We start from the raw sequence: 56,301 nt of genomic DNA on the forward strand, positions 1-56,301 counted from the left end.
AAGGCGCCCCTGGGCGATCTCGAAACCACGCCCCTCGCCCAGCAGCACGTTCTCGTAAGGCACCCGCACGTTATCGAACAGCACTTCGGCATGGCCATGGGGCGCGTCGTCGTAACCGAACACCGACAGCGGCCGGACAATCTTCACCCCGGGGGTATCGACCGGCACCAGGATCATCGAATGCTGCTGGTGACGCGGCGCGTCCGGGTTGCTCAGGCCCATGAAGATCAGGATCTTGCAGCGCGGGTCGCAGGCGCCGGAGGTCCACCACTTCTTGCCGTTGATCACCCACTCGTCGCCCTCACGCACAGCGCGAGCGGCCATGTTGGTGGCGTCGGACGACGCCACGTCCGGCTCGGTCATGGCGAATGCGGAGCGGATCTCGCCGCGCAGCAGCGGTTCCAGCCAGCGCTGCTTTTGTTCTTCATTGGCGTAGCGCACCAGCACTTCCATGTTGCCGGTATCCGGTGCCGAGCAGTTGAACGGTTCCGGGCCCAACAGGGAGCGGCCCATGATTTCCGCCAGCGGCGCGTATTCGAGGTTGGTCAGGCCGGCGCCCAGTTCCGACTCGGGCAAGAACAGGTTCCACAGGCCCTCGGCCTTGGCCTTGAGTTTGAGCTCCTCCATGATCGCCGTCGGCTGCCAGCGATCGCCTTCGGCGACCTGGCGTTCGAATACCGCCTCAGCCGGATAGACATAAGTGTCCATGAACGCGGTCACGCGCTCACGCAGTTCCTGAACCTTGGGTGAATAGGCGAAATCCATGGCAGCTACCTTCTTGGCGAGGTGGTTGAGGGCATGGAACCGATGCTAGAACAGCTTACGAAAATTTACCTAGTCTATTCTCGGCGTGTATTAACATTCATCACCGATATATGATTGACTGATCGAGCTGGCCAATCCGACCTACTGCTCGGACTGCCAATATCGCGGATTCGACCTTCCCCCGGATCCATGTAACAGCCTCTGGGCCCCTAAAAATAAGAGTGCAGCGCAATGAATCTGAGCAAGGTCGACCTCAACCTTTTCATCGTCTTCGACGCGATCTACACCGAAGCCAACCTGACCCGCGCCGGGCAGATCGTCGGCATCACTCAGCCCGCTGTCTCCAACGCCCTGGCTCGCCTGCGCGAGACCTTCAACGACCCGCTGTTCGTGCGGACTGCCCAGGGCATGGTGCCCACGCCCATGGCGCAGAACATCATCGGCCCGGTGCGCAACGCCCTTTCGCTATTGCGGGTGTCGGTGCAGGAAAGCCGCATCTTCAACCCCTTGCAGGCGGTCAAGACCTACCGCATCAGCATGACCGACCTCACCGAGGCGGTGATCCTGCCGCCGCTGTTCCAGCGCCTGCGGCGCCTGGCCCCGACGGTGATCATCGAGAGCTTCCTGTCCAAGCGCCGGGAAACCACCAAGGAACTGGCCGCCGGCCGCCTGGATTTCGCCGTCGATGCCCCGCTCAACACCGACCCGCAAGTCCGTCACGTCAAGCTGATGGAAGACCGCTACGTGTGCGCCATGCGCAAGAGCCATCCGCTGGCGAACAAGGACAAGCTCAGCCTCGACGATTATCTCTCGTTGACCCATATCCATATTTCCAGCCGCCGCAGCGGCCTGGGCTATGTCGACCTGGCCCTGGGCAAGATGGGCATCCAGCGCAAGATCGCCCTGCGCTCCCAGCATTACCTGATGGCCTCGCAAGTGCTGCAACAGACCGACATGGTCATGACCGTGCCGGAGCGCTTCGCCCGGCGTCACGACCTGCAGGCGTTCAACCTGCCGGTCAACGACGTGCCGCCGCTGGAAACCCACCTCTACTGGCACGAAAGCACCGATCAGGACCCGGCCAACCGCTGGATGCGCGAGCAGATGATCGAGCTGTGCCAGCAAGTGACGGCCCACGAGAAAAAACTCGAAAAATGACCGGTAGGAGCGAGGCTTGCCCGCGATGGCTCCGCTGAGGTTTCCCTGAACCACCACGTTCTCGCTTATCGCGGGCAAGCCTCGCTCCTACGGATAGGGCGGTGTCCTGCTTGACGTATACGTCAACCTCGAATTAGCTTAACGCCAAGATCTATTTCGAGCGCCCCCATGAGCAGCCAGACCTACAGCATTTCCGACCTCGCCCGCGAGCTCGACATCACCACCCGGGCCATCCGCTTCTATGAAGAACAAGGCCTGCTCGCCCCCGAGCGGCGCGGCCAGGAGCGCATCTACTCGCCACGGGACAAGGTCAGCCTGAAGCTGATCCTGCGTGGCAAGCGCATCGGCTTTTCCCTGGCCGAGTGCCGCGAGCTGATCGAACTCTACGACCCTTCCAGCGGCAACCTGAAGCAGTTGCACAGCATGCTGGCGAAAATCGCCGAGCGCCGCGAGCAGCTGGAACAGCAGCTACTGGACATCGAACAGATGAAGCTGGAGCTGGACACCGCCGAAGAGCGCTGCACCCAGGCGCTGGAGCAAACCATCAAGAATCAGAAAAGCGCCGTGCAGTAACCGCCCCAGGCTGCGGTCGCCCGCAAAGCGGCCGCACCAGTAACACAAAGCATCTGCCAGACAAACCGTAGCGCCTGGTTTTGCGTCGACTTCGTCGCCGAGCGCAGCCTGCGGCAGCGGCTACATTAGTGCCCACTTAATATAGGTAAAGCTCTCATGTCCCTCCCCCCCCATGTACGCCTGGTCGAAGTCGGTCCTCGCGACGGTTTGCAAAACGAAGCCCAGCCCATCAGCGTCGCCGACAAGGTGCAGCTGGTGGATGCCCTGAGCGCAGCCGGGCTCGACTATATAGAAGTCGGCAGCTTCGTCTCGCCCAAATGGGTGCCGCAGATGGCCGGTTCCGCCGACGTGTTCGCGCAAATCCAGCGCAAGCCGGGGGTGACCTACGGCGCCCTCGCCCCGAACATGCGCGGCTTCGAAGATGCCCTGGCCGCCGGGGTCAAGGAAGTCGCCGTCTTCGCCGCGGCTTCCGAAGCCTTCTCGCAGCGCAACATCAACTGCTCCATCAGCGAGAGCCTGGAGCGCTTCGTGCCGATCATGGACGCGGCGAAACAGCACGGCGTTACCGTGCGCGGTTACGTCTCCTGCGTGCTGGGCTGCCCGTATGAAGGCGAGGTGGCGCCGGAGCAGGTCGCCGTGGTCGCCCGCGAGCTGTACAGCATGGGCTGCTACGAAGTGTCCCTGGGCGACACCATCGGCACCGGCACCGCCGGCGCGACCCGGCGGATGTTCGAGGTAGTTTCGGCCCATGTTCCGCGGGACAAGCTCGCCGGGCACTTCCACGACACCTACGGCCAGGCCCTGGCCAATATCTACGCCAGCCTGCTGGAGGGCATCGCGGTATTCGACAGCTCGATCGCCGGGCTCGGCGGCTGCCCCTACGCCAAGGGCGCCAGCGGTAACGTGGCCAGCGAGGACGTGCTGTATCTGCTCAACGGCCTGGGCGTCGAAACCGGCATCGACATGGAACGCCTGATCCTCGCCGGCCAGCAGATCTGCTCCGTGCTGGGGCGGCCCACCGGCTCGCGCGTCGCCAAGGCCCGTTACCCAGGTTGAGGGGCCGACCTGTTTCACGGTGTTACCGACAGCTCTGGCGCACGCTCGAAACGGGTAACACGGAAACAGTTTGTCGATTTTCTAGCGGTACAGATAAAAAGCAATTTTTACCAAGCCATTGATTTTAAAGGACTTTAAAAAGTTGGCACGGCTTCTGCTATATCTCTGGCATAACAAGAATAAAAAGCAGCAAAGCTAATAAAAATAAGACGAAACGACTCTGACATAACAAAAACAACACGGCAGAGACGCAGCTAACAGATTTTTTTGGAGAGGATGTGTTTTCCAGGGTGTCTTTAACAGAGCCACCCGCAACCGGGCAGAGAACAATAAAACTACCCCAAGGTAGCTCCCGAACTGGTTGGTCGCTCAAGCGAGAAAATAGATCAGCGCTCAAAAAAATACGTTTGCTCTTGATCCCGGATGGGGATCGCCAAAAACAGCGGTAAAGGGTAACGGTTGCCAAAAACAACAACAGACCGCCCCTCAATAATAAAAAAAGAGCACGCAACGACAAAATTAAAGGGGAGCTTCGGCTCCCCTTTGTGCTTTCCGGCATTCCCGTTTTCTTCCCTGATTCGGCAACGACCTTGCGGTCGCTAGCGCGAGCCCGCTCGCTCCTGCAAAGAGCGATGCGCCCTGCGGGAACGAGCTTGCGCGCAAGGGACTCATTAGCCCCAAGGGTTCAGGAATCTCCGCGCAGTTCCTCGATGCTGATCTCGCGCATCCTGAATTTCTGGATCTTGCCGGTCACGGTCATCGGGAACTCCTCGACGAACTTGAAGTAACGCGGCGTCTTGAAATGGGCGATCCGCTCCTTGCACCAGGCCTGCAACTCCTGCTCGCTGGCGGTATGGCCGGGGTGGAACTTGATCCAGGCGACGATCTCTTCGCCGTATTTCGAACATGGAATGCCGATCACCTGCACGTCCGCCACCGCCGGATGGGTGAAGAAAAACTCCTCCAGCTCGCGCGGATAAATGTTCTCGCCGCCGCGGATGATCATGTCCTTGTTACGCCCGGCGATGCATACGTAACCCTGTTCGTTCATGGTCGCCAGGTCGCCGGTGTGCATCCAGCCGGCCTGGTCGATGGCCTCGGCCGTGCCCTGCGGGTTGTTCCAATAGCCCAGCATCACGCTGTAGCCGCGAGTACAGAGCTCGCCGATGGTGCCGCGCGGCACGATATTGCCCGCCTCGTCGATGATCTTGCTTTCCAGCTGCGGCTGGGTGCGACCGACCGTGGTCACGCGCAGCTCGAGTTCGTCCGCCGGGCCGGTCTGCAACGACACCGGGCTGGTCTCGGTCATGCCGTAGGCGATCTGCACTTCGCTCATGTGCATCTCGCTGATCACCCGGCGCATCACCTCGATCGGGCAGGTCGCCCCGGCCATGATCCCGGTGCGCAGGCTCGACAAGTCGAATTCGGCCCGCCGTGGCTGGTCGAGCATAGCGATGAACATGGTCGGCACCCCGTACAGGCCGGTGGCCTTTTCCTCGGCCACGGCGCTCAGGGTCAGCAACGGATCGAAGGCATCGTTGGGGTAGATCATAGTGGTGCCGTGGGTCACGCAGCCCAGGTTGCCCATGACCATGCCGAAGCAGTGATACAGCGGCACCGGGATCACCAGGCGGTCTTCATGGCCCAGGCCCAGGCTTTCGCCGACCATGTAGCCGTTGTTGAGAATGTTGTAGTGACTGAGGGTCGCGCCCTTGGGGAAACCCGTGGTGCCGGAGGTGTACTGGATGTTCACCGCCTGGTCGGGGTCCAGGCTGGCCTCGCGCTCGCGCAGCGTTTCGAGGCTGACACCGGCCCCCAGGTCGACCAGTTGCGACCAGGGCAGAAAGCCCACCGGCGGCTGCGCGTCGAGGCTGATCACGCCGCGCAGGTCGGGCAGGCGCTCGCTCCGTAACTGGCCAATGGCGTGCTGCGCCAGCTCCGGCGCCAGGCCCTGGAGCATGGCGTGGTAATCGGACGTCTTGAACGCGCCGGCACATACCAGCCACTGGCAGCCGGACTGCTTGAGCACGTATTCCAGTTCGGAGCTGCGATAGGCCGGGTTGATGTTCACCAGGATCGCGCCGATCTTGGCGCTGGCGAACTGGCTGATGCACCACTGCGCGCAGTTGGGGGCCCAGATGCCCAGCCGGTCGCCGGCCTTGAGGCCCAGGGCCAGCAGTGCCCTGGCGTGCAGATCGACGGCGTCGGCCAGTTGCTGCCAGCTGTAGCGCAACTGCTGGTGACGCACCACCAGGGCTTCGCCCTGCGGGTATGACGCCACCGTGCGATCGAACGCCTGGCCAATGGTCAGCGTCAGCAAGGCCTTGTCTTGCGTGCCGCGGGTGTAGCTGCGCCCCGGCGCGGATGCAGGTTGATCCATGACGACCCCTATTGTCTTTATTGTGGGAGCGAGGCTTGCCCGCGATTGGATCGCCGCGGTGTTGCTATACGACCGCGTCATCGTTCATCGCCAGCAGCTCGGCGACAACAGATTCGCTCAAGTTGACGTTTACGTAAAGGGTGATTGACAGCCATCTGTCGCAGACTTACGTTAACGTAAAGGTGAGAGCTGGATCGCCTGCTCTCCAAAGCCCGACTTCCTCAATAAAAACAAGTTTTGAAGGTGCCCCCAATGAGCTATCCGACCCTGAACTTTGCCCTCGGCGAAACCATCGACATGCTCCGCGACCAGGTGCAGGCCTTCGTCAAGGCCGAGCTGGCGCCACGGGCGGCACAGATCGACGTCGACAACCTGTTCCCCGCCGACATGTGGCGCAAGTTCGGCGACATGGGCCTGCTGGGCATCACGGTGCCGGAAGAGTACGGCGGCGCCGGCCTGGGTTACCTGGCCCACGTGGTGGCCATGGAAGAAATCAGCCGCGGCTCGGCCTCGGTCGCCCTCTCCTACGGCGCCCATTCCAACCTCTGCGTCAACCAGATCAACCGCAACGGCAACCACGAACAGAAAAGCAAATACCTGCCCAAGCTGATCAGCGGCGAACACATCGGCGCCCTGGCCATGAGCGAGCCCAACGCCGGCTCCGACGTGGTCTCGATGAAGCTGCGCGCCGACAAGCGCGGCGACCGCTATGTGCTCAACGGCAGCAAGACCTGGATCACCAACGGCCCGGACGCCAACACCTATGTGATCTACGCCAAGACCGACCTGGAAAAGGGCCCGCACGGCATCACCGCGTTCATCGTCGAGCGCGACTGGAAAGGCTTCAGCCGCAGCAACAAGTTCGACAAGCTGGGCATGCGCGGCTCCAACACCTGCGAGCTGTTCTTCGACGACGTGGAAGTGCCGGAAGAAAACATCCTCGGCGTTCTCAATGGCGGCGTGAAGGTGCTGATGAGCGGCCTGGACTATGAGCGCGTGGTGCTCTCCGGCGGCCCGACCGGGATCATGCAGGCCTGTATGGACCTGGTGGTGCCCTACATCCACGACCGCAAGCAGTTCGGCCAGAGCATCGGCGAATTCCAGCTGATCCAGGGCAAGGTCGCCGACATGTACACCCAGCTCAACGCCAGTCGCGCCTATCTGTATGCGGTGGCCCAGGCCTGCGAGCGCGGCGAGACCACGCGCAAGGACGCCGCCGGGGTGATCCTCTACAGCGCCGAGCGCGCGACCCAGATGGCCCTGGATGCGATCCAAATCCTCGGCGGCAACGGCTACATCAACGAATTCCCCGCCGGGCGCCTGCTGCGCGACGCCAAGCTGTATGAAATCGGCGCCGGCACCAGCGAAATCCGGCGCATGCTGATCGGTCGCGAACTGTTCAACGAAACCCGCTAACGGAGCTGTCCATGGCTATCCTGCATACCCAGCTCAATCCCCGTTCGGCGGAGTTCGTCGCCAACAGCGCAGCGATGCTCCAACAGGTCGACGCCCTGCACACCTTGCTTGCCCAGGTCCAGCAAGGCGGTGGCGCCAAGGCCCAGGAACGGCACACCTCGCGCGGCAAACTGCTGCCGCGCGAGCGCATCAACCGCCTGCTCGACCCGGGCTCGCCCTTCCTGGAGGTCAGCCAGCTGGCGGCGTACCAGGTGTACGGCGAAGACGTGCCGGCCGCCGGGGTGATTGCCGGCATCGGCCGGGTCGAAGGCGTCGAATGCATGATCGTGGCCAACGACGCCACGGTGAAAGGCGGCTCCTATTACCCGCTGACCGTGAAAAAACACCTGCGCGCCCAGACCATCGCCCAGCAGAACCGCCTGCCCTGCATCTACCTGGTGGATTCGGGCGGCGCCAACCTGCCGCGCCAGGACGAGGTGTTCCCCGACCGCGAACACTTCGGGCGGATCTTCTTCAACCAGGCCAACATGAGCGCCCAGGGCATCCCGCAGATCGCCGTGGTCATGGGCTCCTGCACCGCCGGTGGCGCCTACGTGCCGGCCATGGCCGACGAAGCGATCATGGTCCGCGAACAAGCCACCATCTTCCTCGCCGGCCCGCCGCTGGTGAAGGCTGCCACCGGGGAAGTGGTCAGCGCCGAAGACCTCGGCGGCGCCGACGTGCACTGCAAGATCTCCGGTGTCGCCGACCACTACGCCGACAGCGACGAGCACGCCCTGGCCCTGGCCCGGCGCAGCATCGCCAACCTCAACTGGCGCAAACAGGGCGAGCTGCAGCAACGCGCGCCGATCGCCCCGCTGTACGCCAGCGACGAGCTGTATGGGGTGATTCCGGCCGACGCCAAGCAACCCTTCGATGTGCGCGAAGTCATCGCGCGGCTGGTGGACGGTTCGGTGTTCGATGAATTCAAGGCACTGTTCGGCACCACCCTGGTGTGCGGCTTCGCCCATCTGCACGGCTACCCGATCGCCATCCTCGCCAACAACGGCATCCTCTTCGCCGAGGCCGCGCAAAAAGGCGCGCACTTTATCGAACTGGCCTGCCAGCGCGGCATCCCGCTGCTGTTCCTGCAGAACATCACCGGTTTCATGGTCGGCCAGAAATACGAAGCCGGCGGCATCGCCAAGCACGGCGCCAAGCTGGTGACCGCGGTGGCCTGCGCCAAGGTGCCGAAGTTCACCGTGATCATCGGCGGCAGCTTCGGTGCCGGTAACTACGGCATGTGCGGCCGCGCCTACGACCCGCGCTTCTTGTGGATGTGGCCCAACGCGCGGATTGGCGTGATGGGTGCCGAGCAGGCCGCCGGGGTGCTGGTGCAGGTCAAGCGCGAGCAGGCCGAACGCGGCGGGCAGCCATTCAGCGCCGCCCAGGAAGCCGAGATCAAGCAGCCGATCCTCGACCAGTACGAGCATCAGGGCCATCCGTATTACTCCAGCGCCCGGCTGTGGGACGACGGCGTCATCGACCCGGCGCAAACCCGCGACGTCCTGGCGCTGGCCTTGTCCGCGTCCCTCAACGCCCCCATCGAACAGAGCCGCTTCGGCGTGTTCCGCATGTGACCCGGAGCGAAACCGACATGAATGATTTCAATACCCTGGAACTGCTGAAGGACCCTCGGGGTTTCGCCACCCTGTGGCTCAGCCGCGAAGACAAGAACAACGCCTTCAACGCCGAAATGATCCGCGAGCTGATCCTCGCCCTGGATCATGTGCAGAGCGATGCGAACCTGCGTTTCCTGCTGGTGCGCGGCCGCGGCAAACACTTCAGCGCCGGCGCCGACCTGGCCTGGATGCAGCAATCGGCCGAACTCGACTACCACACCAACCTCGACGACGCCCGCGAGCTGGCCGAATTGATGTACAACCTGGCCAAGCTGAAAATCCCGACCCTGGCCGTGGTGCAAGGCGCAGCCTTTGGCGGCGCCCTGGGCCTGATCAGTTGCTGCGACATGGCCATCGGCGCCGACGAGGCGCAGTTCTGCCTCTCGGAAGTGCGCATCGGCCTGGCCCCGGCGGTGATCAGCCCGTTCGTGGTGCAAGCCATCGGCGAACGCGCCGCGCGTCGCTACGCCCTGACCGCCGAGCGCTTCGGCGGCCAGCGGGCCCGGGAAATCGGCCTGTTGGCGGAAAGCTACCCGACGGCCGAGCTGGAGCAACAAGTGGCCTTGTGGATCGACAACCTGCTGCTCAACAGCCCGTGCGCCATGCGCGCCAGCAAGGACCTGCTGCGTGAAGTGGGCAACGGCGCCCTGACCCCCGCCCTGCGCCGCTACTGCGAAAACGCCATTGCCCGCATCCGCGTCAGCCCTGAAGGCCAGGAAGGTTTGCGCGCCTTTCTGCAAAAACGCCCGCCCAACTGGCAGGCCGAGAAGCTCACCAAGGAGTCGCGTTAATGAGCGCCCCTGTCCTGACCACCCTGCTGGTGGCGAATCGCGGCGAGATCGCCTGCCGCGTGATGCGCACCGCCAAGGCCCTGGGCCTGACCACCGTGGCCGTGCACAGCGCCACCGACCGTGACGCCCGCCACAGCCGCGAAGCCGATCTGCGGGTCGACCTGGGCGGCAGCAAGGCTGCCGACAGCTACCTGCAGATCGACAAGCTGATCGCCGCGGCCAAGGCCAGCGGCGCCCAGGCGATTCACCCGGGCTACGGCTTTCTATCGGAAAACGCCGGCTTCGCCCGCGCCATCGAGGCCGCCGGCCTGATCTTCCTCGGCCCGCCGGCGTCGGCCATCGACGCCATGGGCAGCAAGTCGGCGGCCAAGGCCCTGATGGAAACCGCCGGCGTGCCGCTGGTGCCCGGTTACCACGGCGAAGCCCAGGACTTGGAAACCTTCCGTGTCGCCGCCGAACGCATCGGCTACCCGGTGTTGCTCAAGGCCACCGCCGGCGGTGGCGGCAAGGGCATGAAAGTGGTCGAAGACGTCAGCCAGCTGGCCGAAGCCCTGGCCTCGGCCCAGCGTGAAGCGCAGTCGTCGTTCGGCGATTCGCGGATGCTGGTGGAAAAGTACGTGCTCAAGCCGCGCCACGTGGAAATCCAGGTGTTCGCCGACCAGCACGGCAACTGCCTGTACCTCAACGAACGCGACTGCTCGATCCAGCGACGCCACCAGAAAGTCGTCGAAGAAGCCCCCGCCCCCGGCCTGAGCGTGGAACAGCGCAAGGCCATGGGCGAAGCGGCGGTGCGCGCGGCGCAGGCCATCGGGTATGTCGGTGCCGGCACCGTGGAATTCCTGCTGGATTCGCGCGGCGAATTCTTCTTCATGGAAATGAACACCCGCCTGCAAGTGGAGCATCCGGTCACCGAGGCCATTACCGGGCTCGACCTGGTGGCCTGGCAAATCCGCGTGGCCCAGGGCGAAGCGTTGCCGATCACCCAGGATCAGGTGCCGCTGATGGGGCATGCGATCGAGGTGCGGCTGTATGCCGAGGACCCGGGCAACGACTTCCTTCCAGCCACCGGGCACCTGGCGCTGTACCGCGAATCGGCAGCGGGGCCGGGCCGCCGCGTGGACAGCGGCGTCGAAGAAGGCGACAGCGTGTCGCCGTTCTACGACCCGATGCTCGGCAAGCTGATTGCCTGGGGCGAAAACCGCGAACAGGCGCGCTTGCGCCTGCTGGCCATGCTCGACGAGTTCGCCATCGGCGGCTTGAAGACCAACCTGGCGTTCCTGCGGCGCATCATCGCCCATCCGGCCTTTGCCGCCGCCGAGCTGGATACCGGTTTTATCCCGCGCTACCAGGACCAGTTGCTGCCACCAGCGAGCGCCTTGAGCGACGAGTTCTGGCAAGCCGCCGCCCAGGCGTTCGCCCAGAGCCAACCGGAGTCGTCGCGCACCGACGACCGCCACTCGCCCTGGGCCAAGGCCAGCGGCCTGCGCATCGGCCTGCCGCGCGAAACCGTTCTGCACCTGGACTGCGAAGGGCAGGACCGCGCGCTCAAGCTGGACGCAAGCAACGCCACCCATGCCTTGCACGGCGAACAGCTGTCGATCGAACACAAGGGATTGCGCCAGCAGCACCGGGCCATTCGCCAGGGCGACAACCTGTACCTGCAGTGGCAAGGCGAAATGCATCGGGTCACCCCCTATGACCCGATCGCCGCGGTGGAAGCCAGCCACAGCCACCAGGGCGGCCTGACCGCGCCCATGAACGGCAGCATCGTGCGGGTTTTGGTGCAGGCCGGGCAGAGCGTCGAAGCCGGCGCGCAGTTGGTGGTCCTGGAAGCGATGAAGATGGAACACAGCATCCGCGCACCACAAGCCGGGGTGGTCAAGGCGCTGTATTGCCAGGAAGGCGAAATGGTCAGTGAGGGAAGTGCCCTGGTGGAGCTGGAATAAGCTCATGAGGCACGAGATCGTTCCCGCAAAGTTGCGGGAACGATCGCATTTTTACGTCAGAATTTCGCGGTAGCCTGCACCACTACACCAATAATCCGACACTCATCGCTGTATAAAGCTTTCGGGTAAGTCGGATTAAGCGGCATCAGATAACGTTGTCCGCCCTCTTCCACCAGCTTGCGGAAAATCGCTTCGGTACTGCCCGGGCACTGCACGATCACCAGCTTGCCGGGAACCGCCTCCACCGCCGGATCGACCAGGATCAACATGTCCTGGGCGATGCTCAGGCCGCTCGGGGCAATCATCGCGTCCCCCACCACGACCAGCCAGAAGGCAGACCCTTCGGCCTGGTAGTCGGAGAGCTCGTAACGCTGGCTGGCATAGCCCGTTCCACCCGCCTCGCGCACCTCGCCAACGCCCCGCCAATCGCTGACTGGGTAGCGAAAGTAGGGGTTGTACTTCTGCACCAGCGAAGGCCCCTCCAGCAGCAGTTGGCCCTCATCATCCACCTGTGGTTTTTCGCGAATCACCAGCGCGACTTCGAGGAAACCCAGGCCGATTTCCTCGAGCACGCGGTTCATGTCTTCGATCTTCGGCTGACGGCGTTTGCTCAGCCAATGGCCAATGCCGCCCTGGGACATGCCCAGGCGTTCCGCGAGTTTTTCTTGCGTGACCTTGCGGTCCTTCATGTTGGATTTAACCAACTCGATCCATTTGTCCATGGAGCGGAACAATACGTTGTGTATTTCTGCCCTCAACACACAAGTTGTAGTATTTGAAAGCTAGTCACAAATACATTAAGTATTACCATTCTTCAGACCTTCACATTTCACTTCAAAGGATGGAACCGCTCATGAGCACAACCAGTAAAGACGCACCGGAACTGGAAACCGATGTCGGTTTCAACGCCCTCAAGGACAGTGAGGCGGCCCGCCGGGCCATGGACTATTACTTGAAACCGGCTATTTCAGAATCGACGACCGACGAGAAGTTCTTCGAAGTCAGACCCAGCATCAGCAGCGAGGAAGCGATGATCCATGCTTCCGACCTGCTGCGGTGCGCCGCGGCCAGTGCCTACGAGGCAGCCGACCATCTGCAGGGGAGCCGTCGGGACCTGGCGTTTACCGTGGTGCACATGATCGACATGGCCAAGGCGCTGGTGGATCGCTCGCTGGATTGCCATCGCCCGGAGTGAGCTTCGCGGCGCAATTCGCCCACGGCGGGTCCGACCCATGAACAAGGCTTGCAACAGGGACAGGAAATTATTTTCTAAAAGGCGGGGAAAAACATTTGACTTGCAAATGATAATGATTATTATTGCAAGCAACTGGTCGCGAGATCAGTCGATAACCCAAGAGACCTTAGGTCGGACTCCTGGATTATCTCCTCATCAGGCTAATCACGGTTTTTGACCCGGCTTTTTTGCCGGGTCTTTTTTTTCTGCCAGTTTTTCTGGCTTGGCTTCAGGCTAATGAAGACTGGGTACCGCTAAATTGGCGGCGATGATAGCAAAAGAATGCCTCATTGCAAGCCGACGCCCGCAGCAACGGCTCGCAAATGTAAAAACAGCGCTTGAGAATCAATCGCATAGCTTCTAAGCTGCTTTCGCGTCAAGGACGACGCCCCCCTCCCTCCAGTGAAATTGCCCCCCTGCAACTCCCCGCCTTGCTAAAGTAACGGCCATAAAAATCCTGTTCAGGAATCATGACCGTGGCCCAAAGCTCATTTCAAATCTCTGCCAATTTCGACAGCGGCAACATCGAAGTGCTGGATGCCAGCAACCCCTCGCAAGTCCTGCTGGCGATCAAGCCCGACACCCGCAGCGCACATTTCCAGTGGTTCCATTTCAAGGCCAGCGGCCTGCATGTCGGCCAGGAACACTGGTTCCGCCTGAGCAATGCCAGCAAATCCTCGTACAACAAGGCCTGGAGCGGCTATCAGGCGGTGGCGTCCTACGATCACGTCAACTGGTTCCGCATCCCGACGATCTTTGAAGGCGATACCCTGCGCTTCTGCCTGGAGGCCACCCAGACCCACGCCTGGTTCGCCTATTTCGAACCCTACAGCCGCGGCCGTCACGACTGGCTGATCGAACAGGCGCTGAGCAAGGCCGGCGCCGAACTGCTGGCCACCGGCAAAAGCGTCGAGGGCCGGGACATCCAGCTGTTGCGCAAAGGCAGCGGCGGCGAAGGCCGGCGCAAGGTCTGGATCATCGCCCAGCAACACCCTGGCGAGCACATGGCCGAATGGTTCATGGAGGGCGTGATCGAGCGCCTGCAGCACCGTGACGATGCCGAGTTGAACAGGCTGCTGGCCAGCGCCGACCTGTACCTGGTGCCGAACATGAACCCCGACGGCGCCTTCCATGGCCATCTGCGCACCAACGCCATGGGCCAGGACCTGAACCGTGCCTGGCAGAGCGCCAGCCAGGAACTCAGCCCGGAAGTACTGTTCGTCCAGCAGCAGATGGAGCTGTACGGTGTCGACCTGTTCCTCGACATCCACGGCGACGAAGAAATCCCCCATGTGTTTACCGCCGGCTGCGAAGGCAACCCCGGCTACACGCCGCGCCTGGCCCAGCTCGAAGAGCATTTTCGCAGCCACCTGAAACACAAGACCCGGGACTTCCAGACCACCCACGGCTACACCCGAGACAAGCCCGGCCAAGCCAACATGACCCTGGCCTGCAACAGCGTCGGCGAGAAGTTCGACTGCCTGTCGCTGACCCTGGAAATGCCCTTCAAGGACCACGACGACAACCCCAACCCGCTCACCGGCTGGTCGGGCAAACGCTCGATGCAACTGGGCAAGGACGTCCTCAGCACCGTGGCCGACATGGTCGGCATCCTGCGCTGATGCCGCTTGGCTGGCCGCGGCGCAAACCGCGGCCAGCGCCTATTGCACCGGCACCCGCCGACAATCCTCGGGCCCCACCAGGCGCCCGTCCGCCGCGCGCAACTCCAACGGTCGCAACGGTTGCCCCAGCTCGCGGTCGACCATCAACGAATGCGCCTCCCCCGGCTCGTAGAAATACGCCTCGCCCCACTGCCGCAACCCGATGATCAGGTTGAACAGGCCGTTGCCCTTCTGCGTCAGCACGTATTCCTGGTAGGCACTGCCGTCCGAGGCCGGCAGCACCTCGAAGATGCCATGCGCCACCAGCGTGCGCAGGCGGGCGGCGAGGATGTTCTTGGCCATCCCCAGGTTGCGCTGGAACTCGCTGAAGCGGCGGATGCCGTCGAAGGCATCGCGAACGATCAACAGCGACCACCAGTCGCCGATCGCGTCCAATGAACGGGCTACCGGGCATTCGGCGCCCTCCAGGCTTGTGCGTTTGACCATGGTGCCGACTCGCTACAGGAAAGTGGTTGCAATATAAAACCAGCATCTCTATCGTACAACTGGTTTCATAAAGCAACCAAATCTCATGGAGTCGAGCATGACCGCCGCAATCGCCCCTCTGCCCATCGCCGCCCTTCCCGCGTCGGTGGTGCTGCTGTTTGCCATCGCCTGCGGACTGGCGGTGGGCAATGTCTATTACGCCCAGCCGCTGCTCGATGCCATGGCCCACAGCCTGGGCATGCCGCCGGCGACCATCGGCCTGGTCGTCACCCTGACCCAGGTCGGCTACGGCCTCGGCCTGTTGTTCCTGGTGCCGTTGGGCGACCTGCTGAACCGGCGGCGCCTGATCGTCGGCCAGATGACGTTGTCGGTCGGCGCCCTGCTGATGGTGGCGCTGGCGCCGGATAGCACCTGGCTGCTGCTGGGCATGGCCCTGACCGGGCTGCTCGCCGTGGTGACCCAGGTGCTGGTGGCCTATGCCGCGAACCTGGCCGCGCCGGGCGAACGTGGCCAGGTGGTGGGCAGCGTGACCAGCGGCATCGTCCTGGGGATTCTGCTGGCGCGCACGGTGTCGGGTACCATGGCCGACCTGGCCGGCTGGCGGTCGGTGTACCTGCTTTCGGCCGGGCTGACCCTGCTCATGGCGCTGCTGTTATGGCGAGTCTTGCCCAAGGTCGAGCAACCGGCGGCGCTGCACAGCTACGGCCAATTGATCCGCTCGCTGTTCGGCCTGTTCCGCGAGGAAAAAGTGCTGCGCGACCGAGCGCTGCTGGCGATGCTGATCTTCGCTGCCGGCACGGTTTTATGGACGCCCCTGGTGCTGCCCCTGAGCGCCCCACCGCTGTCGCTGTCGCACACCGAGATCGGTCTGTTCGGCCTCGCCGGGGCAGCCGGTGCCCTGGGCGCGGCGCGTGCCGGACGTCTCGCCGACCGGGGCCTGGGGCAGTGGACCAGCGGCCTGGCGTTGAGCCTGATGCTGGCTTCCTGGTTGCCGATCGCCTACACCCAGTCGTCGCTCTGGGCCCTGCTGCTGGGGGTAATCGTCTTCGACCTGGGCCTGCAGGCGGTGCATGTCACCAGCCAGAGCCTGATCTACAGCACCCGCCCCGAGGCCCAGAGCCGCCTGGCCGCGGGCTACATGCTGTTCTATTCGATCGGCAGCGCTTGCGGCGCGATCGGCGCCACGGCCATGTATGCCTGGGCAGGCTGGACCGGGGTGTGCTTGCTGGGCGCTGCGATCAATGGCGTGGCACTGCTCTTCTGGTGGTGGAGCCTGGGTTCACGCAAATCCCTGGCTTGAATGGCGGGGGCCGACGCTTGGCGAGCAGGCCCGCTCCTGCAAGGGCTAGGTAAATCCCGGCAGGAGTGAGCCACCCGCAACGCTACCTCAATCCTTGCCGCGCAGCATGCTCTCCAGCACCCCGTCCCGGCGCACCCAGCCGTGGAACAGCGCCGCCGCCAGATGCAGCAACACCGTCAGGAACAGCAGGTAGGCGAGAAAACCGTGGGCCTTGCGCAAAAAGGCGAACAGCGGGGCATTGGCCGGCAGGATCGAAGGCAATTGCAGCGAGCTGCCAAGCATTACCGGGTCGCCCGCCGCCGAAATCATCGCCCAGCCCAGCAGCGGCAAAATCAGCATCAGCGCGTACAGCAGCACATGGGAAGCCTTGGCCGCCAATGCCTGCCAGGCCGGCAGGTCCGCCGGCAAGGGCGGTTTCCGGGTGGAAAAGCGCACGACCAAACGCACGATCACCAGCAGCAGAATGGCAATGCCCAGCGGCTTGTGCAGGTTGATCAGCCATTGGTGGCGCTCGGACACCGAGGCCACCATGCCGGCACCGATAAACAGCATGGCGATGATCATCAGCGCCATCAGCCAGTGCAGCAGGCGCGCCAGCGGCGCGAAATGGTTCGGTTGGGCACTCATGGGCGAGACTCCTGGGCAGCACTGGGCAATGGTTCGACTTCACTGGCACGACGCCGATACGAATTGGCATAGGCCGCCGAACGGGCCGCCAACAGCGGGTCGTCGGAGGCGGCAATGCCGCTTGGCAGCACCAGCGGGTCGTAGTTGATGTCGCGGCATTCGCCGTTGTCCTGCGGTTGGCTGCGCTCGAGCACCAGGGTCCCGGCATTCAACACCTTGCGTTCGCTGGGCCAGGCCTTGCTGGCATCGTCGGTAGGGTCGCCGGGGTTGGCCAGGGTGATGTTCAAGCGCCAGCGCAGCGGCCCCGCGGCCAGGCGCTGCACCAGGTCTTTCTCGAGGAAGTCGTTACCTTGCGGCGCCACCGCGCCGGGCGCGTCCTGGGTCAGCGGCACCACGCCCCATCGCACCGCCTGGCGTTGCCCGCTGGCGCTCACCAGGTAAAACGCGTTGATGCCGTTGTAGGTCTCGGTGGCATAGCTGGCCGATGGCTTGGCGCCCTTGATCCATTGCAGGAACGGCATGGCTTCCGGGTGAGCCGCGAAAAACGCCGGCACGCTGGCCGGGTTCGGCTTGCCGGTCGCCGGGTCCGGCAAGCTGGCCTGCTGCAACTGGTAGAACGCCTCGGGGGTGCCCACCGGGAATACCGGCATGCTGTTCATCCCGGTGCGCCATTGCTGGCCGTTGGCCTGGGTAAAACGCAGCGCCAGGCTGCGGATCGGTACCCCGCCGTCAGGCGCATAGGGGTTGCCGGGCGGCAAGGCGAAGCGCCCGACCACCGGGGTTCGCGTGTCGTTGAACACCTGGGCGCTGGAATAGCTGCGGGCCTCGCCGCTGCTTTCGAAATAACCGGCCACGCACACGCCCTTGGCGTGGTTGCGACGAAACCCCGGATGCACGCCGTTGTTTTTCTCCAGCACGTCCACCAGGGCCTTGGGGGTCAGGCGTTGCGGGTCGAAAGTGCCGTGCACATAGGCCAGGGCGCCGGCCAGGGCCGCGACGACCAGGCCGATCCCGACCAGGCGCAGGCTCAGGCTGAGCGCGCTCAAGGGCGGACGGCCAGGGGGGGATGGGCGATCTACCATGAATAATCTCCAGGGCCTGGGGCCACAGGTGGAAAGGACACGTCAGACGTACCCCGGCAGGCTTTATTCCCCGGCGCCGATATTTATTTTTCGGCGCCTGGAATAACCTGCAGCCCCGGGCGTCTGGCTGTTGCAAGTACGCTTTGCAAGCGTAGCGACTGGCCAACAACCTGCAGGAAGCCATGAACGATATCGACGAACAGCTGCGTGAAATCATCCCTCGGTTGCGGCGCTTCGCCCTGTCCCTGAGCCGTCAGCCCAGCAGCGCCGACGACCTGGTGCAGGCGTGCCTGGAGCGGGCGCTGTCGAGCTGGAGCGAGAAGCGCCCCGAGGGCGACCTGCGGGCCTGGCTGTTCGCCATTCTCTACCGGCAGTTTGTCGACGCGCACCGCCGCTCCCGGCGCTATGCGCGCATGCTGGAGTTCTTTACCGGGCGCGACGACGCCCAACCCTCGGTCGAACGCAGCGTGGTGGCGCAATCGACCCTGGAAGCCTTCGACCGCCTGCCCGCCGAACAGCGCGCGTTGCTGCTCTGGGTCTCGGTGGAAGGCCTGAGCTACAAGGAAGTCGCGACGATTCTCGAGGTGCCCACCGGCACTGTGATGTCCCGCCTGTCCCGGGCGCGCCAGGCCTTGCGCGAGCTCAGCGACGGCGAAATCAGCAGCCCTTCTTTGCGGATACTCAAATGATCAGCCTGCCCCCCAGCGAACGCGACCTGCATGCCTACGTCGACCATCAGCTCAACGAGAGCGACCGGCGCCTGCTGGAAACCTACCTGAGCAGCCACCCGCAGCTCGCGGCCCAGGTCCAGGCCTGGCAACACGACGCCCAGCAACTGCGCGCGGCCCTTGGCGGCGCCCTGCAACAGGCGGCCAACCCAGACCTGGACCCGGCGCTGATTCGCCAGCGCCTCAAGCGCCAGTCGCGCCGCCACCTGGCCAGCGCCGCGCTGCTGCTGATCGCGCTCGGCATCGGCGGCCTGAGTGGCTGGCAGGCCCGGGAAATGACCCTGGCCCACGCCCCGCTGCCGATGACCGACGCGATGCAGGCTTATCGCCTGTTCGCCCAACAGGGCATCTTGCCGGCCGACCTCAAGGTCCAGGGCAACGCGGCCATGCAGGCCTGGCTCGACCGTTATTTCAGCCAGGCGGAGCGCCTGCCGGATCTGCGCGAGGCCGGCTTCCAGGCGGTCAGCGGGCGCCTGCTGAGCACCGAGCAAGGGCCGGCGGCGATGGTGCTCTACGAGGATCAGGGCGGGCACCGGATCAGTTTCTATATCCGCCCGCCAGGCCCCAGGAACTACCTGCTGCCCCGCGGCAGCCGCAGCGATGGCGAATTGCAGGCCGAGTACTGGTCCGACAGCGGCTACAACTACGCCATGGTCAGCCCGAGCGGCTCCGCGGTGGCGCAGCGGTTGCAGAGCACCCAGAAGTTCTGAGGCCAGCGGCGCGGCGCCCGCTTCGATCCGGTGGCCACCTTGAGGTCGCCGAAGGTCCTGCGGACCTTATCGCAGCCTGCGGCAGCGGCTACATCGATCCGGGGGCGCCGATAACAGTGCCAACGATCCACATTCGTCTGGAGCCGCTGGTGCAGCGGTTGCAGAGCACCCAGAAGTTCTGAGGCCAGCGGCGCGGCGCCAGCTTCGATCCGGTGGCCGCCTTGAGGCCGCCGAAGGTCCTGCGGACCTTATCGCAGCCTGCGGCAGCGGCTACGTCGATCCGGGGGCCAACGATACAGGCCCGATCCCGCCTTCCCTGTAGCCGCTGGCGCAGCCTGCGATCGGGCGCGCAGCGGCCGCGGGATTTCCGGGCCGCCACCGGGCCGGCGATTGGCGCGGCCAGCCATTCTTGCGCCTAGAACCCCACATCCAGCACCACGTTGTCGATATAGGTCCCCGCCGGCGGCGTGGCCTGGTCGGTGTAGATCCTGGCGTTGTAGTTGAACACCTGGCTGCCGGTGCCCAGGCCGTTGCCCGGGTTCACCTCGGCATCGGAGCTGGCCCGCCGCGCTGCGCCGACGCTGCCCCAGCGGGTGCTGCCGGCGCTTTTGAAAATGTCGTAGGCCAGGTAGTTACCGCCCGAGACCATCCGCCGTCGCCCGCCGACGCTGACGGCCTGCTGGCCATCGCTGAGACCCACGGTGTAGGCGCTGCCCTTGGTGCACGCAAGGTTGATGGTCTGCCCGCTGACGGTGGCAAACGCACTGACCACTGGCGCACTGCCAAAGCTGATGTCGGGCGCGGTAATCACACAATCGTTGGCCACCGTCAGGTTGACCGTCAGGCTGGCGACGCCGCTGCCGATATCGCGCCCCAGGCAGGCGCCCAGGGCACCGATCCCCGCGCAGTAGTTCCAGCTCCAGGCGATGCTCAAAGTATCGCTGTAAATGCCGGCGGCGACGTTGCTGCCGGTGATGCTGCCCAGGTAGAGGGGCACGGCCTTGGCCACGGTCGGGCTGCCCACCAGCCCCAGGGCATCGGCGATGGAGTTACGCGCAAAGTCGAACTGCACGCCGCGGGTGATGGGGTAGCTGGTGCTGTTGTTGGCGTAGATCGTATAGCCGATGACATCGCCGGTAGGCCCCAGCAGGCCGCTCTGCGAGGAGGTGATGGTGGCGTAGAAGTGATCGTTGCTGGTCAGCAGCGTCAGCAACGAGCCGGTACAGGCCAGGCCGGCGTTGGTGCTGGACGCCGACTGCGAGGTGGTGCGCAAAAGGATCGAACTGAGGGTGCCGAACCCCGCCGGCGAGGTACTGACCACCGAACACAGGGCCTGCGCCAGCCCCGGCAACAACAGCGCCATCAGCAACAGCCAGCGGCCCCCTTCACCACGCAACCTGTCCATGTTCATCGGCTCCCGATTCCGTTCAACATTCCTCATTGGCACAGCAGCGGCCCGATCAGCGGCACCTGCTCCTGCTCCGGCTTCAACGCAAAACTCGCCTGGCAACTGCCACCGTCGGCCAGGCTGACCCGCAGGCTGTTGTTGGCTGCCAGGTTTTCCAGGTACACCAGGCCGTCCCAACCCACCACGGCCTGGGCGCCGCTCTGCTCATGGGTCACCAGGCTGCCCAGCGGCAGGTACTGTTGCCGGGCGTCCACCAGGACCACGCTGGCGGCGACGATGCGGGTCAAGGGGAACTGCACCAGATAACCACTGCCGCGGCGCACCGCGACCCGTTGCTCGACCTGCGGACTCTGCACGTTGGCCGGCAGGTTCAACGGGTCGATCTCGTATTTGCCGCGGTAATAGGCGCTGCTCCAGGGCACCAGCAAGTGGCCATTTTTATCGGTGTGCCCCACCAGCTGGTTTTCGTAGCGCACCGGAATGTCCCGATAGCCGTCGGTGCTGACCACCACGAAGGCATCGTCGATGCGGTTGGCGGCGAACGCCTGGCCGTCCATCCACACCAGCGAGCCGCTGGCGTCGGCCCAGCGCGTCTCGGCCTCGCTGGAGCCGTAGACCCCGGCCTGCAATTGCACCGACTGCAAGCGCCAGGTCAGGTCGGCCTGGCGATAGGTCGGCGCATCGCCCTGGGCATAGCCGAGATTGAAGCCGACGCCGCCCTCGCTGGGCACCGCCCGGCTGTAATTGACCCGCTGCCGGCTCTGGCCGTCCTGGCTGCGCTCGCTGCTCAGGCTCAGGCTGCCGTGGAGGTCGAACGGAATCACCAGTTGGGCCTGGACCGCCCAATTGCTGTCGCCGATCTCGCGGTTGGCCGACAGGTAGAAACTGCTGCTGCGCCACAGCGGCTTGCTCCAGGTCAGGTTGAGCAGGCGGGTGCGCGAATCGTCGGCGGCGCGCACATCGAAATAACCGGCGCCGAGGCTGCCGTAGCGTTCGAGGTTGAGGCTCAGGGTCAATTGCTCGCTGCGCTGGCTGAGGCTGGCGTAGGGGCTGTCCACCACGGTCAGGTCGGCGTAGCCGTCATGGCGCTGCATGCGCTGGTAGGACAGGCTGTAGCGCTGGCTGCTGTACTGATAGCCGAGGCTGACCTGCTGCCCGCCCTGGCCGTCGAAGCGGCTCTGGCTGATGGCGCTGTTGAGCACGCCAAAGTTGCCCAGCCGCAGGTTGCCGCCCAGACCGCCAAGGGTCAGGGACTGCGCGGCCTCGGCATGGCCTTCCAGGGTCAGGTTGTCGCTCAGGCCGTAGCGCAGGCTGCCGGAGGTGACGCCAGGGCCGTAACTGAAATCCTTCAGCGTGTAGTCGCGGCGCAAGGTCCCGGCCGCCACCGAGAAGTCGCTCAGGCCCTTTTGCAGCAGGCTGCTGGTGACATAGAACGGCACGGTGGTGGACACCTGTCGGCCCAGGGCATCGGTGGTCACCACCACCGCTTCGCCGGCCCCGTTGATGAACGGAATATTGGTCAGGGTGTAGGGCCCCGGCTGCAGGTCGGCGCTGCTGGACTTGTAGCCGTTGATAAACAGGTCCACCGAGGACGGCACCGCCGCCTCCCCGGCGAACTGCGGCAAGGGATAGGTCACCAGGTCCGGGCGCACGGCAAAATCGCGGGACAGTTGCACGCCGCCCAGGCGCACCGAGTTGCTCCAGGGCAAGGCGCCGCTGACCAGGTCGCCGGCCTCGAAGGTCAGCAGGCGCTCGTCGTCGGAGTAACGCCAGGTCGTGTCGTAGCGCCGGTAGCCGTTGTTCAGCGTGCCCTCGCCCAGGCCGGAAAAGGTCCGCCGGTACTGGCCGGTGTTGGACAGCGTGCCCCAGCTGTCGAACAGCCGTACCTCGTTCCAGGCCGCCAGATAGGTGCCGGCATCGTCGGTGTCGTTGAGGTACAGATCGTAATTGAGCAAGGCGCCGAAACTGCTCAGCGCCGGGGTCCGGGGATAGGCCTGGCGGCTGCCGATCCATTGCTCCGGCAACCAGTCCGGCGGCACCTGGAGCAACAGGCGCTGGCCCTGGCTGTCGTAGTCGCTGCGCAAGCCTTGCAGGCTGTCGAGGGCGACTTGGGCGTCGAGCCCGTCAGGCAGTTTCATCCCGGTCTCCCGCAGGGCCTGGACCGGCACGAACAAGCGCCCCGAACGCTGTTCGACGGCGATCACCCGCCCGGTATTCATCTGATTGACCACCAGTTCCAGGAACAGCTGGGCATCGCTGATCGCGTCCATGCCGCTGGGTGGCGGCGGCAGTTCGCCGCCCAGGCCACTGGAGGCGAACATCCAGCAGCACAGCCCGCTCGCCGCCCACCCCGGGCGCCAGAAACGACGAGCCGCGCCGAGGTTCATTGAAGCGTTACGCCCATCGATGGACACCTTTCTTCCATGGCCCGCAAGGGCTTGCGCCAGCGCTCAGCCTGAATCGCCGATCGACGGGCAGCCCCGCAACCCTGTCTGCTTGCGGCAGACGGCTTCAGCGAGCCGGCGCGACGTCCTGCAGTTGCGGCGCACCATTGACCCGTACCTGCAACGCCGCGTCCGTGGCGGGCGAGCTGGGCAACGGCCAGCGCATGATCGCCCCCGGCAGCACGTAGCCCAGCAGCCCTTCCACCAGCGGCCGGGTCTGCCCGGCCTGCTTGAACGCCACGTCGGTCAGGCGCGCATGCACCGCGCCCTGGTTGCGCACCTCCACGTAATGGCGACCGTCCACCGCGACCTTGCGCCAGCTCAGCTCGGGCACCCCGGCGCTTTTCGGGTCACGCTGGCGGGTGGTGTCCGGTTTGCTCCACAGGCCCGCCCCGTAGGCGAACAGCGGCACCGAATAGCGCATCTGGAAACGGATGGCCGCCGCCGTCTTGCCCGCGCCTTCGGCGACCGCCGGCTGGGGCGAAGGAATTTCGTCGATGATGATCCGATAGGCCAGCTCCTGGCCTGGTGGTATCTCGCGGGTCCGGGTCAGGCGCACCAGCTGCTTCTGCCCCGGCGCGATCTTCGCCACCGGCGGGCTGCCGATCACCTCCCGCTGGTTCTGGTATTGGTCCTCGAAGCCGCTCTGGCTCCAGGCAAAGACCCGGATCTGCAGGCTCGCGGTTTCCGTGCCGCGGTTTTCCAGCCACAAGGCGCTGGCCTGCTGGTCGGCCTCCAGCACCGGGTCGATCGGCCAGATCAACACCGAACTGGCGGCACTGGCCTGGGCCGCCCCCAGCAATGCCGTGGCCAGCACGGCACAACGAACGGCCTGCAACGAATACATACGGCTACTCCTCATGGTCTTGCTCTCACCACGACAGCTGCACCTGCAGCACGTCGCTGTACGTCCCCCCAGGCTGGTTGCCCGGCAATTGCACCTGCCCATAGATCGGCAGGCTGATGTTGCTCGCGTCGCCGTAGGCCACCGCCACGCTCTGGCCGATGCCCAGGCTCTGGCTGAACGCCGCGTCGGTAAACAGTTGATAAGCCACCCGCGCACTGCCGCCGTCGAGCTGCATGTGCCGTCCGCTGCTGTTGTACTGGCCGCCGTCGACGCTCATGTTCAGGGTCACCCCCGGCGTGCATTGCAGTTGCACGCTGTTCGCCAGGGCGACCTGCAGCGTGCTGGTGGACAACGCCGACTGACTGCCGAAGTTCAGGTTGCCGTAATTGCTCACGCCACCCACCACCAGGCACCCGGCGACCACCGTGGCGCTGACCTGGAAGCTCTGGCTGGTCGCCGCCGCCAGGGGTAGCGGCAGGCTGCTGGCACCGAGCAGTATCAGCGCTGCGCACGCGTGACGGGCCATGGCGTCAGAAAGTCAGTTCGACTGCGACGGTATCGGTATAGGTGCCCGCCGGCAGGCCAGCCTTGCCGAGCGCCTTGCCGTAGATATTGACGGTCTGCGCCACGCCGGTGCTGGTGGCCAGGTTGATGGCATCGTCGATGGCCAGGAGCTGCGTGTGCCCGGAGTCGGTGTACAAGTCGTAAGGCACGAAGTTGCCGCTGCCATCGGCCAGGGCCCGGGTGCCGCCGGCGGACTGGCCGTCATTGGCGCCCGCGCGGACCGTCACCACCGGGCTGGTGCCACTGGAGCAGAGGATCGACAAGGCTCCGCCGCCGCCACCGAGTACCTGGGCCATGGCTTGGGTGAACAGGCTGTCGGTGGTGCCGAAGTTCAGGGCGCCGAAGTTCAGGCCGCTGCTGCCGCCCGCGCCATTGACCTGGCAACTGCTGGTGAGAATCAGGCTGGACGTGATCTGGCCGGTGACCGTCGCGGCCTGGGCCACGGAAAACATGGCCAATCCAAGCAGCGGCAAAGCGATCCGGGATACAAGCATGTGCATGACATTCGTCCTCCGTGGGTTTACCAATCCAGCGTGACCGTCAGGGTGTCGGTGTAGACCCCCGCCGGCAGCGCGCTGGTATTCGCGACCACCGAGCCAAACACCGGGATCGGTATCTGCGCTGCGCTGGTAACGGCGAAATAGTGTTGTTGGCCGATGCTGTAGCTGTGGCTGCCGGACGCATCGAGGAACAGCCGATAGGCAATGGTCTGGCGGCCATTACTCAGGCGCCGGGTGTTGCCATCGCCATTCATGCCGCCGTCGATGGTCACGGTGAAACCGGTCACCGCAGGGTTGCAGGCGACTTCCAGGCGGCCATTGCCGGTGCTGCTGATGGCGGCATTCAGCGGACTGCTCCAGGTCGGGCCCTGCTGGCCGAAATCCAGCAGGCCGAAATCGCTGTCCGGGCCCAGGACCGTGCGGGTCGCGCCGTTGGTCACTTCGCAGCCGGCGATGATGGTCAGCCGCGCCAGGATCTGCCCGTTGATCGCCGCTTGCGCAGCGCCGGCCAGCAATAGCAGGGAACCCAGGGCCGCCAGCGCCCAGCGTCTATTGGTCATGTCGCCCATCCCAGATCCATCAGGATTTTCACTGTGACCGCTCACCGCGAACGGCCTCCCTGCACTGCCCGATTTCGCCGGGCAGCCCCCCACGGCCACTACCAGGTGACCGTCACTTTCAGCAGATCGGAATAACGGCTGACCCGCGGGATCTCGGCCAAGGGCTCGATCCGCCCGTACAGAGGCAAGTCCACCGACCCCGAGTCCGGCACCCGGCCGCTGACCGGCACATTCACCGGCAGCGGAATGCGCCGGGCCGCGTCCTGGTACAGGCGATACGGGATGGGTTTGCTGTGTTCGGCACTGCCGGCCAGGTAGCGCACTTCGCCGACGCCGCCGTGCTGCCCGCCGTCGACGCGCAATTGATAAGGGGTGTCCGGGTTGCATTCGAGCCTGGGCAGGCGGGTGTCGAGCAGCGCCGCGCTGAGGGGGCCGGCGGGGTTGTCCAGGCGCGGGCTGCTGCCGAAATCCAGCACGCCCAGCTGCTCGACACCCGCGTCGCGCGGCTGCCCCACCAGCTGGCAGCCACGCAGCACGTTGATCCGGACCTCCACCTGGAGCTCTGCGGCCCATGCCGTCGCGCCAAAGAGCACGCTCATGACTGCGAAAACCAGCTTGCCATTCAACGCCTCAATCCTTTCGAGGAACGATAGGTACAGCTCAGGTTAGCCAGCGCCACGCAAATCGCCAGTACGGCCGCACGTCGCACGCCCTCGAAGCACTCCTGAAACGGCCCGTGCAGCGCCCGGCGCACCATGGTCGCGCACAGTGGTCGCGCGCAGTGACACGGGCAAGCGGCTGTACCGACCCGAGCTTTCCGTGGAATAAAACCGCAGGTTCAGACAGCGCTGGATGCCAGGCCGGGGATTGGATAAATTACCGCGCCGGTTCCAGGGGGGAGCGGGCCTGGAACCATCGGGGGTGACACCATTGGCCGTTTTACCGCCAAACCGCTCGCTACGCCCATCGCGCTGGCCCAGGCTGCGCGCGTTCTTCGGCAAGGCTTGCGCCAGGCCCGCCGCCAGCACCAGCCACGGCCGGGCGATCCATGAGTATTTCCGGCACAAGGCCCACGACCAGGGCTACACCCTGAGCCACAGCCAGCAGCGCGTGATCGACTACATGGCCCAGCAGGCCAACGCCCTGCTCCAGGCCGATGTCAAGCCACACGCCTGTCGCGGCCTGTATTTGCATGGCGCGGTGGGACGGGGCAAAAGCTGGCTGCTGGACGGTTTCTTCCAGGCCATCACGCTGACGGAAAAACAGCGTCTGCACTTCCACGACTTCTTCGCCCAGTTGCATCACGGCATGTTCCGTCACCGCGAACGGCCCGACGCCCTGGAAGCCACCCTCGACGAGCTGCTCAGCCATTGCCGCGTGCTGTGCTTCGACGAATTCCATGTCCACGACATCGGCGATGCGATGTTGATCACGCGGCTGTTCAAGGCGCTGTTCCAGCGCGGCATCCTGCTGCTGGTGACGTCCAACTACGCGCCCCAGGGCTTGCTGCCCAACCCGCTGTACCACGCGCGCTTCAAGCCGGTGATCGACCTGATCGGCAGCCGCATGCAAGTCATGGAGGTCGGCGGCCCCCACGATTACCGCAGCCAGCCCCGCAGCCATTCGCAACAGGTGTTCACCCAGGGCCGCTACCTGTGGCCCGGCAGCGAGCAGCAGCGCCTGGACCTGGGCCTGCCGCAACGCGGCGGCGCGAGTTCGCCGCTGATGGTCGGCGCGCGTCAACTGCAGGTACGGCTGTGCGCGCAACGCAGCGTGGGTTTTGCCTTCGGCGACCTGTGCGAACAACCGACCGCGGTCATGGACTACCTGGAGCTGAGCCGGCGTTTCGACCATTGGATCATCGACGAGCTGCCCGAGCTGGGCGAATGCCCGATTGCCGTCCAGCAGCGCTTCATCAACCTGATCGACGTGCTGTACGACCAGGACAAACACCTCACCCTGATCGGCCAGCGCCCGTTGCGCGAGAGCCTGGGCGGCAACGCCATCGACCTGGCGCGCACCCGCAGCCGCCTGGGCCAGTTGCAGGAAATCGCCGCGGATACGCCGCGCAGCTGAACCGGCGGTCGCCACCTGCCGCCCTGCGCCGCTATCATGGCGGCCATTTCCAGGGCCGCGCGCCCTTCTCTAGCCTGAGTGCCGAATCTGTTCATGGATACCCTTGCCCAACTGCGGGCCGGCCAACTGGCCGGTCTCAAGCGCCTGGACCTGTCTTGCGGTCTGAGCGAATTCCCCCGGGAAATCTTCGACCTGGCGGACTCGCTGGAAGTCTTGAACCTCAGCGGCAATGCCCTGAGCAGCCTGCCGGACGACCTGCATCGCCTGACCCGCCTGCGGGTGCTGTTCTGCTCCGACAACCAGTTCACTGAAATGCCCGCCTGCGTCGGCCAGTGCGCGCAACTGAGCATGGTCGGCTTCAAGGCCAACCGCATCGAGCGGGTTCCCGCCGCGGCCCTGCCGCCGTTGTTGCGCTGGCTGATCCTCACCGATAACTGCATCGAGGAGCTGCCGGAGGAGCTGGGCCGGCGCCCGCACCTGCAAAAGTTGATGCTTTCCGGCAACCGCCTGAGCCATCTGCCACAGAGCCTGAGCCAGTGCCACCAGCTGGAGCTGGTCCGCATCGCCGCCAACCGCCTCGGCGAACTGCCGGCCTTCCTGCTGGGCCTGCCGCGCCTGACCTGGCTGGCCTATGCCGGCAACCCGCTGGAATCCGAGGCCGACGCCGCGGCGCTGGAGTCGGTGCCGCGCATTCCCTGGGCCGAGTTGGAATTGCAGCAACGCCTGGGCGAAGGCGCGTCCGGGGTGATCCACCAGGCCCGCTGGCAGCGCCCCGGGCAAGCGCCGGGCGAAGTGGCGGTCAAGCTGTACAAGGGCAGCATGACCAGCGACGGCTCGCCGCTGCACGAAATGAACGCCTGCATCAGCGCTGGCCGGCATCCGAACCTGATCCGTGTCGAAGGACGGATCAGCGATCACCCCCAGGAGCAGAACGGCCTGGTGATGCAACTGATCGAGCCGCGCTACCGCAACCTGGCGGCCTTGCCGAGCCTGGCCTCCTGCACCCGCGACATCTACGACGAGAACACCCGCTTCAGTGCCGACGTGGCCCTGCGCATGGCCCACGGCATCGCTTCGGTCGGCGCGCATCTGCATCGCCAGGGCATCACCCACGGCGACCTGTATGGCCATAACATTCTGTGGAACCCGGAGGGCGATTGCCTGCTGGGGGATTTTGGCGCGGCGTCCTTCCATGCGCTGGCCGACACCGAGGAAACCCGGGCGCTGCAACGCATCGAAGTACGGGCCTTCGGGATTTTGCTGGAGGAGTTGCTGGAACGCATCGAGCCGGGCCTGAGCCCGCAGCGGCGTGAACGCCTGGAAGCGCTGGTCGGCGACTGCTGTCAGCCGCAGGTGCTGGCGCGGCCGGGGTTTGCCGAAGTTGGGGACGTGTTGCGGGGGATTTGAAGAACATCGCCAGCCAGCTCGCTCCTCAAGGAGCTCGCTGGCGGGCGAAGGCGTTGCTCACACAACGCGACTCAGCGGGCCGGGCTTAACCCGCCAGGCCGACGAACATGTCCTGCACGTCGTCATGGTTGTCCAGGCCTTCGAGGAACGCCTCGACTTCCGCCATCTGCTCGTCGGACAGGCCGCTGACCGGGTTCTTCGGCTGGTAGCCGAGCTTGGCCGAGAGCACGGTGAAGCCTTGCTCGGGCAGGGCTTTCTGCACGGCGTCGAGGTCGGCAGGCTCGGTCAGGAACAGGGTCGCGCCCTCGTCCCCAGGCTCAAAATCCTGGGCCCCGGCTTCGATGGCCGCCAGCTCCGGATCGGCGTCCGGGCTGTCCGGCGCGGCTTCGATCATGCCGACATGGTTGAAGTCCCAGGACACCGAGCCGGAAGCACCCAGCTGGCCCTTGCGGAACGCCACGCGGATTTCCGCGACGGTGCGGTTGATGTTGTCCGTCACGCATTCAACGATCAGCGGCACCTGGTGCGGGGCGAAACCTTCGTAGGTCACGCGGTGGTACTGCACGGTCTCGCCGAGCTGGCCCGAACCTTTCTTGATCGCACGCTCCAGGGTCTCGCGGGGCATCGAGGCCTTTTTCGCCTGCTCCACCACCAGACGCAGGTGTGCGTTGGTAGCGACGTCAGCGCCGTTGCGGGCAGCAATGGTGATCTCTTTGACCAGCTTGCCGAAGATCTTGCCCTTGGCGTTGGCTGCCGCTTCTTTGTGTTTAACCTTCCACTGTGCGCCCATTACTCACTCTCTTTGATCTGTGGCGTCGAGTTGGATGTGGCCGACGCGATGGGCAAGTTTATACGGCCTGAAGGCACCAATCGACCAAAAAGTCAGATCCGCGACCACCTGTCCCGCCCCTCAGCCCTTGTCGGCCTTGCCCGCCGCCGCGGCGAGCCGGGCCAGGCGCACGTCCAGATGCCGCGGCCGGTGGCCGTGATCCTCGGCTCGTTCCTTGCGGCGGATGGCGTTGCGCACCAGCAGCGAGCCCAGGTAACGGAACGGCTCCGGCGGGAAGTAGCCCAGGGGGCCGTTGACCAGCGGCGAACGGGTCCAGGGGTTGTCCAGGCCCAGCACCAGCGAAGCGAGGATCTGCCCGCCCATGTGGCACGGGCCGACGCCGCTGCCGGAATAGCCGAAGCCGTAGAACACATTGCCGCTGGCACTCATCTGGCCGAAGAACGGCAGGCCGGTGACCGAGCGATCGGACGGGCCGTTCCAGGTCGCCGCCACCGGCACCTCGGCAAAGGCCGGGAAGAATTCCGCGAGGCTCTGGCGCAGCAGCCCGGCATAGGGCGATGGCTGGTCGAACACCGGCAGCATGCGTCCGCCATAGGCGAAGGTGTTGCCGCCCTTGCCGAGCATGATCCGGCCGTCCGGGGTGTTGTGGTAGTAGTGCACGAAGATCCGCGAATCGAGCACCGTCACCCCGCTGGTCAGGCCGATCGACTTGAGCAGCTCGGGGCGCGGCTCGGTGATCAGCATGTCGCTGGAGACGATCGCCACGCTGCGCTCGAACCGTGGAAAGGCGCGGGCCATCCAAGCGTTCAGCGCCAGTACCACGGAACGCGCCTGGACCTGGCCGCCGGGCGTGTGGATCCGCGCCGGCACGCCTTCCTCCATCCCGGTCATCGCGGTGTTTTCATAGATCCGCACGCCCAGTTGCAAGGCCACGCGGCGCAGGCCGCGCACCAGCTTGCCCGGCTGCACGCTGGCGGCCGCCGGCGAAAACCAGCCCTCCAGGTGTTTCGCGGAACCGGCCAGGCGCTGCACATCCGCCAGCGGGCGCTTCTCGAACGAGTTGATGCCCTGGCGCTCCAGCGCGGCGATCACGCCATCGGTAGCGCCGCACTGGGCCCGGTTGGTGGCGGTATAGAGCGTCCCGTCGAGGCGATAGTCGGCGTCGATCCCGTAGCGCTCGCAGAACGTGCCGATGGCGCGGATGCTCTGCTCCGACTCCTTGACCAGCCGCACCGCCTCCTCGACGCCGAACAGGCGCTCGAGGGTGAAATACTTGGCCGACCAGGACAGCGCGCAGCCGCCGTTGCGCCCACTGGCGCCGGCGCCGCAGATGTCCGCCTCGATCAGCACCACGTCCAGCCGCGGGTCCTGCTCCTTGAGTTGAATCGCCGTCCACAGCCCGGTGTAGCCGCCACCGACGATGCACACATCGGTGCCGGTAGTACCTTGCAGCGGTGGGCAATCCTCGGCGCTTTCTGCGTTCAGCGCCTGTTCCAGCCAAAAGGGTCTCATGGGGTGCTCTCGTGCGTGGCGCCACACTCCGGCCGGCCGTTGGTGAACGACGGCAGGCCGGCGGGCGCAAGGGATAAAGGAAGGTTCAACCGCGCAGCGGCTTGATGCTCAAGGGCCGGTTGGGGACGAAGACGCAGCTGGCCTTGAGGCCGGCCGGGCGGCTGTTCCAGTGCGGCATCAGCACCAGCGCCGAAAACAGCGCGCACCCGGCGAAGACGATGAACACCGTGACGGTGTCGAAGTAGCCCGGCAGCAGGCCGCCGAGGATCGCTCCCACCGAGCCGCAGCCGTTGACGAAACCGGCGGCGGTGGCCCCGGCCTTGGCGGTGCCGAAGTCGATGGCCGCGGCGCCGCTGATCATCGAGTCCGGGCCGTACAGGGTCAGGCCCATGACAAACAGCAAGACCACCACCAGCAGCACGCTGCCGCTGTGCAGCGCGCCCATGAACAGCGCCAGGGCCACCGTCAGCGCCAGCAGGCTGAGCACGCAGGCCGGCATGCGCCGTGCTCCGAAGAGTTTGTCCGAGGCCAGGCCGATCATGATCGGCCCCAGCAGCCCGGCCAGCTCGAACGCCGTGGGCACGATCGCCGCGCCGACCTTGCCCACCGACGGCATCTGCTCATAAACGATCACCGGGCCCCAGAGCAGGATCGCGTAACGCGCCGGCTTCAACAGGAAGTAGGCAAACCCCAGGGTCAGCACCGTGCGATTGCGCAGGATCTCGCGCAGCGGTTCCCAGACACTGATGCGACGCTCGGCATCGGCCTGCTCGGCGCTCGGTTCGGGTTCCGGCTCCACCGCCGGCAAGCCCACGTCCTCGGGTTTGTTGCGCTGGAAAATAAAGAACAGCAAGGCCACCAGGCCGACCACCGCGGCACTGGAAATAAACGCCGCATGCCAGCTGCCGACCAGCGTGTAGGCCCACCAGCCGGCGAAAGGCGAAGCCACCAGGCCACCGAAGGCGTAACAGGAACTCCACAGCCCCAGCACCCGGCCACGCTGCTGGGCCGGGAAGAAACTGCCGATGTTCTTGCACAGCCCCGACCAGCCGGTGGACTGCGCCAACCCCTGGATCAACATGCAGGTGGCGAAGATCGGCAACGTGGCGACGCTGCCCATCACCAGCGCCGCGGCAGCGGAAATCAGCAACCCGCCCAGCACCACCACCCGCGGGCCAAAGCGGTCGGCGAGCATGCCCCAGGCGAATTGGCCGACCGCGTAGGCAGTCAGGTAGATAGCGTCGAGGTTGGCCATGGCCATCTTGTCCAGATGGAAAGCGGGGTCGTCGGCGATCCCCAGTTTGGCCACGGAAAAGGCTTTGCGAGTGAAGTAGAACGCGGCGTAAGCCAGCCAGGTGATGGCAAAAATCTGTACGCGCCAACGTTTGATGGTGCCGATCTGCTTGTTCATTGTGGTTCTGACCTCAGGGTGTGAGTGTGCCGGCAGAATTGAGAAAAACGCCTGTGTTTTTTATTGTTGAGCACTGCAGGGCCGCCCTTTTTTCAGGGGTGGCACTGGTCAGATGAGTCCTGTTTTCCCGTTTCCCGGGATGGGTTGCGCACGCACAGGCTCAGGGCCGGCTGACGGTCGACCGACCGGTCAGCGACTTGTGGCGATGGAAACAATTACGGATTAATAAGTGAAATCGATTTATCGTATTTCAAATATAAGCTCAGCTTGTCAGAGGTTCGGCGATGTCGGTTTCCCACGCTCAACTCAAGGCTTTCCATGCGGTGGCCCAGCACGGCAGCTTCACCAAAGCCGCCGAACGGTTGTTTCTCACCCAGCCGGCGATCTCCGACCAGGTGCGCAAGCTCGAAGAACGTTTCGGCGTGCTGCTGTTCCATCGCAACAAACGCTCGGTGCGCCTGACTGATCTGGGCGAGCGCTTGTTGAGCATCACCCAGCGCCTGTTCGTCATCGAGGCCGAGGCCCATGGCCTGCTGCAGGACTCCCGGGCGTTGCAGACCGGCAGCCTGATTCTGGCGGTGGACGCGCCGGTGCATGTGCTGCCGCAGATCGCCCGCTTCTGCGAGCGTTACCCCGGCATCAGCGTGAAGATCGAGACCGGCAACACCGATGAATCGCTGTTCCGCCTGTTCAACTACCAGGCCGACCTGGCCCTGCTCGGCCGCGATGTCAGCGACGAACGCCTGCTGTGCCTGCCGCTGCGCAACGACCCGATGGTGGCTTTCGTGTCACGCAACCATCCATGGGCGAACCGCGAATCGATCTGCCTCAAGGACCTGGACGACACCCCGCTGGTGCTGCGCGAAGTGGGTTCGGTGACCCGCCAGACCCTGGAAGAGGAAATGGCCCGGGCCGGCTTGCGCATCCGCCCGGCGATCCAGGTCGAAGGCCGCGAAGCCGCCCGGGAGGCGGTGGTGGTGGGGATTGGCGTGGGGGTGGTGTCGGCCGCCGAATTCGGCGCCGACTCCCGGGTCTGCGCCCTGCCGATCACCGACTGCGAACGCCGGCTGACGGAAACCCTGGTGTGCCTGCGCGAACAGAGTTCGCGGCGGGTGGTGGCGACCTTTCTCGATATGGTCCGCGAAAGCCTGGCCCCTTCCCTATAGCCGCTATTGCCTCTGTAGCCGCTGCCGCAGGCTGCGCCCGGCCCGGAACGGGACGTGCTCTTGAGGCCCCGGGAAGGCCCGCTGGGCCTTATCGCAGCCTGCGGCAGCGGCTACAGATCAGCTGGCAGGCGCCAGCCCGAGAAACGCCTGGATCAAGCGCAACTCGCGACGCCGCTCCATGCAGCCGAGCATGTGTCGGTTCAGCAGCCCCTCGCCGATGATCGGCACCGCGCACACCCGCGGGTCGGGGCTGAGCTCCAGCGATGACACCACGCCCACCCCCAATTGCGCCGCCACCGCCTCGGTCACCGCCTCGCGGCTGTCCAGTTCCAGCAGCACCTTGGGGTTGATCCCGGCCTGGGCGCAGGCCTGGTCGAAAGTGCGGCGGGTAATCGAACTGGGTTCGCGCAGGACCATGATCACCTGGTCCAGCTGCTCCAGGCGCACGCCCTCGGGCTCGGCCAGCCATGGGTGGCCCTGCGGCACCAAGGCGCAGATCCGCGATTCGCCCAGGCTCTGCAGATGCAGGCCCTTGCGCGGTTCGACTTCGGTCAGCACCGCGACGTCGGCGTGCTCCGACAGCAACGCCGCCAGGGTTTCCTGGGCATTGCCCAGGCGCAGGTTGACGGTGATCCCCGGGTAGCGCGCCCGCAGGCTGGCGAGCATCGGCATCACCCGGTGCGGGCCGTCCGCCGCGACTTCCAGGCGCCCGGTCAGCAGCTGCCGGTTGGCCTCGAGCATGGCCTGGGCCTCTTCGGCCAGGCCGAACATGGCGCGGGTGATCGCCGCCAGCTTGGTACCCTCTTCCGTCAACTCCACCCGGCGCGCGGTGCGCCGCAGCAGGGTGATCTGGTAGTGCTCCTCCAGCGCCTTGATATGCCCGGTGACCGCCGGCTGGCTGATGAACAGCCGCGCCGCGGCTCGGGTGAAGCTGCCTTCACGGGCCACGGCATCGAATGCGCGGAGTTGGAACAGGTTCATATCTATCGGCCTCACTTATGGCTGGCATAACAACAAACAATTTGATTGATAACAACGCAAACTGCAATTTAGGCCCCGTAGTTTTTATCCAAGCGCATCCCACAACGCTTCTGCGAGGACACCCGAATGAGTACTGCCGCGCCCATCCTGCTCACTCCCGGCCCCCTGACCACCTCGGCCCGCACCCGCCAGGCGATGATGGTGGACTGGGGCTCATGGGATGACCGTTTCAACCAGCTCACCGCCAGCCTCTGCGAACAATTGCTGGCCATCGTCGACGGTGCCGCCAGCCACCACTGCGTGCCCCTACAAGGCAGCGGCACCTTCGCCGTGGAAGCCGCCATCGGCACCCTGGTACCCCGCGACGGCAAGGTCCTGGTGCTGATCAACGGCGCCTACGGCAAGCGCCTGGCGAAGATCTGCCAAGTGCTGGGCCGCGATTTCAGCACCTTCGAAACCGCTGAAGACGAGCCCACCACCGCCGCCGATGTCGATCGCCTGCTGCAAGCCGATGCCGCCATCACCCATGTGGCGCTGATCCACTGCGAAACCAGCACCGGGATCCTCAACCCGCTGCCGGAGATCGCCCAGGTGGTCGCAGGCCACGGCAAGCGCCTGATCATCGATGCCATGAGTTCCTTCGGCGCACTGCCGATCGATGCCCGGCAGGTGCCGTTCGACGCGCTGATCGCCGCGTCCGGCAAGTGCCTGGAAGGCGTCCCCGGCATGGGCTTCGTCTTCGCCCGCAAGGAAGCCCTGGCCGCGGCGGCCGGCAACTCGCACTCGCTGGCCATGGACCTGCACGACCAGCACAGCTACATGGTCAAGACCGGCCAATGGCGCTTTACACCGCCGACCCACGTGGTCGCGGCGCTGCATGAAGCGCTGTTGCAATACACCGAGGAAGGCGGCCTGCCGGCACGTCACCAGCGCTATGCCGACAACTGCCAGGCGCTGCTCGACGGCATGACGCAACTGGGCCTGCGCAGCTTTTTGCCGGAGGCGATCCAGGCGCCGATCATCGTCACCTTCCACGCGCCGAAAGATCCGCGCTACCAGTTCAAGGAGTTCTACGAACGGGTCAAGGCCAAGGGTTTCATCCTCTACCCCGGCAAGCTGACCCAGGTCGAAACCTTCCGCGTCGGCTGCATCGGCCATGTTGACCCGGCCGGGATGCGCGCCGCGGTCCAGGCCATCGCCGAGGTGCTGCGGGAAATGGAAGTACTGGATATCTGACCCCGACACACAACCTGTAGGAGCGAGGCTCGCCCGCGAATGCGGGCACTGCGCTCTTTCAGGTCAACCTCATCATCGCGGGCAGCCTCGCCCCCACACAGGACTTCAACACATGAACTACAACACTCCCAACCAGCTGCAAGCCGCCATCCTCGACTGGGCCGGCACCGTGGTCGACTTCGGCTCCTTCGCGCCGACCCAGATTTTCGTCGAAGCCTTCGCCGAGTTCGACGTGCAGGTCTCCATCGAAGAAGCCCGTGGCCCGATGGGCATGGGCAAGTGGGACCACATCCGCACCTTGTGCAACCTGCCGGAAGTCGCCGAGCGCTATCGCAAGGTGTTCGGCCGCACGCCGACCGACGACGACGTCACCGCCATCTACCAGCGCTTCATGCCGCTGCAGATCGAAAAGATCGCCGAGCATTCGGCGCTGATCCCCGGCGCCCTGGAGACCATTGCCGAGCTGCGCCGGCAAGGCATCAAGATCGGCTCCTGCTCCGGCTACCCCAAGCAAGTCATGGACAAGGTGGTGGAACTGGCCGCGACCAACGGCTACGTCGCCGACCACGTGGTGGCCACCGATGAAGTGCCGAACGGCCGCCCATGGCCGGCCCAAGCCCTGGCCAACGTGATCGCCCTGGGGATCGACGACGTCGCCGCCTGCGTGAAGATCGACGACACCATGCCGGGTATTCTCGAAGGCCGCCGCGCCGGCATGTGGACCGTCGCCCTGATCTGCTCCGGCAACGCCCTGGGCCTGACCTACGAGGGTTATCGCGCCCTGGGCAGCGACACCCTGGCCAGCGAGCGCCAGCGCATCCACGCGCTGTTCGAAGGTTCGCGCCCGCACTACATGATCGACACCATCACCGACCTGCCGCAGGTTATCGCCGACATCAACAAGCGCCTGGCCAACGGCGAAATGCCGCAAAGCAGCTGACAGGCTGCCCTCGCCCGCCCGAACGGCAGCCCCGATCCGGAGCTGCCGTTTCTTTTTCCAGCCCTCGCTCGAACCACCCATGCCCCGGGCAGCGCCTCGCAAACCGGATTACAGTTACAGCGCTCCGTCGCAAGAACGGAGGCCACTGACCTGATGAGCGAGGAAGGACCTATGCCCTGGAAGAACTCCGACAACCGTTACAGCACGGTGTCGATTGCATTGCACTGGCTGATGCTGGTGTTGTTGATCGCGGTGTACGCCTGCATCGAACTGCGTGGCATTTTTCCCAAGGGCAGCGACGGCCGGACGCTGATCAAGGAAGCGCATTTCATGCTTGGCCTGACGGTGTTCGTGCTGGTCTGGCTGCGCCTGTTCGCCCGCAGCCTTGGGGTCGCGCCGAAGATCCTGCCGACCCCGCCGAGCTGGCAGGCGTTCCTGGCCAAGCTGATGCACGGGGCCCTGTATCTGTTCATGATCGCCATGCCGATCCTCGGCTGGCTGATCACCAGCGCCGAAGGCCATCAGGTGATGTTCTACGGCATCGACCTGCCGCTGCTGGTGGCTGAAGACAAAGAGTTCGCCGAACAGCTCGAAGACTGGCATGTGCTGCTGGGCACCGTCGGCTATTGGCTGATCGGGCTGCATGCGCTGGCGGGGCTTTATCACCACTATTTGGTGCGCGACAACACCCTACAACGCATGTTGCCCAAGCGCGGTTAAGGCGGAGACGGCGCGGCGAAACCCCGGCGGCCCTGCAAGCCGCCGGTATGCACGAAGACCAGGCGGCTGCCAGCGGCAAAACGCCCCGCCTCGACCTGCTGCTTGAGGGCCAGCAGGGCCTTGCCGGTATACAGCGGTTCCAGCGGTATACCGCTGCGTTGTTCGCACGCCTCGATAAAGGCCAGTAACTGCGGATCGACCTTGGCGAAGCCGCCGCGACTGCTGTCGAACAGTTCATAAGACGCTGCCTGCAACCCCGCCTCGCGCACGATCGCCGCGACCTGCTGCGCGACGCCATGATCCTCCGGCACCGCCAGGGCGCCATACACCGGCCGCGCACCGGCCTCCCCCAGCACCAGCCCGGCCAAGGTGGTGCCGGTGCCAGCGGCCAGCCACCAGCCGTGATAATCGTCCCAACCCAAGGCATCCAACTGATTGCGCAGCTGAGTCACCAGGGGCATGCACCCCATCGCCCCGAGCAGGCCTGCGCCGCCCTCCGCCACCGGGAACAGCCCGGGGTATTGCGCCTGCCAGGGCAGCCAGAAACCAGGCTCGTGCCGTGCCCGGTAGCCGGCGTAACCGAGCCAGTGCAGCTGCATGCCGAAGCCTTGCAGGTCGAGCACCGTGGGCGTCTGCTGCGGATGGCCGCGCAGCAGCCCGACAGTGGCAAAGCCAAAGCGCTTGCCGGCGGCCGCCAATGCATGCAGGTGATTGGAATGCGCGCCGCCCAGGCTGACGATGCCCCGGGCGCCGGCTTGGCGCGCCGCCGCCAGATGCGGGGTGAGCTTGAACCACTTGTTGCCAGAGATCAGCGGGTCGATCTGGTCCAGGCGCAGCACCGCCACCTCTACCCCGGCGCGGGACAGCCAGTCGAGGGCAAGGGGTTGCAGGGGCGCGCTGAGCAGCCAGTCGAAGGAAGCAGGAAACGCCATGGATGCGGAGGTTTGGAAGGAATGAGGCGGGAGTCTATCAGCAAAACCGTGGAGCCCCTGATAGCGGGTCCTGCGGCCCCGATCGCAGGCTTCGCCAGCGGCTACACCCCCTACTTCGTAGCCGCTGCCACAGGCTGCGATCAGCCGCGCAGCGGACGCAACAAGGCCACCGCGATCCGCAATCGCAGTGGCCATGATTACCGCTGGATCAGAGTTCAGCGGCCAGGCGCGAGCCCTGGTTGATTGCACGCTTGGCGTCCAGCTCGGCGGCCACGTCGGCACCGCCGATCAGGTGCACGTTCTGCCCGGCGGCCACCAGGCCTTCGTGCAGTTCGCGCAATGGGTCCTGGCCGGCGCAGATGACGATGTTGTCCACCGGCAACACCTGCGGTTCGCCGCTCTCGCCGATGCGGATGTGCAGGCCGGCGTCGTCGATCTTCAGGTATTCGACGCTGTTGAGCATCTGCACCTGTTTGTTCTTCAGGCCGGTGCGGTGAATCCAGCCGGTGGTCTTGCCCAGGCCGTCGCCGACCTTGGAAGTCTTGCGCTGCAACAGGAAGACCTCGCGCGCCGGCGCATGACGCTCGGGCTTGATGCCGGCAACGCCGCCACGGGCCTCCAGGTGCGTGTCGATGCCCCATTCCTTCCAGAAGGCTTCCCGGTCCTGGCTGGTCGCCACGCCCTGATGCACGAGGAATTCGGAAACGTCGAAGCCGATGCCGCCCGCCCCGATCACCGCCACCTTCCGGCCCACCGGTTTGCGCTGCAACAGCACGTCCAGGTAGCTCAGCACCTTGGCGTTGTCGACACCCGGAATCGCCGGCGTGCGCGGCGCGATGCCGGTGGCCAGGATGATTTCGTCATAACCGCCAGCCACCAACTGCGCGACATCGACGCGGGTGTTCAAGCACAGCTCGACGTTGCTGGTCTGCAGCTTGCGCTTGAAGTAGCGCAGGGTTTCGAAGAACTCTTCCTTGCCCGGTACGCGCTTGGCGACATTGAACTGGCCGCCGATTTCGCTGGCCGAATCGAACAGCGTCACCTGGTGGCCGCGCTCGGCCGCCACGGTCGCGGCGGACAGCCCGGCGGGACCGGCGCCGACCACGGCAATCTTCTTGATCTGCTGCACCGGCAGGTAGTTGAGCTCGGTTTCGTGGCAAGCCCGCGGGTTGACCAGGCAACTGGTGAGCTTGCCGCCAAAGGTGTGGTCCAGGCAGGCCTGGTTGCAGCCGATGCAGGTGTTGATTTCATCGCTACGTCCCGCGGCCGCCTTGTTGACGAACTCCGGGTCGGCGAGGAACGGCCGCGCCATGGAGACCATGTCGGCGTCGCCTTCGGCGAGGATCTGCTCGGCCACTTCCGGGGTATTGATGCGGTTGGTGGTGATCAACGGGATCGATACCGAACCGCGCAGCTTGGCCGTGACCTTGCTGAAAGCGGCACGCGGCACCTTGGTGGCGATGGTCGGGATCCGCGCTTCGTGCCAGCCGATACCGGTGTTGATAATGGTCGCGCCGGCCTGCTCGATGGCCTTGGCCAATTGCACGATTTCTTCCCAGGTGCTGCCGCCTTCCACCAGGTCGAGCATCGACAGGCGGAAGATGATGATGAAGTTCGGGCCTACCGCTTCGCGCACGCGGCGGACGATTTCCACCGGCAGGCGCATGCGGTTCTCGTAGCTGCCGCCCCAGCGGTCGGTCCGGTGGTTGGTGTGCGCGGCGAGGAACTGGTTAATGAAGTAACCCTCGGAACCCATGATCTCGACGCCGTCGTACTCGGCCTGCTGCGCCAGGGTGGAGCAGGTGACGAAATCGCGGATCTGCTTCTCGATGCCCTCTTCGTCCAGCTCCTTGGGCTTGAACGGGTTGATCGGCGCCTGGATCGCGCTCGGTGCCACCTGTTTCGGGCTGTAGGCATAACGCCCGGCGTGGAGGATCTGCATGCAGATCTTGCCGCCCGCCTCGTGGACCGCGCGGGTGACGATGCGGTGCTTGAGCGCCTCTTCTTCGGTGGTCAGCTTGGCCGCCCCCGAGTACACGCCGCCTTCATCGTTGGGGCCGATGCCGCCGGTGACCATCAGGCCCACGCCGCCGCGGGCGCGCTCGGCGAAATAGGCGGCCATGCGTTCGAAACCGCCGGGCTTTTCTTCCAGGCCGGTGTGCATCGAGCCCATCAGCGTGCGGTTGCGCAGGGTGGTAAAGCCCAGGTCCAGCGGGGCCAGCAAATGCGGGTAGTGAGCGGCGGCCATCGGTAACTCCACATCGAACGATCACGGAAAAAATGCGGAAGCTCTGCGGCCTCCGTCGGTCATGTTCGACAGACTAAGAGCAGCCCCCAAGGCGCTCAATGACCGTAACTGACAACTTATTGATCCAAATGCGCAGCCCGGCCTTGGCAATCGCGGACATGGGCCCTACCCTAGTCAGCGAATCCCGCACACGGCTGCCGACTGTCTTCCCATGCGCAAACTTCTGTACTTCACCTTCACCCTGGCCCTGATTGCCGCCCTGACCAGCTACGCGCTGTGGACCCGCGAGCGGCCGATTGGCCACTATCTTTCCGACCTGCGCATCCAGCTCGCGGTGGACCAGGGCACGCCCGCCGACCATGGCAACCTGCTGGGCATCCAGCCCGAACTCTTCCCCACCGACTACCAGAGCCCCGAGCGCCTGCACCGCAAGCTCGCGGCCTACCTGCAACAGGCCCGTGACCAGGGGCTGCTGAACGAAAAAACCGTGGTGGTGCTGCCAGAGCACATCGGCACCTGGCTGATGGTCAGCGGCGAGAAAAACGAGCTGTACCAGGCGGCCAGCCTGCAAGAGGCAATGAACTGGCTGGCGGTGAGCAACCCGCTGCCCTTCCTGCGCGCCCTGATCACCGCCAAGGGCGACAATCGCCTGAACGACGCGCATTTGCGGATGAAGGCCAGGAGCATGGCCGAGCAATACCAACGGCTGTTCGGCGGCCTGGCCAAGGAGTTTGGCGTCACCCTGGTAGCGGGTTCCATCGTCTTGCCCGAGCCGGTGATCGAAGACAGCAACCTGCGCATTGGCAGCGGTGCGCTGTACAACACCACCCTGGTCTTCGGCAGCGATGGGTTGCCGATCGGCCAGCCGCAGCGCCAGCTGTACCCGGCGTTCGACGAGCGCGACTTCATCCAGGCCAGCGCCGACCAGGCCGTCCAGGTCGTCGACACCCCCGCCGGCCGCCTGGGCGTGCTGATCGGCAGCGACAGCTGGTACCCGGACAACTATCGCAAGCTCAATGCCCAGGGCGCGCAACTGGTGGCGGTCCCGGCATTCGTCATGGGTCGTGGCGCGTGGGACAAGCCATGGCGCGGCTACAAGAACCTCTCGACCCCGAGCGAGGTCAGCCTCAAGCCGGAAGAAGTCAGCGAAGGCGAAGCCTGGCGCCGCCTGACCCTGACCAGCCGCGCACCGAGCAGCCTGGCCAGCGCCGGCGTCAGCGTGTTTCTGCGCGGCCAGTTCTGGGATCAGGGCAGCGCCGGGCAAAGCTTCATCAACAGCAACGGCGAGCACTTCGCCGATGGCGATGCCCGTGGCGCGCGTTTGCTGAATATCTGGTTGTAAGCCATGAAGCCCCAGCCGATGCGCCTCGGAGACTTGTCGGTGGGCTTCGTCCATAGCCTGGCCGACGCGGTGCGCAGCCATGGCCTCGACCCGCAGCCGCTGCTGGAGCAATACGGGCTGGATGCCGCGCGCCTGGCCGAGGCCGGGGCGCGCCTGTCGATTCCGCGTTACATGCGACTGGGCCACGCGGCGATCCAGCTGACCGGCGACCCGGCGCTGGGCCTGCGCATGGGCCAGCTCAGCCGCCTGAGCCAGGCCGGGCTCGCGGGCGTCACCGCCGCCCAGGCGCCGACCGTACGCGAAGCCGCGCGCTGCCTGACCCGCTTCGAGGCCCTGTACGGCTCGAACTATCGCGGCCAGTCGAGCTTTCACGAAGACGCCGACGGCGCCTGGCTGCGCTTCTATTCCATCAGCCCCTACAACAGCTACAACCGCTTTGTGGTGGACTCGATCCTGGCCGGCTGGCTGCAGCAATTGGGCAGCCTCGGCTTGCCGGTCAAGGCCGAACGCATCGAGATCGAATTCGCCCAGACCGATTACCGCGACCGCTACAGCAGCCTGGGAGATTGCCCGATCCAGTTCGGCGCCGAGCACAATCAGCTGCGCCTGAGCCAGGCCAGCCTGGCCCAGCGCAATGTCGAACATTGCCCGAGTACCTGGCGCCATCTGCTGCAACTGTGCGAACGGGAACTGGAGCAACTGACCCGCACCCGCAGCCTGCGTGAACGCATCACTCAGTTGCTGGGGCCTTTGCTCAATGGTGGCCGGGAGCCCGACCTGGAAGAAGTGGCGGCACGCCTGAAGCTGCCAACCTGGACCTTGCGCCGCAAACTCGCCGAGGAAGGGACGCAGTTTCGCGCCATTCTCAACGACACCCGCCGCGATCTGGCGATGACCTACATTCGCGATACCGAACTGGCCTTCGGGGAAATTGCCTATCTGTTGGGGTTTGCCTCAGCCGAGGCCTTTCAGCGCGCCTTCAAGCGCTGGAGCGGCCAGACACCGGGCGAGTTTCGTCGCAGCCATCGGCAGTCCGCCTAAAAAAAACGCCACCGGCGTTACAGCTCGGTGGCGTCTTCTGCGGGTTCCAGCGGGTCCAGCTCAAAAGCCTGGAATTCCAGCAGTTCTTCTTGGTAATCGTCCATGGCGGACTCCTTGCGGGTTTGCGGGGGTAAGGGCAACCTTCTTGTCGAGCAGCCTTGCGGGCAGTCTTCCTACTGACTTGGCCTGCAGCATAAAGTGCCGGTGTGACAGAAAAAATACCACGCGAAAATCGCTCGTCCCTCCAATGAAACGTAGCAGCTCGCCACCGATTTAGCCGCAGGCCGGCAACCATATCGTCAAAAATAACCGCGAGACCGACACCGGCCCCGCAGCTGTTGGCAAGGGCTTACTGTGGCAGCGGCGGAATCGGCTCTGTCGGCGCCGGCAAGGTGCTGGCGGGAGGCGGGGTAATGCTTTCAGTGGACGGCGTGGGCTCGGCAGTTGGGCCCGGCGCGATAGGCGTCGCTTCCGTGGGTGGTGCAACCGGTTCCGAGAAGTTCGATGCCGGTGGCGCAACGGGCTCCATGGCCGGGGCCGGCTCGGCAACCGGAACAACAGCCGGTGCAGCAGGCGCTACGGCAGCCGGTACCATCGCCGCCGGTTGTGGCGTCACTGGCGCCGGGGCCGGCACTGCCGCAGGCTCGGCGGGCTTGGCTTCGGGCATGCCCAGGTCGGTCTTCGGCTTTTCGACGATATGCGCGGCTTTTTTCGCTTCCTGCGGCAGAAACAGCTCCACCAGGGCGAAATAACGCTCGTAGAACTTCGCCGAGGAAACAGTCTCGCTGGCGACCTTGACCATCGAGTCATCGGTCGAGCCGATCGGCATCGACACCGAACCCAGCACCCCCACCCCCAGGCTTGCCGAATTGTTGACCTTCTTCAGGGCATAACGGTCTTGCAGGGCATTGGCGAACACCGTGGAGCGATGGCCGGTATTGCCGTCCTGGGCGCAAACCACGCTGAAACTGATCTCCATGTGGGTTTCGCCGGTCTGCTGGAAGCTCTTGTGGCCGCTGACCAGCTTCGGATCGCTGCTGGTGATGATGTAGCCCTGGCTGAGCAAGGCGCGACGGGCGGCCTCGCAGGACGCCGTCTCATTCACCGGGTAGTTGCGCGAAAAGGTGCCGGAGTCATCGAAGTTTTCATGCTCGTAAATAGCGGTCTTCTGCGACGAACAACCGGCGACGGCCACCAGCAGCAGGGTCAACCCGGCAGCACGCAGGTGAAATGATCTTTGCATCGAAAATCCTGAGGAAAACGGTCCGGGGCGTATTGTGCAACAGTTCGAGGCCACAGGGCGCGCGGATTAGTGTCTTAAAATGAATACCAGTTTACTGACCCTGGTTTGCCGGAAAAAGTCGCGCGCACAGATGATCGATGAACGCACGCAGCTTGGCGGCGGTGTGCCGGCTTGCCGGCCAGAGCAGCCAGAAAGTGCCGCTGTGCTCCAGATGCTCGTCGAGCACCTGCCGCAACTCGCCCCGTGCAACCGCCTCGCGCACCATGAAATCAGGCAAGCAGGCGATCCCCAGCCCGCGCCGCACCGCATGGTCCACCGCCTCGATAGAGGTACTGACAAAACGTGTCGGCAACAGCGGTTCCGGGGCGTCCACCGCTCGTCGCAGCGGCCAGTGCTCGAGTTTGCCGGTGTTGTGGAAGGTATGCCGCAAGCACCCGTGGTTAGCCAGGTCTGCGGGAACCTGCGGAACGCCCCGCTCGCGAAAGTACTCGGGCGTGCCTACCAGCACCAGGCGGAACTGGCCCAGCGACCGGGCCATCAGCCGCGAGTCGCCGGGGCTGCCGGTCCGTATCACGGCATCGAAGCCCTCTTCCACGACGTCCACAATGCGGTCCGTCAGCTCGATATCCAGTTCGATCTCTGGATAACGCTGCATGAACTCCACCAATACCGGCATCACCAGGCCGTGAACCTGCGGCAGGCTGACTCGCAACCTGCCCCGCGGGGCATTGGAGGATTTGCACAGATCGAATTCGGCCGCCTCGGCCTCGGCGACAATTCTGCGACAGCGTTCGAGAAAACATGCGCCTTCGGCGGTCAGGGTGATGCTGCGGGTACTGCGATGGAACAGCCGGGTCTCCAGGCGCTCCTCAAGCCGCGCGATGCTCTTGCCGACAGCCGACGAGGACACCCCCAACAAGCGCCCCGCCTCGGTGAAGCTGCGGGTTTTCGCCACATGCAGGAAGACCGAGATATTGCTCAACCAATCCATCGCCGACCTCGACATTACGGACATGGATGTCCGATAAGTTCGGAACCTTAGCCTATTTTTCTCTTTACCACAGCGCCCTACCCTCAGCCTCCCTACTTCCTGAAACCTGTAGCGAGCCTGACACCATGACCGAACCTCTTGCCACCGCCGACCTGCTGGACATCGAGTCCAGGCGCCGCGACCGACTTCCACTGGGCGGCCTGCTGGCCCTGGCGACCGCCGGTTTCATCACCATCCTTACCGAAGCCATGCCCGCGGGCCTGCTGCCGCAAATGAGCCAGGACCTGGCGGTGTCCCCGGCGCTGGTCGGCCAGTTGGTCACCCTGTACGCCATTGGCTCGCTACTGGCCGCGATCCCGCTGGTGATCCTCACCCAAGGCTGGCGCCGCCGGCCCTTGCTGATGATCGCGATAGGCGGCTTTGCACTGGTCAACAGCGTCACCGCGTTCTCCACCAACTACAGCCTGACCCTGGTCGCCCGCTTGTTCGCCGGGGTATTTGCCGGGCTGCTCTGGGCCCTGCTGGCCGGCTACGCAAGCCGCATGGTCGCACCGCACCTGCAAGGGCGGGCCATCGCCGTGGCCATGCTCGGCGCACCACTGGCGCTGTCCCTGGGGATCCCCGCGGGCACGCTGCTCGGCACGTTGGTGGGCTGGCGAGTGAGCTTTGCACTGATGACCCTGCTGACTCTGTTGTTGCTCGGCTGGGTGCGCTGGCAAGTGCCGGACTTTCCCGGCCAGCGCGCCGACAAACGCCTGCCGCTGTCGGGCGTGTTCGCCTTGCCCGGGGTCAAGCCGGTACTGTTCGTGACCTTCGCTTATGTCCTGGGCCACAACATCCTTTACACCTACATCGCACCGTTTCTGGAGCCGGCTGGCATCGCCGGGCAAATCGACCGGGTACTGCTGACGTTCGGCCTGACCGCTCTGCTGAGCATCTGGATTGTCGGGTTGCTGATCGATCGCTGGTTACGCCGACTGGTACTCGTCAGTTGCGTCCTGTTCGGCCTTGCGGCGCTGTTGCTGGCGTTCCAGGCCGATACGCCCATGGCGGTCTATGCCTCGATTGCCCTCTGGGGCTTGTCGTTCGGGGGCTTGGCCACTTTGCTGCAAACCGCACTGGCCAAGGCTGCCGGGACCGCTGCCGACGCGGCGCAGTCGATGCTGGTGACCGCATGGAACCTGGCGATCGCCGGGGGCGGCCTAGTGGGTGGAGTGCTGCTGGAAGGCCCGGGCGTATTGTCGTTTCCCTGGGTGATCATCGGCCTGTTGCTGGCTTGTCTGTTAGTGGTCGTGAATGCCAGGCGCCATGGGTTCCCCGCAGTAGGCTGAAAATAAAAACCCCGGCACGTTGGCCGGGGTTTCTGTCTGTTACTTCAGTCAGGCATCAGAAGCGCTTGATGTCCGCCTCGTTTTCCAACTGCTTGCGGTACGCCGCGAAGTCTTGCTGGCCCACACGCGAGGCGAGGAAACGACGGTATTGCGCCTTTTCTTCCTCGGTCGGTGCAGCGGCTTCGTTCACACCATTGAGCTGCAGGACCACCAGGCTGCCATTAGGCAGGGTCACACTGCTGAATGTCGGCTTGTCCTTGGCAGCAGGCTTGGCCATGCGGAACAGCGCCTGCAACACGATCGGCTCAACGCCTTCCTGGCCACGAGTGACTGCTTCCGCGACTTTCCAGCTCTGACCGTCGACCGGCGCATTCAACGCCGTCTTGCCTTCACGCAGGCTGGCGATCAAGGCATCAGCCTTGGCCTTGGCGGCAGCACTGGCGTGCTCCTTGGCCAATTGCGTGCGAATGCTGCTGGCGACGCTTTCCAACGGCAGCTGCTCTGGCTTGCGGTGCTCTTTGGCACGCAATACCACGACAGTTTCCGGGTCCAGCTCGATGGCGGTGCTGTTGGCACCTTCATCCAGCACTTCAGGACTGAAAGCAGCCTGAACCACGGCACGGTTGGCAGCAATGCCCTCGCCGCCTTCACGACCGAACGGAGCGGAAGTCTGCACCGTCAGCTTCAACTCTTGAGCTGGCTGGGCCAGGTCCGAAGCTTCGAACGAAGAGTCTTCCAATTGCTTGGTCGCCTCGACAAAACGCTGTTCGACCTGTTGGGTTTTCAGCTCGCGGGTCAGCTTGTCTTTCAGGCTGGCGAAGCTCGGCACTTCAGGCGCCTCGACGCCCAGCAGCTTGATCAGGTGGAAGCCGAAACCAGTGCGTACCGGCGCTGAAACCTGGTCCTTGTTCAACGCGTACAGCGCTTCCTCGAAGGTCGGGTCATAGACGCCAGGACCGGCATAGCCGAGGTCGCCGCCGTTGTTCGCCGAACCCGGGTCCTGGGAGAACTCCTTGGCCAGGGCCTCGAAGCTTTCGCCCTTGGCCAGGCGCGCCTGAATCTCTTCGATCTTGGCCTTGGCCTGTGCTTCGTTCACCTTGTCGTTCACTTCGATCAGGATGTGCGCGGCACGGCGCTGTTCGGACAGGTTGGCGGTTTCTTTCTGATACAGCGCTTGCAGGTCTTCTTCCTTGACGCTGACTTGATCAAAGAAGGAAGCCTTCTTCAATTCCAGATAGTCGATGACCACCTGGTCCGGCGACATGAATTCCTTGGCGTGCTCGTCGTAGTAAGCCTTGACCTCGTCGTCGGTCAGCTTGACTGCCGCGGGGTCGGCCTTGATGGTCAGGGAAGCAAAATCGCGGGTCTGCTTTTCCAGACGAGCGAATGCCAACACCTGGGCATCGGTCACAAAACCACTGCCAGCCAGACCGGCGCGCACCTGGCCAATCAGCATTTCCTGAGCCAGCATCTGACGGAATTGCATCCGGGTGTAACCCAGTTGACGGATCACCTGGTCGAAGCGCTCAGGGCTGAACTTGCCATCCACCAGGAATTCCGGCGTCTGCAGGATCACCTGATCCAGCGCGGCGTCAGAGAAAGCGAACTTGGAGCTTTGCGCACCTTGCAGCAGCAGCTTGCGGTCGATCAGCCCCTTGAGAGCCGCTTCACGCAGCATCTTCTCGTCGAGCAAGGAAGCGTCGAAATCCTTACCCAGTTGTTGCATCAGCTGGCGGCGTTGCATATCAACCGCCTGGCTCAGCTCATTCTGGGTGATTTCTTCGCCATTGACCTTGGCCGCATCCTGACTGGTGGAAGTGGCTTGAAAAATGGCATCGAAACCGGTCAGCGCCATCAGTGCGACGATGACCCCGATAATGGTCTTGGCAATCCAGCCTTGTGAATTGTCCCTGATATTCTGCAGCATGCGTCCCCCAGAAACGGTTGTACTTCAAATTAAGCAACCGTGGAGCGTGGGTAGAGTCCGGATAGAAGAAAGGCGCATCCGAGGATGCGCCTTTCTCGTAACTGGCGAAGCGGACGGAGGTTCGAACCCTCGATCCCCGATGTGACAAACCGGATTTCTAACCGGCTGCCCTACCGCTCCGCTGCCAGGTCGGGAAAGACCCCGACCCGGGTAGGCAAAGGCTTGAAGAAGCTTAGTTAACGGCTTCTTTCAGTGCTTTACCAGCTTTGAAACCTGGTTTTTTGGCTGCAGCGATTTCCAGCGTCTTACCGGTCTGTGGGTTACGACCAATGCGAGCAGGACGATCGGTAACAGAGAAAGTACCGAAACCAACCAGTACAACGGAGTCGCCAGCCTTAAGAGCGCCAGTGACGGATTCGATTACTGCATCCAGCGCACGGCCAGCAGCAGCTTTCGGGATATCAGCAGATGCGGCGATAGCATCAATCAGTTCCGACTTGTTCACTCTAAGTCCCCTTATATATCTATTTGAGTATGATTCTAAGTTTTTTGGTGAAAGCAAAAACCAGTGCTGAATGGCCTACAGACACTTAAGAGCCGCTTTATAACAAGGGCTCTAAAAAGCTGTCAAGGAAGCCCCCCAGGCTAATGCGTATTAATGCGTGCTAATTCTTTCCTTAGAGTCAGACTCGCGTTTTTCATCCTTTGCAACTATCTCGGGAGCCACATCCGGCAAGGGCTCCGGCGCGTATTGCAGCGCAATTTGGAGGACTTCGTCAATCCATTTAACTGGCTTAATTTGCAGATCCTGCTTGATATTGTCAGGAATTTCCTTCAAATCGCGCACATTTTCTTCTGGAATGATGACTGTCTTGATTCCACCACGATGTGCTGCAAGAAGTTTCTCTTTCAAACCACCGATCGCCAACACTTGCCCACGCAGAGTTATTTCCCCGGTCATGGCCACATCCGCCCGCACCGGAATACCGGTCAATGCCGAAACCAGCGCCGTGCACATGCCCACGCCAGCACTAGGACCGTCTTTCGGAGTGGCCCCTTCCGGCATGTGGATATGAGTGTCGCGCTTCTCGTGGAAGTCCAGGGGGATCCCCAGGCTCTTCGCACGGCTACGCACCACCGTCAGCGCCGCAGTGATCGATTCGACCATTACATCGCCCAGCGAACCGGTCTTGATCAACTGACCTTTGCCAGGCACCACGGCCGCTTCGATGGTCAGCAGCTCACCACCCACCTGCGTCCAGGCCAGACCCGTCACTTGACCGATCTGGTCCTGCTGCTCGGCCAGGCCATAACGGAATTTGCGCACGCCAAGGAAGTGCTCCAGCAGGTCGGAAGTGACCTTCACCGAGAAGCGTTTTTCCAGCGCATGCTCCTTGACCGCCTTGCGGCAAACCTTGGCGATCTGGCGCTCCAACCCACGCACACCGGCTTCGCGGGTGTAGTAACGGATGATGTCGCGGATAGCTTCTTCGTCGAATTCCAGCTCGCCTTTCTTCAGGCCGTTGGCCTGGATCTGCTTGGGCGACAGGTATTTGACCGCGATGTTGATCTTCTCGTCTTCGGTGTAACCCGGCAGGCGAATCACCTCCATCCGGTCCAGCAACGCTGGTGGGATGTTCATCGAGTTGGAGGTGCAAAGGAACATCACATCAGAAAGGTCGTAATCGACTTCCAGGTAGTGGTCATTGAAATTGTGGTTCTGCTCGGGGTCGAGCACCTCGAGCAATGCCGAGGCCGGATCGCCGCGCATGTCGCTGCCCATCTTGTCGATTTCGTCGAGAAGGAACAGCGGGTTGCGAACGCCCACCTTTGTCATCTTTTGAATCAATCTTCCCGGCATCGAACCGATGTAGGTACGACGATGACCACGAATTTCCGCTTCATCACGCACACCACCGAGGGCCATGCGCACGAATTTACGGTTGGTGGCATGGGCAATCGATTCCGCCAGGGAAGTTTTACCTACCCCGGGAGGCCCGACCAGGCACAGTACCGGACCACGAATCTTCTTCACGCGCTTTTGCACGGCAAGGTATTCGAGAATGCGTTCTTTGACTTCTTCCAGGCCATAGTGATCGGCGTCGAGAATATCTTCGGCACGTGCCAGGTCCAGACGAACCTTGCTTTGAGCTTTCCACGGCACCTGGACCAGCCAGTCGATATAGGAACGCACCACTGTGGCTTCGGCCGACATCGGCGACATCTGCTTGAGCTTGTTCAGCTCGGCCTGGGCCTTGGCCAGGGCGTCCTTTGGCAGACCCGCGGCGTCGATGCGCTTCTTCAGCTCTTCAACTTCGTTGTGACCTTCGTCACCGTCACCCAGCTCTTTCTGAATGGCCTTCATCTGCTCATTCAGGTAGTACTCGCGCTGGCTGCGCTCCATCTGCTTTTTCACACGACCGCGAATGCGCTTCTCGACCTGCAACAGGTCGATTTCCGCATCCAGCAACGCCAGCACATGCTCGACACGTGCCGACAGATCAATGATCTCGAGAATTTCCTGCTTCTGTTCGATTTTCAGCGCCATATGCGCAGCCATGGTGTCTACCAGGCGGCTTGGCTCATCGATGCTGTTGAGGGAAGACAGTACTTCGGCAGGGACTTTCTTGCCCAACTGCACATATTGCTCGAACTGGGACAACAAGCTACGGACAAAGACTTCCGACTCACGCTCAGGAGCGTCCACTTCGTCGATCAGGGAAACTTCGGCACGGCAATGGCCGTCCACTTCGCTGAAGCGCTCCACAGCGCCCCGCTGCTCGCCCTCGACCAGGACCTTGACGGTACCGTCGGGCAACTTGAGCAATTGCAGAACAGTGGCAATGGTGCCTACGCGATAGAGTGCATCTTCACCGGGATCATCATCAGCAGGATTTTTCTGAGCCAACAGAAGAATCTGCTTGTCGCCCGTCATCGCGGCCTCGAGGGCTTCGATAGACTTCTCGCGCCCCACGAACAGCGGGATAACCATGTGCGGATAAACCACGACATCACGCAATGGCAAGAGAGGCAATTCGATGGTTGTCTTCATGATTTCGCCTCTACGGCGGCCATAAGGCCGTAAACAGATGGAAGTAAGCTTGAAACCAAGATGGGGGCTGCCTCAAAAAAAAACAAGCTCAAAGACAGTACTTTAAAAACAGTAAAAACAAAGGGGCCCGAAGGCCCCTTCTTTTAAAGCAACAGTCCGGTGCTTAGGCGTCCGGAGCTGCCTTGGCGGTCGGCTCACTGTTTTCGTAGATATACAGTGGCTTGGACTTACCTTCTATAACGCTTTCGTCGATCACTACTTTACTCACCTCGGATTGCGAGGGGATCTCGTACATAGTGTCGAGCAACACGCCTTCGAGAATCGAACGCAACCCACGAGCACCCGTCTTGCGCTCAAGCGCACGCTTGGCGACCGACTTGAGAGCATCGGTACGGAACTCCAGATCGACGCCTTCCATCTCGAACAGCTTGGCGTACTGCTTAGTCAAGGCGTTTTTCGGCTCGGTGAGGATCTGGATCAGCGCTGCTTCATCCAGCTCGTCCAGGGTTGCCAGAACCGGCAGACGCCCCACGAACTCCGGAATCAGGCCGAACTTGACCAGATCGTCCGGCTCGACTTCACGCAGGGATTCGCCGACTTTCTTGCCCTCTTCCTTGCTGCGCACTTCAGCATTGAAGCCGATGCCGCCACGAGTCGAACGGTTCTGAATAACCTTTTCCAGCCCCGAGAACGCACCACCACAGATGAACAGGATGTTGCGCGTATCGACCTGCAGGAACTCTTGTTGCGGATGCTTGCGACCGCCCTGAGGCGGAACGGAAGCCACAGTACCTTCGATCAGTTTCAACAGAGCTTGCTGAACACCTTCACCCGAAACGTCACGGGTAATCGAAGGATTGTCAGACTTGCGGGAAATCTTGTCGATTTCATCGATATAGACGATACCCATTTGGGCCTTCTCTACATCGTAATCGCACTTCTGCAGCAGTTTTTGAATGATGTTCTCGACGTCCTCACCCACATAACCAGCTTCGGTAAGGGTGGTGGCGTCGGCAATGGTGAACGGTACATTCAACAGGCGCGCCAAGGTCTCTGCCAGCAGAGTCTTGCCCGAACCTGTAGGGCCGATCAGCAAGATGTTGCTCTTGCCCAGTTCGACCTCGTCATTCTTTTTGTCACGCTGGTTGAGGCGCTTGTAGTGGTTATACACCGCTACTGCCAAAACCTTTTTTGCACGTTCCTGACCAATCACATACTGATCAAGGATGCCGCTGATTTCTTTAGGCGAAGGCAATTTATGCGCGCTGCTTTCAGCCTGTGCCTCCTGCACCTCCTCACGGATGATGTCATTGCACAGGTCGACGCACTCGTCGCAGATAAAGACCGAGGGGCCGGCAATCAATTTGCGCACTTCATGCTGGCTTTTGCCACAGAAGGAGCAATAAAGCAGTTTGCCGTTGTCCTCGCCGTTGCGGGTGTCAGTCATTCGATCGATCCAAATCCGATAGGCTTGCAACACAAGATGAAGGCAATTGCGGGCTTTTTCAAGTCCGCAGGTGGCCGGTTAAACCAACCACCTACATTTGAGTTGCTTAGGCGGGCATTTGACGCTTGTTGATCACAGAGTCAATCAGGCCGTATTCAGCCGCACGCTCTGCGCTCATGAAGTTGTCGCGCTCGGTATCGCGCTCGATGGTCTCGAGGCTCTGACCAGTGTGATGAGCCAGCAGCGAGTTCAGACGCGAACGAATGTGCAGGATTTCCTTGGCATGGATATCGATATCCGAAGCCTGGCCTTGGAAACCGCCCAATGGCTGGTGAATCATCATCCGCGAGTTAGGCAGGCAGTGACGCTTGCCCGCTGCGCCGCCGGCGAGCAGGAAAGCCCCCATGCTGCAGGCCTGGCCGATGCAGATGGTGGAAACGTCCGGCTTGATGAATTGCATGGTGTCGTAGATCGACATACCTGCAGTCACCGAACCGCCTGGCGAGTTGATGTAAAGATGGATGTCCTTGTCCGGGTTTTCCGCTTCAAGGAAGAGCAATTGTGCCGCGACCAGGTTGGCCATGTAGTCTTCTACCGGGCCAATCAGGAAGATCACTCGCTCCTTGAGGAGGCGCGAGTAGATGTCATAGGCGCGTTCGCCACGGGCGGACTGCTCGATAACCATCGGGACCAGACCGCCTGCGGCCTGGATGTCAGAGCTCTGCTGATAATAAGAATTGCGGGACATGTCCTGCAGTCACTCCCAAATAGTCATGTCTTGAATACGCATAAGCCAGCACGAAGGCTGGCTTATGGTGTGTATTTTCGAACGAGTAAAAAATCAGTCGGCTTGTGGTGCTTCTACCGGCTTGACCGCTTCTTCGTAAGAGACCGATTTGTCGGTCACGCTAGCTTTCTGCAGAACAGTATCCACAACTTGTTCTTCCAGCACAACCGAACGGACTTCGTTCAGTTGCTGCTCGTTCTTGTAGTACCAGGACACGACCTGCTCTGGTTCCTGGTAAGCAGAAGCCATTTCCTGGATCAGCTCACGCACGCGGGCTTCGTCAGGCTTGAGGTCGAATTGCTTGACCACTTCAGCCACGATCAGACCCAGTACAACGCGACGCTTGGCTTGCTCTTCGAACAGCTCGGCCGGCAGTTGATCAGGCTTGATGTTGCCACCGAACTGTTGAACGGCCTGAACGCGCAGACGGTTCACTTCGTTGTCCAGCAGAGCCTTAGGCACTTCGATCGGGTTGGCAGCCAGCAGGCCGTCCATTACCTGGTTCTTGACCTTGGATTTGATGGCCTGACGCAGTTCGCGCTCCATGTTCTTGCGAACTTCGGTGCGGAAACCTTCCAGACCAGCTTCCTTGATGCCGAATTGAGCGAAGAACTCTTCGGTCAGCTCTGGCAGCTTAGGCTCGGAAACAGTGTTGACAGTCACGGTGAACTCGGCTGCTTTGTTAGCCAGGTCCAGGTTCTGGTAGTTCTCAGGGAAAGTCAGGTTCAGAACACGCTCTTCACCAGCCTTGGCGCCGACCAGACCTTCTTCGAAGCCCGGGATCATGCGGCCGGAACCCAACACCAGCTGAGTACCCTTGGCGGAACCGCCGGCGAACACTTCACCGTCGACCTTGCCGACGAAATCGATGTTCAGCTGGTCTTCGTTCTGCGCAGCACGGTCGGCCACTTCGAAGCGAATGTTCTGCTTGCGCAGGATTTCCAGCATGTTGTCCAGATCAGCATCAGCCACGTCAGCGCTCAGGCGCTCAACAGCGATGGACTCGAAACCGGCAACGGTGAACTCAGGGAACACTTCGAACGTTGCGACGTATTCCAAGTCCTTGCCTTTCTCCAGAACCTTGGGTTCAACCGAAGGAGCGCCAGCCGGGTTCAGCTTCTGCTCGACAACCGCTTCGTAGAAAGAAGCCTGGATCACGTCGCCCACAGCTTCTTGACGCGCATCAGCTTCATAACGCTGACGGATCACGCTCATTGGGACTTTGCCAGGACGGAAGCCTGGAATCTTGGCCTTTTGGGCAGTCTGCTGCAGACGCTTGTTGACCTGTGTCTCGATGCGCTCAGCCGGCACGGTGATGCTCATGCGGCGCTCAAGAGCAGAAGTATTTTCAACAGAAACTTGCATGGATATTCCTCGTTGCACAGACGTTAGCCGGCCGTTTCCGACCCCAGAATCAAGGGCATGCATTCTAGTGGGTCAAACTCAAGAAGTCACCCTACTGAAAACGGGTTAAAAAACAGCTGGCGATTTATAGGCGGGGACCAACGGTTGAGCCTCGCCCTGGGAGCAAATACTGCGAATCAAACCAGGGCCTCTGCACCAATGCTTCTATATATAGAAGGAATGACGCGTCACCTCCCTGATGACCGGACCAAATCACTGCCTGGCCGGTAAACCTCCAGCATTCCAGCGACAAAAGGACGAGTGTTTCGTCGCTTCCCTGGCCCAGCACCTGCGACCCGCTGGAAATGCAGACTTCTGAAACGAAAACGGCGCAGCCCTTTTCAGGTGCTGCGCCGTTATCTGCTATATAAATAGCTACTTAATTGGTGCGGACGAAGAGACTCGAACTCTTACACCTTGCGGCGCTGGAACCTAAATCCAGTGTGTCTACCAATTCCA

50 protein-coding genes and 1 tRNA gene (2 of these 51 only partly in view) are annotated in these 56,301 nt (G+C 63.4%); 22 read left to right on the forward strand and 29 right to left on the reverse strand.

Going from position 1 to position 56,301, the window contains the following annotated elements; genetic code table 11:
• Window positions 1–765, reverse strand: partial view of an acyl-CoA dehydrogenase gene (locus BLV20_RS21865; protein WP_092304540.1) — the 5' portion only. It extends 465 nt beyond the left edge of the window; the window shows 765 of its 1,230 coding nt (coding positions 1–765); the start codon lies at window positions 763–765; its stop codon lies beyond the left edge, outside the window.
• 231 nt (window positions 766–996) lie between these two features.
• Between BLV20_RS21865 and BLV20_RS21870 the strand changes: the two genes are divergently transcribed.
• The 3 genes from BLV20_RS21870 (at window position 997) to BLV20_RS21880 (ending at window position 3,552) form a co-directional block, all read left to right on the forward strand.
• Window positions 997–1,923: a LysR family transcriptional regulator gene (locus tag BLV20_RS21870; RefSeq protein WP_092304541.1), complete on the forward strand. Its 927-nt coding sequence runs from the start codon at window positions 997–999 to the stop codon at window positions 1,921–1,923.
• A 168-nt stretch (window positions 1,924–2,091) separates the two neighbouring features.
• Window positions 2,092–2,496, forward strand: coding sequence for a MerR family transcriptional regulator (locus BLV20_RS21875; protein WP_025804737.1), 405 nt, complete (start codon window positions 2,092–2,094; stop codon window positions 2,494–2,496).
• Between the two features lie 156 nt (window positions 2,497–2,652).
• Window positions 2,653–3,552 (forward strand): hydroxymethylglutaryl-CoA lyase, encoded by a 900-nt coding sequence (locus BLV20_RS21880; protein WP_092304542.1) that lies wholly within the window; start codon window positions 2,653–2,655, stop codon window positions 3,550–3,552.
• A gap of 685 nt (window positions 3,553–4,237) precedes the next feature.
• Here BLV20_RS21880 and BLV20_RS21885 read toward each other — a convergent pair.
• On the reverse strand, window positions 4,238–5,932 hold the full coding sequence (locus BLV20_RS21885; protein WP_092304543.1) for an AMP-binding protein: 1,695 nt from the start codon (window positions 5,930–5,932) through the stop codon (window positions 4,238–4,240).
• Between BLV20_RS21885 and BLV20_RS31495 the strand changes: the two genes are divergently transcribed.
• From BLV20_RS31495 to BLV20_RS21905, 5 genes are all read left to right on the forward strand, one after another.
• On the forward strand, window positions 5,931–6,080 hold the full coding sequence (locus tag BLV20_RS31495; protein WP_175540245.1) for a hypothetical protein: 150 nt from the start codon (window positions 5,931–5,933) through the stop codon (window positions 6,078–6,080). The genes BLV20_RS21885 and BLV20_RS31495 overlap by 2 nt on opposite strands.
• A gap of 104 nt (window positions 6,081–6,184) precedes the next feature.
• Window positions 6,185–7,348, forward strand: coding sequence for an isovaleryl-CoA dehydrogenase (locus tag BLV20_RS21890; protein ID WP_092304544.1), 1,164 nt, complete (start codon window positions 6,185–6,187; stop codon window positions 7,346–7,348).
• A gap of 11 nt (window positions 7,349–7,359) precedes the next feature.
• Window positions 7,360–8,967, forward strand: a complete 1,608-nt coding sequence (locus BLV20_RS21895) for a carboxyl transferase domain-containing protein (RefSeq protein ID WP_092304545.1) — start codon at window positions 7,360–7,362, stop codon at window positions 8,965–8,967.
• A gap of 17 nt (window positions 8,968–8,984) precedes the next feature.
• Window positions 8,985–9,800 (forward strand): gamma-carboxygeranoyl-CoA hydratase, encoded by an 816-nt coding sequence (locus BLV20_RS21900; RefSeq protein WP_092304546.1) that lies wholly within the window; start codon window positions 8,985–8,987, stop codon window positions 9,798–9,800.
• Entirely contained in the window at window positions 9,800–11,746 is a 1,947-nt protein-coding gene (locus tag BLV20_RS21905) for an acetyl/propionyl/methylcrotonyl-CoA carboxylase subunit alpha (protein WP_092304547.1), read from the forward strand. Before BLV20_RS21900 ends, BLV20_RS21905 begins: the two co-directional genes overlap by 1 nt.
• A gap of 56 nt (window positions 11,747–11,802) precedes the next feature.
• Here BLV20_RS21905 and BLV20_RS21910 read toward each other — a convergent pair whose 3' ends face one another.
• The gene (locus BLV20_RS21910) at window positions 11,803–12,468 is read right to left on the reverse strand and encodes a LexA family protein (protein WP_092304548.1); all 666 of its coding nucleotides are present in this window, start codon (window positions 12,466–12,468) and stop codon (window positions 11,803–11,805) included.
• 131 nt (window positions 12,469–12,599) lie between these two features.
• Here BLV20_RS21910 and BLV20_RS21915 point away from each other — a divergent pair, with 131 nt between their 5' ends.
• Both BLV20_RS21915 and BLV20_RS21920 read left to right on the forward strand, forming a co-directional pair.
• Complete coding sequence (locus tag BLV20_RS21915) at window positions 12,600–12,941, forward strand: DUF6124 family protein (RefSeq protein WP_092304549.1); 342 nt, start codon at window positions 12,600–12,602, stop codon at window positions 12,939–12,941.
• Between the two features lie 509 nt (window positions 12,942–13,450).
• On the forward strand, window positions 13,451–14,602 hold the full coding sequence (locus tag BLV20_RS21920) for a M14 family metallopeptidase (RefSeq protein ID WP_092304550.1): 1,152 nt from the start codon (window positions 13,451–13,453) through the stop codon (window positions 14,600–14,602).
• Between the two features lie 39 nt (window positions 14,603–14,641).
• Here the strand turns inward: BLV20_RS21920 and BLV20_RS21925 are convergent, their stop codons facing one another.
• The gene (locus BLV20_RS21925) at window positions 14,642–15,088 is read right to left on the reverse strand and encodes a winged helix-turn-helix transcriptional regulator (protein WP_092304551.1); all 447 of its coding nucleotides are present in this window, start codon (window positions 15,086–15,088) and stop codon (window positions 14,642–14,644) included.
• A 97-nt stretch (window positions 15,089–15,185) separates the two neighbouring features.
• Between BLV20_RS21925 and BLV20_RS21930 the strand changes: the two genes are divergently transcribed.
• Window positions 15,186–16,388, forward strand: coding sequence for an MFS transporter (locus tag BLV20_RS21930; RefSeq protein WP_092304552.1), 1,203 nt, complete (start codon window positions 15,186–15,188; stop codon window positions 16,386–16,388).
• A gap of 87 nt (window positions 16,389–16,475) precedes the next feature.
• Here BLV20_RS21930 and BLV20_RS21935 read toward each other — a convergent pair whose 3' ends face one another.
• Window positions 16,476–17,015 (reverse strand): cytochrome b, encoded by a 540-nt coding sequence (locus BLV20_RS21935; RefSeq protein WP_092304553.1) that lies wholly within the window; start codon window positions 17,013–17,015, stop codon window positions 16,476–16,478.
• Window positions 17,012–18,097: a catalase family peroxidase gene (locus tag BLV20_RS21940; RefSeq protein ID WP_092304554.1), complete on the reverse strand. Its 1,086-nt coding sequence runs from the start codon at window positions 18,095–18,097 to the stop codon at window positions 17,012–17,014. Before BLV20_RS21940 ends, BLV20_RS21935 begins: the two co-directional genes overlap by 4 nt.
• A gap of 182 nt (window positions 18,098–18,279) precedes the next feature.
• Here BLV20_RS21940 and BLV20_RS21945 point away from each other — a divergent pair, with 182 nt between their 5' ends.
• Together BLV20_RS21945 and BLV20_RS21950 are read left to right on the forward strand one after the other, a co-directional pair.
• Window positions 18,280–18,786: an RNA polymerase sigma factor gene (locus tag BLV20_RS21945; protein WP_092304555.1), complete on the forward strand. Its 507-nt coding sequence runs from the start codon at window positions 18,280–18,282 to the stop codon at window positions 18,784–18,786.
• Window positions 18,783–19,535 (forward strand): anti-sigma factor family protein, encoded by a 753-nt coding sequence (locus BLV20_RS21950; protein WP_092304556.1) that lies wholly within the window; start codon window positions 18,783–18,785, stop codon window positions 19,533–19,535. The genes BLV20_RS21945 and BLV20_RS21950 overlap by 4 nt, the downstream gene beginning before the upstream one ends.
• Before the next feature lie 415 nt (window positions 19,536–19,950).
• Here BLV20_RS21950 and BLV20_RS21955 read toward each other — a convergent pair whose 3' ends face one another.
• The 7 genes from BLV20_RS21955 to BLV20_RS21985 form a co-directional block, all read right to left on the reverse strand.
• Window positions 19,951–20,940, reverse strand: a complete 990-nt coding sequence (locus BLV20_RS21955) for a Csu type fimbrial protein (protein WP_371914333.1) — start codon at window positions 20,938–20,940, stop codon at window positions 19,951–19,953.
• Between the two features lie 32 nt (window positions 20,941–20,972).
• Window positions 20,973–23,330, reverse strand: coding sequence for a fimbria/pilus outer membrane usher protein (locus BLV20_RS21960; RefSeq protein WP_092304558.1), 2,358 nt, complete (start codon window positions 23,328–23,330; stop codon window positions 20,973–20,975).
• 124 nt (window positions 23,331–23,454) lie between these two features.
• Complete coding sequence (locus BLV20_RS21965; protein ID WP_092304559.1) at window positions 23,455–24,234, reverse strand: fimbrial biogenesis chaperone; 780 nt, start codon at window positions 24,232–24,234, stop codon at window positions 23,455–23,457.
• 25 nt (window positions 24,235–24,259) lie between these two features.
• Window positions 24,260–24,760, reverse strand: coding sequence for a Csu type fimbrial protein (locus tag BLV20_RS21970; RefSeq protein ID WP_092304560.1), 501 nt, complete (start codon window positions 24,758–24,760; stop codon window positions 24,260–24,262).
• 4 nt (window positions 24,761–24,764) lie between these two features.
• Window positions 24,765–25,298, reverse strand: a complete 534-nt coding sequence (locus BLV20_RS21975) for a Csu type fimbrial protein (protein ID WP_092304561.1) — start codon at window positions 25,296–25,298, stop codon at window positions 24,765–24,767.
• Window positions 25,299–25,318: 20 nt separating this feature from the next.
• Complete coding sequence (locus tag BLV20_RS21980) at window positions 25,319–25,858, reverse strand: Csu type fimbrial protein (RefSeq protein ID WP_092304629.1); 540 nt, start codon at window positions 25,856–25,858, stop codon at window positions 25,319–25,321.
• A gap of 98 nt (window positions 25,859–25,956) precedes the next feature.
• Window positions 25,957–26,457: a Csu type fimbrial protein gene (locus tag BLV20_RS21985; protein WP_371914334.1), complete on the reverse strand. Its 501-nt coding sequence runs from the start codon at window positions 26,455–26,457 to the stop codon at window positions 25,957–25,959.
• A gap of 331 nt (window positions 26,458–26,788) precedes the next feature.
• Between BLV20_RS21985 and zapE the strand changes: the two genes are divergently transcribed.
• On the forward strand, window positions 26,789–27,934 hold the full coding sequence (gene zapE / locus BLV20_RS21990; protein ID WP_092304563.1) for a cell division protein ZapE: 1,146 nt from the start codon (window positions 26,789–26,791) through the stop codon (window positions 27,932–27,934).
• Between the two features lie 93 nt (window positions 27,935–28,027).
• A complete protein-coding gene (locus BLV20_RS21995; RefSeq protein WP_092304564.1) occupies window positions 28,028–29,341 on the forward strand; it encodes a leucine-rich repeat-containing protein kinase family protein in 1,314 nt (437 codons plus the stop codon).
• An 85-nt stretch (window positions 29,342–29,426) separates the two neighbouring features.
• On the opposite strand, the gene BLV20_RS22000 is transcribed toward BLV20_RS21995, so the two are convergent.
• The 3 genes from BLV20_RS22000 to BLV20_RS22010 all read right to left on the reverse strand — a co-directional run bounded on the left by BLV20_RS22000 (window position 29,427) and on the right by BLV20_RS22010 (window position 33,054).
• A complete protein-coding gene (locus BLV20_RS22000) occupies window positions 29,427–30,131 on the reverse strand; it encodes a YebC/PmpR family DNA-binding transcriptional regulator (RefSeq protein WP_007927175.1) in 705 nt (234 codons plus the stop codon).
• A 120-nt stretch (window positions 30,132–30,251) separates the two neighbouring features.
• On the reverse strand, window positions 30,252–31,643 hold the full coding sequence (locus tag BLV20_RS22005) for an FAD-dependent oxidoreductase (protein ID WP_092304565.1): 1,392 nt from the start codon (window positions 31,641–31,643) through the stop codon (window positions 30,252–30,254).
• Between the two features lie 85 nt (window positions 31,644–31,728).
• The gene (locus BLV20_RS22010; protein WP_092304566.1) at window positions 31,729–33,054 is read right to left on the reverse strand and encodes an MFS transporter; all 1,326 of its coding nucleotides are present in this window, start codon (window positions 33,052–33,054) and stop codon (window positions 31,729–31,731) included.
• A 284-nt stretch (window positions 33,055–33,338) separates the two neighbouring features.
• On the opposite strand from BLV20_RS22010, the gene BLV20_RS22015 reads away from it, so the two are divergent.
• Window positions 33,339–34,220, forward strand: a complete 882-nt coding sequence (locus BLV20_RS22015; RefSeq protein WP_092304567.1) for a LysR family transcriptional regulator — start codon at window positions 33,339–33,341, stop codon at window positions 34,218–34,220.
• Window positions 34,221–34,337: 117 nt separating this feature from the next.
• Here BLV20_RS22015 and BLV20_RS22020 read toward each other — a convergent pair whose 3' ends face one another.
• Window positions 34,338–35,201: a LysR substrate-binding domain-containing protein gene (locus BLV20_RS22020; RefSeq protein ID WP_092304568.1), complete on the reverse strand. Its 864-nt coding sequence runs from the start codon at window positions 35,199–35,201 to the stop codon at window positions 34,338–34,340.
• Between the two features lie 126 nt (window positions 35,202–35,327).
• On the opposite strand from BLV20_RS22020, the gene BLV20_RS22025 reads away from it, so the two are divergent.
• From BLV20_RS22025 to BLV20_RS22035, 3 genes are all read left to right on the forward strand, one after another.
• Window positions 35,328–36,437, forward strand: a complete 1,110-nt coding sequence (locus tag BLV20_RS22025; RefSeq protein WP_092304569.1) for a 2-aminoethylphosphonate--pyruvate transaminase — start codon at window positions 35,328–35,330, stop codon at window positions 36,435–36,437.
• Between the two features lie 112 nt (window positions 36,438–36,549).
• On the forward strand, window positions 36,550–37,377 hold the full coding sequence (gene phnX / locus BLV20_RS22030) for a phosphonoacetaldehyde hydrolase (RefSeq protein ID WP_092304570.1): 828 nt from the start codon (window positions 36,550–36,552) through the stop codon (window positions 37,375–37,377).
• Window positions 37,378–37,548: 171 nt separating this feature from the next.
• Window positions 37,549–38,097 carry a cytochrome b gene (locus BLV20_RS22035; RefSeq protein ID WP_092304571.1) on the forward strand — a complete coding sequence of 183 codons (549 nt, stop codon included), beginning with the start codon at window positions 37,549–37,551 and terminating at the stop codon, window positions 38,095–38,097.
• On the opposite strand, the gene BLV20_RS22040 is transcribed toward BLV20_RS22035, so the two are convergent.
• A complete protein-coding gene (locus tag BLV20_RS22040) occupies window positions 38,094–39,029 on the reverse strand; it encodes a 1-aminocyclopropane-1-carboxylate deaminase/D-cysteine desulfhydrase (protein WP_092304572.1) in 936 nt (311 codons plus the stop codon). The two genes, BLV20_RS22035 and BLV20_RS22040, sit on opposite strands and share 4 nt — an antisense overlap.
• Window positions 39,030–39,237: 208 nt before the next feature.
• Window positions 39,238–41,277, reverse strand: coding sequence for an NADPH-dependent 2,4-dienoyl-CoA reductase (locus BLV20_RS22045; protein WP_092304573.1), 2,040 nt, complete (start codon window positions 41,275–41,277; stop codon window positions 39,238–39,240).
• A 211-nt stretch (window positions 41,278–41,488) separates the two neighbouring features.
• On the opposite strand from BLV20_RS22045, the gene BLV20_RS22050 reads away from it, so the two are divergent.
• Window positions 41,489–42,619, forward strand: a complete 1,131-nt coding sequence (locus tag BLV20_RS22050) for a carbon-nitrogen hydrolase family protein (RefSeq protein ID WP_092304574.1) — start codon at window positions 41,489–41,491, stop codon at window positions 42,617–42,619.
• Window positions 42,620–42,622: 3 nt separating this feature from the next.
• Complete coding sequence (locus BLV20_RS22055) at window positions 42,623–43,660, forward strand: AraC family transcriptional regulator (RefSeq protein ID WP_092304575.1); 1,038 nt, start codon at window positions 42,623–42,625, stop codon at window positions 43,658–43,660.
• Between the two features lie 17 nt (window positions 43,661–43,677).
• Here BLV20_RS22055 and BLV20_RS31800 read toward each other — a convergent pair whose 3' ends face one another.
• The 3 genes from BLV20_RS31800 to BLV20_RS22065 all read right to left on the reverse strand — a co-directional run bounded on the left by BLV20_RS31800 (window position 43,678) and on the right by BLV20_RS22065 (window position 45,894).
• Window positions 43,678–43,800, reverse strand: a complete 123-nt coding sequence (locus tag BLV20_RS31800; protein ID WP_256577865.1) for a hypothetical protein — start codon at window positions 43,798–43,800, stop codon at window positions 43,678–43,680.
• Between the two features lie 209 nt (window positions 43,801–44,009).
• On the reverse strand, window positions 44,010–44,903 hold the full coding sequence (locus BLV20_RS22060; protein ID WP_092304576.1) for a DUF2242 domain-containing protein: 894 nt from the start codon (window positions 44,901–44,903) through the stop codon (window positions 44,010–44,012).
• Between the two features lie 91 nt (window positions 44,904–44,994).
• Window positions 44,995–45,894 carry a LysR family transcriptional regulator gene (locus BLV20_RS22065; protein WP_092304577.1) on the reverse strand — a complete coding sequence of 300 codons (900 nt, stop codon included), beginning with the start codon at window positions 45,892–45,894 and terminating at the stop codon, window positions 44,995–44,997.
• A 125-nt stretch (window positions 45,895–46,019) separates the two neighbouring features.
• Here BLV20_RS22065 and BLV20_RS22070 point away from each other — a divergent pair, with 125 nt between their 5' ends.
• The gene (locus tag BLV20_RS22070) at window positions 46,020–47,225 is read left to right on the forward strand and encodes an MFS transporter (RefSeq protein ID WP_092304578.1); all 1,206 of its coding nucleotides are present in this window, start codon (window positions 46,020–46,022) and stop codon (window positions 47,223–47,225) included.
• 55 nt (window positions 47,226–47,280) lie between these two features.
• On the opposite strand, the gene BLV20_RS22075 is transcribed toward BLV20_RS22070, so the two are convergent.
• From BLV20_RS22075 to BLV20_RS22110, 7 genes are all read right to left on the reverse strand, one after another.
• Window positions 47,281–49,152: a SurA N-terminal domain-containing protein gene (locus BLV20_RS22075; protein WP_092304579.1), complete on the reverse strand. Its 1,872-nt coding sequence runs from the start codon at window positions 49,150–49,152 to the stop codon at window positions 47,281–47,283.
• Between the two features lie 232 nt (window positions 49,153–49,384).
• Window positions 49,385–49,714 carry an HU family DNA-binding protein gene (locus BLV20_RS22085; protein ID WP_020296819.1) on the reverse strand — a complete coding sequence of 110 codons (330 nt, stop codon included), beginning with the start codon at window positions 49,712–49,714 and terminating at the stop codon, window positions 49,385–49,387.
• A gap of 93 nt (window positions 49,715–49,807) precedes the next feature.
• The gene (gene lon, locus BLV20_RS22090; protein ID WP_009044652.1) at window positions 49,808–52,204 is read right to left on the reverse strand and encodes an endopeptidase La; all 2,397 of its coding nucleotides are present in this window, start codon (window positions 52,202–52,204) and stop codon (window positions 49,808–49,810) included.
• A 163-nt stretch (window positions 52,205–52,367) separates the two neighbouring features.
• A complete protein-coding gene (gene clpX / locus BLV20_RS22095; protein WP_007927204.1) occupies window positions 52,368–53,651 on the reverse strand; it encodes an ATP-dependent Clp protease ATP-binding subunit ClpX in 1,284 nt (427 codons plus the stop codon).
• Between the two features lie 106 nt (window positions 53,652–53,757).
• Window positions 53,758–54,399, reverse strand: a complete 642-nt coding sequence (clpP, locus tag BLV20_RS22100) for an ATP-dependent Clp endopeptidase proteolytic subunit ClpP (RefSeq protein ID WP_016965272.1) — start codon at window positions 54,397–54,399, stop codon at window positions 53,758–53,760.
• Between the two features lie 93 nt (window positions 54,400–54,492).
• Entirely contained in the window at window positions 54,493–55,803 is a 1,311-nt protein-coding gene (gene tig / locus BLV20_RS22105; RefSeq protein WP_092304580.1) for a trigger factor, read from the reverse strand.
• Window positions 55,804–56,226: 423 nt separating this feature from the next.
• Window positions 56,227–56,301: transfer RNA gene (locus BLV20_RS22110), tRNA-Leu, on the reverse strand; it runs 10 nt beyond the window's last position.

The organism is Pseudomonas sp. NFIX28, from assembly GCF_900107395.1.
Lineage (GTDB): Bacteria > Pseudomonadota > Gammaproteobacteria > Pseudomonadales > Pseudomonadaceae > Aquipseudomonas.

Excerpts from the sequence above, each read along its gene's own strand:
- BLV20_RS21870 (WP_092304541.1), top strand. The coding sequence starts at position 997 with ATGAATCTGAGCAAGGTCGACCTCAACCTTTTCATCGTCTTCGACGCG.
- BLV20_RS21875 (WP_025804737.1), top strand. The coding sequence starts at position 2,092 with ATGAGCAGCCAGACCTACAGCATTTCCGACCTCGCCCGCGAGCTCGAC.
- BLV20_RS21880 (WP_092304542.1), top strand. The coding sequence starts at position 2,653 with ATGTCCCTCCCCCCCCATGTACGCCTGGTCGAAGTCGGTCCTCGCGAC.
- BLV20_RS31495 (WP_175540245.1), top strand. The coding sequence starts at position 5,931 with ATGACGACCCCTATTGTCTTTATTGTGGGAGCGAGGCTTGCCCGCGAT.
- BLV20_RS21885 (WP_092304543.1), bottom strand. The coding sequence starts at position 5,932 with ATGGATCAACCTGCATCCGCGCCGGGGCGCAGCTACACCCGCGGCACG.
- BLV20_RS21890 (WP_092304544.1), top strand. The coding sequence starts at position 6,185 with ATGAGCTATCCGACCCTGAACTTTGCCCTCGGCGAAACCATCGACATG.
- BLV20_RS21895 (WP_092304545.1), top strand. The coding sequence starts at position 7,360 with ATGGCTATCCTGCATACCCAGCTCAATCCCCGTTCGGCGGAGTTCGTC.
- BLV20_RS21900 (WP_092304546.1), top strand. The coding sequence starts at position 8,985 with ATGAATGATTTCAATACCCTGGAACTGCTGAAGGACCCTCGGGGTTTC.
- BLV20_RS21905 (WP_092304547.1), top strand. The coding sequence starts at position 9,800 with ATGAGCGCCCCTGTCCTGACCACCCTGCTGGTGGCGAATCGCGGCGAG.
- BLV20_RS21910 (WP_092304548.1), bottom strand. The coding sequence starts at position 12,468 with ATGGACAAATGGATCGAGTTGGTTAAATCCAACATGAAGGACCGCAAG.
- BLV20_RS21915 (WP_092304549.1), top strand. The coding sequence starts at position 12,600 with ATGAGCACAACCAGTAAAGACGCACCGGAACTGGAAACCGATGTCGGT.
- BLV20_RS21920 (WP_092304550.1), top strand. The coding sequence starts at position 13,451 with ATGACCGTGGCCCAAAGCTCATTTCAAATCTCTGCCAATTTCGACAGC.
- BLV20_RS21925 (WP_092304551.1), bottom strand. The coding sequence starts at position 15,088 with ATGGTCAAACGCACAAGCCTGGAGGGCGCCGAATGCCCGGTAGCCCGT.
- BLV20_RS21930 (WP_092304552.1), top strand. The coding sequence starts at position 15,186 with ATGACCGCCGCAATCGCCCCTCTGCCCATCGCCGCCCTTCCCGCGTCG.
- BLV20_RS21935 (WP_092304553.1), bottom strand. The coding sequence starts at position 17,015 with ATGAGTGCCCAACCGAACCATTTCGCGCCGCTGGCGCGCCTGCTGCAC.
- BLV20_RS21940 (WP_092304554.1), bottom strand. The coding sequence starts at position 18,097 with ATGGTAGATCGCCCATCCCCCCCTGGCCGTCCGCCCTTGAGCGCGCTC.
- BLV20_RS21945 (WP_092304555.1), top strand. The coding sequence starts at position 18,280 with ATGAACGATATCGACGAACAGCTGCGTGAAATCATCCCTCGGTTGCGG.
- BLV20_RS21950 (WP_092304556.1), top strand. The coding sequence starts at position 18,783 with ATGATCAGCCTGCCCCCCAGCGAACGCGACCTGCATGCCTACGTCGAC.
- BLV20_RS21955 (WP_371914333.1), bottom strand. The coding sequence starts at position 20,940 with ATGGACAGGTTGCGTGGTGAAGGGGGCCGCTGGCTGTTGCTGATGGCG.
- BLV20_RS21960 (WP_092304558.1), bottom strand. The coding sequence starts at position 23,330 with ATGAACCTCGGCGCGGCTCGTCGTTTCTGGCGCCCGGGGTGGGCGGCG.
- BLV20_RS21965 (WP_092304559.1), bottom strand. The coding sequence starts at position 24,234 with ATGTATTCGTTGCAGGCCGTTCGTTGTGCCGTGCTGGCCACGGCATTG.
- BLV20_RS21970 (WP_092304560.1), bottom strand. The coding sequence starts at position 24,760 with ATGGCCCGTCACGCGTGCGCAGCGCTGATACTGCTCGGTGCCAGCAGC.
- BLV20_RS21975 (WP_092304561.1), bottom strand. The coding sequence starts at position 25,298 with ATGCACATGCTTGTATCCCGGATCGCTTTGCCGCTGCTTGGATTGGCC.
- BLV20_RS21980 (WP_092304629.1), bottom strand. The coding sequence starts at position 25,858 with ATGACCAATAGACGCTGGGCGCTGGCGGCCCTGGGTTCCCTGCTATTG.
- BLV20_RS21985 (WP_371914334.1), bottom strand. The coding sequence starts at position 26,457 with ATGAGCGTGCTCTTTGGCGCGACGGCATGGGCCGCAGAGCTCCAGGTG.
- BLV20_RS21995 (WP_092304564.1), top strand. The coding sequence starts at position 28,028 with ATGGATACCCTTGCCCAACTGCGGGCCGGCCAACTGGCCGGTCTCAAG.
- BLV20_RS22000 (WP_007927175.1), bottom strand. The coding sequence starts at position 30,131 with ATGGGCGCACAGTGGAAGGTTAAACACAAAGAAGCGGCAGCCAACGCC.
- BLV20_RS22005 (WP_092304565.1), bottom strand. The coding sequence starts at position 31,643 with ATGAGACCCTTTTGGCTGGAACAGGCGCTGAACGCAGAAAGCGCCGAG.
- BLV20_RS22010 (WP_092304566.1), bottom strand. The coding sequence starts at position 33,054 with ATGAACAAGCAGATCGGCACCATCAAACGTTGGCGCGTACAGATTTTT.
- BLV20_RS22015 (WP_092304567.1), top strand. The coding sequence starts at position 33,339 with ATGTCGGTTTCCCACGCTCAACTCAAGGCTTTCCATGCGGTGGCCCAG.
- BLV20_RS22020 (WP_092304568.1), bottom strand. The coding sequence starts at position 35,201 with ATGAACCTGTTCCAACTCCGCGCATTCGATGCCGTGGCCCGTGAAGGC.
- BLV20_RS22025 (WP_092304569.1), top strand. The coding sequence starts at position 35,328 with ATGAGTACTGCCGCGCCCATCCTGCTCACTCCCGGCCCCCTGACCACC.
- phnX (WP_092304570.1), top strand. The coding sequence starts at position 36,550 with ATGAACTACAACACTCCCAACCAGCTGCAAGCCGCCATCCTCGACTGG.
- BLV20_RS22035 (WP_092304571.1), top strand. The coding sequence starts at position 37,549 with ATGCCCTGGAAGAACTCCGACAACCGTTACAGCACGGTGTCGATTGCA.
- BLV20_RS22040 (WP_092304572.1), bottom strand. The coding sequence starts at position 39,029 with ATGGCGTTTCCTGCTTCCTTCGACTGGCTGCTCAGCGCGCCCCTGCAA.
- BLV20_RS22045 (WP_092304573.1), bottom strand. The coding sequence starts at position 41,277 with ATGGCCGCCGCTCACTACCCGCATTTGCTGGCCCCGCTGGACCTGGGC.
- BLV20_RS22050 (WP_092304574.1), top strand. The coding sequence starts at position 41,489 with ATGCGCAAACTTCTGTACTTCACCTTCACCCTGGCCCTGATTGCCGCC.
- BLV20_RS22055 (WP_092304575.1), top strand. The coding sequence starts at position 42,623 with ATGAAGCCCCAGCCGATGCGCCTCGGAGACTTGTCGGTGGGCTTCGTC.
- BLV20_RS22060 (WP_092304576.1), bottom strand. The coding sequence starts at position 44,903 with ATGCAAAGATCATTTCACCTGCGTGCTGCCGGGTTGACCCTGCTGCTG.
- BLV20_RS22065 (WP_092304577.1), bottom strand. The coding sequence starts at position 45,894 with ATGGATTGGTTGAGCAATATCTCGGTCTTCCTGCATGTGGCGAAAACC.
- BLV20_RS22070 (WP_092304578.1), top strand. The coding sequence starts at position 46,020 with ATGACCGAACCTCTTGCCACCGCCGACCTGCTGGACATCGAGTCCAGG.
- BLV20_RS22075 (WP_092304579.1), bottom strand. The coding sequence starts at position 49,152 with ATGCTGCAGAATATCAGGGACAATTCACAAGGCTGGATTGCCAAGACC.
- lon (WP_009044652.1), bottom strand. The coding sequence starts at position 52,204 with ATGAAGACAACCATCGAATTGCCTCTCTTGCCATTGCGTGATGTCGTG.
- clpX (WP_007927204.1), bottom strand. The coding sequence starts at position 53,651 with ATGACTGACACCCGCAACGGCGAGGACAACGGCAAACTGCTTTATTGC.
- clpP (WP_016965272.1), bottom strand. The coding sequence starts at position 54,399 with ATGTCCCGCAATTCTTATTATCAGCAGAGCTCTGACATCCAGGCCGCA.
- tig (WP_092304580.1), bottom strand. The coding sequence starts at position 55,803 with ATGCAAGTTTCTGTTGAAAATACTTCTGCTCTTGAGCGCCGCATGAGC.